Origin of the sequence: Halobellus inordinatus, from assembly GCF_024498335.1 — an archaeon.
In the GTDB taxonomy this organism is placed as follows: domain Archaea; phylum Halobacteriota; class Halobacteria; order Halobacteriales; family Haloferacaceae; genus Haloquadratum; species Haloquadratum inordinatus.
Window position 1 is genome coordinate 132,087 of record NZ_CP101826.1, and the last position, 56,325, is coordinate 188,411.

At 54.5% G+C, this 56,325-nt stretch carries 58 protein-coding genes and 3 pseudogenes (2 of these 61 running past the window's edge); 20 read left to right on the forward strand and 41 right to left on the reverse strand.

The genetic code is table 11. The features are described 5' to 3' along the window. The 6 genes from NO362_RS14000 to NO362_RS14025 all read right to left on the reverse strand — a co-directional run. Positions 1–881: the 5' portion of a beta-alanine-activating enzyme beta-propeller domain-containing protein gene (locus tag NO362_RS14000; protein ID WP_256546682.1), read on the reverse strand. Its footprint begins 316 nt before the window's first position; 881 of the gene's 1,197 nt are visible here — the first part of the coding sequence; its start codon is at positions 879–881; the stop codon falls past the left edge of the window. A 148-nt stretch (positions 882–1,029) separates the two neighbouring features. Then, positions 1,030–1,794, reverse strand: coding sequence for a hypothetical protein (locus tag NO362_RS14005; protein ID WP_256546683.1), 765 nt, complete (start codon positions 1,792–1,794; stop codon positions 1,030–1,032). Between the two features lie 25 nt (positions 1,795–1,819). Further along, positions 1,820–2,251, reverse strand: a complete 432-nt coding sequence (locus NO362_RS14010) for a type IV pilin domain-containing protein (protein ID WP_256546684.1) — start codon at positions 2,249–2,251, stop codon at positions 1,820–1,822. Between the two features lie 18 nt (positions 2,252–2,269). Then, on the reverse strand, positions 2,270–2,704 hold the full coding sequence (locus NO362_RS14015; RefSeq protein ID WP_256546685.1) for a type IV pilin domain-containing protein: 435 nt from the start codon (positions 2,702–2,704) through the stop codon (positions 2,270–2,272). A 329-nt stretch (positions 2,705–3,033) separates the two neighbouring features. Then, on the reverse strand, positions 3,034–3,246 hold the full coding sequence (locus NO362_RS14020; protein WP_256546686.1) for a hypothetical protein: 213 nt from the start codon (positions 3,244–3,246) through the stop codon (positions 3,034–3,036). Positions 3,247–3,364: 118 nt separating this feature from the next. Next, positions 3,365–3,556, reverse strand: a complete 192-nt coding sequence (locus NO362_RS14025) for an AbrB/MazE/SpoVT family DNA-binding domain-containing protein (protein WP_256546687.1) — start codon at positions 3,554–3,556, stop codon at positions 3,365–3,367. A gap of 245 nt (positions 3,557–3,801) precedes the next feature. Here NO362_RS14025 and NO362_RS14030 point away from each other — a divergent pair, with 245 nt between their 5' ends. Further along, a complete protein-coding gene (locus tag NO362_RS14030) occupies positions 3,802–4,035 on the forward strand; it encodes a hypothetical protein (RefSeq protein WP_256546688.1) in 234 nt (77 codons plus the stop codon). A gap of 25 nt (positions 4,036–4,060) precedes the next feature. On the opposite strand, the gene NO362_RS14035 is transcribed toward NO362_RS14030, so the two are convergent. Continuing rightward, complete coding sequence (locus NO362_RS14035; protein ID WP_256546689.1) at positions 4,061–4,795, reverse strand: PAS domain-containing response regulator; 735 nt, start codon at positions 4,793–4,795, stop codon at positions 4,061–4,063. Between the two features lie 533 nt (positions 4,796–5,328). Between NO362_RS14035 and NO362_RS14040 the strand changes: the two genes are divergently transcribed. The 3 genes from NO362_RS14040 to NO362_RS14050 all read left to right on the forward strand — a co-directional run bounded on the left by NO362_RS14040 (position 5,329) and on the right by NO362_RS14050 (position 7,603). Continuing rightward, positions 5,329–6,645, forward strand: coding sequence for an ATP-binding protein (locus NO362_RS14040; protein ID WP_256546690.1), 1,317 nt, complete (start codon positions 5,329–5,331; stop codon positions 6,643–6,645). 44 nt (positions 6,646–6,689) lie between these two features. Beyond that, a complete protein-coding gene (locus NO362_RS14045) occupies positions 6,690–7,121 on the forward strand; it encodes a PAS domain-containing protein (RefSeq protein ID WP_256546691.1) in 432 nt (143 codons plus the stop codon). Positions 7,122–7,183: 62 nt separating this feature from the next. Beyond that, positions 7,184–7,603: a methyl-accepting chemotaxis protein gene (locus tag NO362_RS14050; protein WP_256546882.1), complete on the forward strand. Its 420-nt coding sequence runs from the start codon at positions 7,184–7,186 to the stop codon at positions 7,601–7,603. Between the two features lie 1,196 nt (positions 7,604–8,799). On the opposite strand, the gene NO362_RS14055 is transcribed toward NO362_RS14050, so the two are convergent. The 5 genes from NO362_RS14055 to NO362_RS14075 all read right to left on the reverse strand — a co-directional run bounded on the left by NO362_RS14055 (position 8,800) and on the right by NO362_RS14075 (position 14,068). Next, the gene (locus NO362_RS14055; protein ID WP_256546692.1) at positions 8,800–9,987 is read right to left on the reverse strand and encodes a twin-arginine translocation signal domain-containing protein; all 1,188 of its coding nucleotides are present in this window, start codon (positions 9,985–9,987) and stop codon (positions 8,800–8,802) included. A 73-nt stretch (positions 9,988–10,060) separates the two neighbouring features. Further along, on the reverse strand, positions 10,061–10,498 hold the full coding sequence (locus NO362_RS14720; protein ID WP_500683727.1) for a DUF7970 domain-containing protein: 438 nt from the start codon (positions 10,496–10,498) through the stop codon (positions 10,061–10,063). Continuing rightward, positions 10,495–11,334 carry a ParA family protein gene (locus NO362_RS14065; protein WP_256546694.1) on the reverse strand — a complete coding sequence of 280 codons (840 nt, stop codon included), beginning with the start codon at positions 11,332–11,334 and terminating at the stop codon, positions 10,495–10,497. The genes NO362_RS14720 and NO362_RS14065 overlap by 4 nt, the downstream gene beginning before the upstream one ends. A 211-nt stretch (positions 11,335–11,545) precedes the next feature. Then, positions 11,546–13,462 carry a HEAT repeat domain-containing protein gene (locus NO362_RS14070; protein ID WP_256546695.1) on the reverse strand — a complete coding sequence of 639 codons (1,917 nt, stop codon included), beginning with the start codon at positions 13,460–13,462 and terminating at the stop codon, positions 11,546–11,548. Positions 13,463–13,465: 3 nt separating this feature from the next. Continuing rightward, positions 13,466–14,068, reverse strand: coding sequence for a hypothetical protein (locus NO362_RS14075; RefSeq protein WP_256546696.1), 603 nt, complete (start codon positions 14,066–14,068; stop codon positions 13,466–13,468). Positions 14,069–14,256: 188 nt separating this feature from the next. Here NO362_RS14075 and NO362_RS14080 point away from each other — a divergent pair, with 188 nt between their 5' ends. Further along, positions 14,257–15,012: an HFX_2341 family transcriptional regulator domain-containing protein gene (locus tag NO362_RS14080; protein WP_256546697.1), complete on the forward strand. Its 756-nt coding sequence runs from the start codon at positions 14,257–14,259 to the stop codon at positions 15,010–15,012. A gap of 116 nt (positions 15,013–15,128) precedes the next feature. Here NO362_RS14080 and NO362_RS14085 read toward each other — a convergent pair. The 3 genes and pseudogenes from NO362_RS14085 to NO362_RS14095 all read right to left on the reverse strand — a co-directional run. Then, positions 15,129–15,277 (reverse strand): annotated as a pseudogene (locus tag NO362_RS14085) (IS5/IS1182 family transposase); the annotation flags it as partial. Between the two features lie 56 nt (positions 15,278–15,333). Further along, positions 15,334–16,116, reverse strand: coding sequence for a hypothetical protein (locus NO362_RS14090; protein ID WP_256546698.1), 783 nt, complete (start codon positions 16,114–16,116; stop codon positions 15,334–15,336). Then, entirely contained in the window at positions 16,116–17,792 is a 1,677-nt protein-coding gene (locus NO362_RS14095; RefSeq protein WP_256546699.1) for a hypothetical protein, read from the reverse strand. Before NO362_RS14095 ends, NO362_RS14090 begins: the two co-directional genes overlap by 1 nt. A gap of 438 nt (positions 17,793–18,230) precedes the next feature. Here NO362_RS14095 and NO362_RS14100 point away from each other — a divergent pair, with 438 nt between their 5' ends. Both NO362_RS14100 and NO362_RS14105 read left to right on the forward strand, forming a co-directional pair. Further along, on the forward strand, positions 18,231–19,646 hold the full coding sequence (locus NO362_RS14100) for a hypothetical protein (protein WP_256546700.1): 1,416 nt from the start codon (positions 18,231–18,233) through the stop codon (positions 19,644–19,646). A gap of 4 nt (positions 19,647–19,650) precedes the next feature. Continuing rightward, the gene (locus NO362_RS14105) at positions 19,651–20,496 is read left to right on the forward strand and encodes a transcriptional regulator FilR1 domain-containing protein (RefSeq protein ID WP_256546701.1); all 846 of its coding nucleotides are present in this window, start codon (positions 19,651–19,653) and stop codon (positions 20,494–20,496) included. Positions 20,497–20,638: 142 nt separating this feature from the next. Here the strand turns inward: NO362_RS14105 and NO362_RS14110 are convergent, their stop codons facing one another. Next, the gene (locus NO362_RS14110; RefSeq protein ID WP_256546702.1) at positions 20,639–21,169 is read right to left on the reverse strand and encodes a hypothetical protein; all 531 of its coding nucleotides are present in this window, start codon (positions 21,167–21,169) and stop codon (positions 20,639–20,641) included. A 354-nt stretch (positions 21,170–21,523) separates the two neighbouring features. Then, entirely contained in the window at positions 21,524–21,682 is a 159-nt protein-coding gene (locus tag NO362_RS14115; protein ID WP_256546703.1) for a hypothetical protein, read from the reverse strand. Positions 21,683–22,127: 445 nt separating this feature from the next. On the opposite strand from NO362_RS14115, the gene NO362_RS14120 reads away from it, so the two are divergent. From NO362_RS14120 to NO362_RS14130, 3 genes are all read left to right on the forward strand, one after another. Continuing rightward, positions 22,128–22,523: a HEAT repeat domain-containing protein gene (locus tag NO362_RS14120; RefSeq protein ID WP_256546704.1), complete on the forward strand. Its 396-nt coding sequence runs from the start codon at positions 22,128–22,130 to the stop codon at positions 22,521–22,523. 72 nt (positions 22,524–22,595) lie between these two features. Next, on the forward strand, positions 22,596–23,045 hold the full coding sequence (locus NO362_RS14125; protein ID WP_256546705.1) for a dual specificity protein phosphatase family protein: 450 nt from the start codon (positions 22,596–22,598) through the stop codon (positions 23,043–23,045). 128 nt (positions 23,046–23,173) lie between these two features. Further along, positions 23,174–24,031 (forward strand): metallophosphoesterase, encoded by an 858-nt coding sequence (locus NO362_RS14130; protein WP_256546706.1) that lies wholly within the window; start codon positions 23,174–23,176, stop codon positions 24,029–24,031. Positions 24,032–24,226: 195 nt separating this feature from the next. Here the strand turns inward: NO362_RS14130 and NO362_RS14135 are convergent, their stop codons facing one another. Both NO362_RS14135 and NO362_RS14140 read right to left on the reverse strand, forming a co-directional pair. After that, entirely contained in the window at positions 24,227–25,249 is a 1,023-nt protein-coding gene (locus NO362_RS14135; RefSeq protein WP_256546707.1) for a DUF1616 domain-containing protein, read from the reverse strand. 86 nt (positions 25,250–25,335) lie between these two features. Then, complete coding sequence (locus tag NO362_RS14140) at positions 25,336–25,548, reverse strand: hypothetical protein (RefSeq protein ID WP_256546708.1); 213 nt, start codon at positions 25,546–25,548, stop codon at positions 25,336–25,338. A gap of 300 nt (positions 25,549–25,848) precedes the next feature. On the opposite strand from NO362_RS14140, the gene NO362_RS14145 reads away from it, so the two are divergent. Next, entirely contained in the window at positions 25,849–25,998 is a 150-nt protein-coding gene (locus NO362_RS14145) for a hypothetical protein (RefSeq protein WP_256546709.1), read from the forward strand. Between the two features lie 43 nt (positions 25,999–26,041). Here the strand turns inward: NO362_RS14145 and NO362_RS14150 are convergent, their stop codons facing one another. The 4 genes from NO362_RS14150 to NO362_RS14165 form a co-directional block, all read right to left on the reverse strand. After that, complete coding sequence (locus NO362_RS14150; protein ID WP_256546710.1) at positions 26,042–26,374, reverse strand: winged helix-turn-helix domain-containing protein; 333 nt, start codon at positions 26,372–26,374, stop codon at positions 26,042–26,044. A gap of 24 nt (positions 26,375–26,398) precedes the next feature. Then, positions 26,399–27,595 (reverse strand): PAS domain-containing protein, encoded by a 1,197-nt coding sequence (locus NO362_RS14155; protein ID WP_256546711.1) that lies wholly within the window; start codon positions 27,593–27,595, stop codon positions 26,399–26,401. Positions 27,596–27,990: 395 nt separating this feature from the next. Next, positions 27,991–28,656 (reverse strand): IS630 family transposase, encoded by a 666-nt coding sequence (locus tag NO362_RS14160; RefSeq protein WP_256546712.1) that lies wholly within the window; start codon positions 28,654–28,656, stop codon positions 27,991–27,993. Next, positions 28,653–29,120: a helix-turn-helix domain-containing protein gene (locus tag NO362_RS14165; RefSeq protein ID WP_256546713.1), complete on the reverse strand. Its 468-nt coding sequence runs from the start codon at positions 29,118–29,120 to the stop codon at positions 28,653–28,655. The genes NO362_RS14160 and NO362_RS14165 overlap by 4 nt, the downstream gene beginning before the upstream one ends. Before the next feature lie 953 nt (positions 29,121–30,073). Between NO362_RS14165 and NO362_RS14170 the strand changes: the two are divergent. Continuing rightward, positions 30,074–30,745 (forward strand): annotated as a pseudogene (locus NO362_RS14170) (potassium channel family protein); the annotation flags it as partial. A 46-nt stretch (positions 30,746–30,791) separates the two neighbouring features. On the opposite strand, the gene NO362_RS14175 reads toward NO362_RS14170, so the two are convergent. The 6 genes from NO362_RS14175 to NO362_RS14200 are packed head-to-tail and all read right to left on the reverse strand — an operon-like array spanning position 30,792 to position 36,507. Next, positions 30,792–30,992: a hypothetical protein gene (locus tag NO362_RS14175; protein ID WP_256290690.1), complete on the reverse strand. Its 201-nt coding sequence runs from the start codon at positions 30,990–30,992 to the stop codon at positions 30,792–30,794. Further along, entirely contained in the window at positions 30,989–32,539 is a 1,551-nt protein-coding gene (locus NO362_RS14180) for a TrkH family potassium uptake protein (protein ID WP_256546714.1), read from the reverse strand. Before NO362_RS14180 ends, NO362_RS14175 begins: the two co-directional genes overlap by 4 nt. A gap of 60 nt (positions 32,540–32,599) precedes the next feature. Beyond that, positions 32,600–33,286, reverse strand: coding sequence for a potassium channel family protein (locus tag NO362_RS14185; protein ID WP_256546715.1), 687 nt, complete (start codon positions 33,284–33,286; stop codon positions 32,600–32,602). A 5-nt stretch (positions 33,287–33,291) separates the two neighbouring features. Beyond that, positions 33,292–35,568, reverse strand: coding sequence for an amino acid permease (locus NO362_RS14190; RefSeq protein WP_256290694.1), 2,277 nt, complete (start codon positions 35,566–35,568; stop codon positions 33,292–33,294). A gap of 60 nt (positions 35,569–35,628) precedes the next feature. Continuing rightward, entirely contained in the window at positions 35,629–36,048 is a 420-nt protein-coding gene (locus NO362_RS14195) for a universal stress protein (RefSeq protein WP_256290696.1), read from the reverse strand. 3 nt (positions 36,049–36,051) lie between these two features. Continuing rightward, on the reverse strand, positions 36,052–36,507 hold the full coding sequence (locus tag NO362_RS14200) for a zinc ribbon domain-containing protein (RefSeq protein WP_256546716.1): 456 nt from the start codon (positions 36,505–36,507) through the stop codon (positions 36,052–36,054). A 424-nt stretch (positions 36,508–36,931) separates the two neighbouring features. Between NO362_RS14200 and NO362_RS14205 the strand changes: the two genes are divergently transcribed. Further along, positions 36,932–37,675 carry an Lrp/AsnC family transcriptional regulator gene (locus NO362_RS14205; RefSeq protein WP_256546717.1) on the forward strand — a complete coding sequence of 248 codons (744 nt, stop codon included), beginning with the start codon at positions 36,932–36,934 and terminating at the stop codon, positions 37,673–37,675. 680 nt (positions 37,676–38,355) lie between these two features. Next, entirely contained in the window at positions 38,356–38,664 is a 309-nt protein-coding gene (locus NO362_RS14210; RefSeq protein ID WP_256546718.1) for a hypothetical protein, read from the forward strand. A gap of 348 nt (positions 38,665–39,012) precedes the next feature. Here NO362_RS14210 and NO362_RS14215 read toward each other — a convergent pair whose 3' ends face one another. Both NO362_RS14215 and NO362_RS14220 read right to left on the reverse strand, forming a co-directional pair. After that, positions 39,013–40,554, reverse strand: coding sequence for a TrkH family potassium uptake protein (locus NO362_RS14215; protein ID WP_256546719.1), 1,542 nt, complete (start codon positions 40,552–40,554; stop codon positions 39,013–39,015). A 282-nt stretch (positions 40,555–40,836) separates the two neighbouring features. Continuing rightward, on the reverse strand, positions 40,837–41,295 hold the full coding sequence (locus NO362_RS14220; RefSeq protein ID WP_256546720.1) for a pyridoxamine 5'-phosphate oxidase family protein: 459 nt from the start codon (positions 41,293–41,295) through the stop codon (positions 40,837–40,839). A gap of 310 nt (positions 41,296–41,605) precedes the next feature. Here NO362_RS14220 and NO362_RS14225 point away from each other — a divergent pair, with 310 nt between their 5' ends. Further along, complete coding sequence (locus NO362_RS14225) at positions 41,606–42,958, forward strand: IS4 family transposase (RefSeq protein WP_256546721.1); 1,353 nt, start codon at positions 41,606–41,608, stop codon at positions 42,956–42,958. 1 nt (position 42,959) lies between these two features. Here NO362_RS14225 and NO362_RS14725 read toward each other — a convergent pair whose 3' ends face one another. After that, entirely contained in the window at positions 42,960–43,061 is a 102-nt protein-coding gene (locus NO362_RS14725; RefSeq protein WP_500683728.1) for a DUF8170 family protein, read from the reverse strand. Between the two features lie 81 nt (positions 43,062–43,142). Here NO362_RS14725 and NO362_RS14230 point away from each other — a divergent pair, with 81 nt between their 5' ends. Next, entirely contained in the window at positions 43,143–43,784 is a 642-nt protein-coding gene (locus tag NO362_RS14230; RefSeq protein WP_256546722.1) for a helix-turn-helix domain-containing protein, read from the forward strand. Between the two features lie 59 nt (positions 43,785–43,843). Here NO362_RS14230 and NO362_RS14235 read toward each other — a convergent pair whose 3' ends face one another. The 4 genes from NO362_RS14235 to NO362_RS14250 all read right to left on the reverse strand — a co-directional run bounded on the left by NO362_RS14235 (position 43,844) and on the right by NO362_RS14250 (position 48,224). Beyond that, on the reverse strand, positions 43,844–45,955 hold the full coding sequence (locus tag NO362_RS14235; RefSeq protein WP_256546723.1) for an HlyD family secretion protein: 2,112 nt from the start codon (positions 45,953–45,955) through the stop codon (positions 43,844–43,846). Between the two features lie 67 nt (positions 45,956–46,022). After that, the gene (locus NO362_RS14240) at positions 46,023–46,994 is read right to left on the reverse strand and encodes an AAA family ATPase (protein ID WP_256546724.1); all 972 of its coding nucleotides are present in this window, start codon (positions 46,992–46,994) and stop codon (positions 46,023–46,025) included. A gap of 27 nt (positions 46,995–47,021) precedes the next feature. Next, positions 47,022–47,945, reverse strand: a complete 924-nt coding sequence (locus NO362_RS14245; protein ID WP_256546725.1) for a DUF4350 domain-containing protein — start codon at positions 47,943–47,945, stop codon at positions 47,022–47,024. 3 nt (positions 47,946–47,948) lie between these two features. After that, positions 47,949–48,224, reverse strand: coding sequence for a DUF8044 family membrane protein (locus NO362_RS14250; protein WP_256546726.1), 276 nt, complete (start codon positions 48,222–48,224; stop codon positions 47,949–47,951). Between the two features lie 154 nt (positions 48,225–48,378). Between NO362_RS14250 and NO362_RS14630 the strand changes: the two genes are divergently transcribed. The 3 genes and pseudogenes from NO362_RS14630 to NO362_RS14730 form a co-directional block, all read left to right on the forward strand. Then, the gene (locus NO362_RS14630) at positions 48,379–48,954 is read left to right on the forward strand and encodes a metal-dependent hydrolase (protein WP_369335109.1); all 576 of its coding nucleotides are present in this window, start codon (positions 48,379–48,381) and stop codon (positions 48,952–48,954) included. Between the two features lie 323 nt (positions 48,955–49,277). After that, positions 49,278–49,793 (forward strand): winged helix-turn-helix domain-containing protein, encoded by a 516-nt coding sequence (locus tag NO362_RS14255; RefSeq protein ID WP_256546727.1) that lies wholly within the window; start codon positions 49,278–49,280, stop codon positions 49,791–49,793. Positions 49,794–49,916: 123 nt separating this feature from the next. Continuing rightward, positions 49,917–50,090: pseudogene (locus NO362_RS14730) on the forward strand (hypothetical protein); the annotation flags it as partial. On the opposite strand, the gene NO362_RS14260 reads toward NO362_RS14730, so the two are convergent. Next, complete coding sequence (locus tag NO362_RS14260; RefSeq protein ID WP_256546728.1) at positions 50,071–51,300, reverse strand: RNA-guided endonuclease InsQ/TnpB family protein; 1,230 nt, start codon at positions 51,298–51,300, stop codon at positions 50,071–50,073. The pseudogene NO362_RS14730 and the gene NO362_RS14260 overlap by 20 nt on opposite strands. A 77-nt stretch (positions 51,301–51,377) precedes the next feature. Between NO362_RS14260 and NO362_RS14265 the strand changes: the two genes are divergently transcribed. Further along, positions 51,378–51,761, forward strand: coding sequence for a PIN domain-containing protein (locus NO362_RS14265; RefSeq protein WP_256546729.1), 384 nt, complete (start codon positions 51,378–51,380; stop codon positions 51,759–51,761). 64 nt (positions 51,762–51,825) lie between these two features. Here NO362_RS14265 and NO362_RS14270 read toward each other — a convergent pair whose 3' ends face one another. From NO362_RS14270 to NO362_RS14285, 4 genes are all read right to left on the reverse strand, one after another. Then, complete coding sequence (locus NO362_RS14270) at positions 51,826–53,055, reverse strand: ABC transporter permease (RefSeq protein WP_256546730.1); 1,230 nt, start codon at positions 53,053–53,055, stop codon at positions 51,826–51,828. Next, positions 53,055–54,194: an FtsX-like permease family protein gene (locus tag NO362_RS14275; RefSeq protein ID WP_256546731.1), complete on the reverse strand. Its 1,140-nt coding sequence runs from the start codon at positions 54,192–54,194 to the stop codon at positions 53,055–53,057. Before NO362_RS14275 ends, NO362_RS14270 begins: the two co-directional genes overlap by 1 nt. 85 nt (positions 54,195–54,279) lie before the next feature. Next, positions 54,280–55,020: an ABC transporter ATP-binding protein gene (locus tag NO362_RS14280; protein ID WP_256546732.1), complete on the reverse strand. Its 741-nt coding sequence runs from the start codon at positions 55,018–55,020 to the stop codon at positions 54,280–54,282. 89 nt (positions 55,021–55,109) lie between these two features. Next, a protein-coding gene (locus tag NO362_RS14285) for a PGF-pre-PGF domain-containing protein (RefSeq protein WP_256546733.1) crosses the window boundary here: on the reverse strand, positions 55,110–56,325 show its 3' portion. 716 nt of this gene lie beyond the right edge of the window; the window shows 1,216 of its 1,932 coding nt (coding positions 717–1,932); the start codon falls outside the window, past its right edge; it ends in the stop codon at positions 55,110–55,112.

The following is a 56,325-nucleotide window of genomic DNA, read 5'->3' on the forward strand; positions in this document are numbered from 1 at the left end:
AGCCCGATTGCGTGAACCTGTCCGACATCTCCGACGTACACGCAGTCGTCGACGATGGCCGGCGCACTCTGAATTCCCATTAGTCCCTCATATTTCCAGAGCACTCCCTGGAGATCAGATTGAATGCGCGCAGCGTATATTCGTCCGAAATAGTTGCCGAACACGACCGTTTCTCCGACAGTTGTGAGCGGCGAGAGGGCTGTCATCGCTCCCAACCCATCGACCGGCGCATCACCTTCCAGCCGTGCGACTTCCTCGCCGGTGTCGCGTACGAGACCGTAGATGGTTCCGGAACGGTCGCCGACGTATATTTCAGTTTGTGATGTAGCCGGTGGCGTTCGGAGTTCTTCATCCGTGACGAACCGCCACTCAATGTCGCCACTGGGCGCCGCAAGTGCCGTCAGCGTCCCGTCGGTACTCCCCACGAACACCGTGTTGTCAACGACTAATGGGGACGCCAGGATGCTCCCATCGAGATCAACGGACCACACCGGGTCCCTTCGTTGGAGGTCGATTGCAGACACCTGCCCACTGTTACTAGCTGCGAACAGCGTCAAATTGTATATAACGGGGCTACCGGTGATGCTCCCATCGGTTTCATACTGCCATCGGCAGGTTCCGGTCTCGGTGTCAACAGCATAGATGGAGCCATCGTCGCTTCCAACGTAGACAGTCCTCCCGAAGACAGTTGGAGACCCCCGAATGGGACCGTCAGTCTGGAGTGTCCAGTGCTGTTCGCCCGTTCGTCGGTCAACCGCATATAATCTGCCGTCGTTGCTGCCCACGTATACTGTGTCGTCGTACACGGTCGGCGAGGAGCGGATTTTACCGTCGGTTTCGAACCGCCATTGCTCGGTCGGAGGCTCCGACTCTGTCGGCATACCGGTGACAAGCACAGGCATCGAAAAGAAACGTAGCGGTCGGTTACACCAGATGGCAACGGGAGAGGGGCTACTTACACGCAGGTTCAACTTCTGTCAGCTTGAAATGGTTGCGACGCGGCGATGCAGGTTGCAGAGCAGTACAGGGTTAGAGCCCGAGCGCCCTCACTGCGTCGGCCGAGACCGTTACGCCCGAGTTACTATAGGTGACTGTCTCACCAGTCACCGACTGGATGAGTTCAGCTACCTCGCGATAGTAACTCGCCGATCGCGATGTCTGAATCCGGCGCGTGGCTTTGTTCGGATACTCAATCGCTCGCTCTGCAACGAGAAGTTCAACAAAACCTGTACGAACGGAAAGAAGGGCCGAGTCAAGCCAGTCGGGAAGCGCTGTCACTGAATCAGCTGTTTTCTCTCCAAGCGGCGCACCAGCTGCGACCATGGCCCGGCCAAGCATACTTGGGTGTGTACCTGGCCAAAACTCTTCTGCCCGTTCATCGTCTTCGACGCGGATCCCGACGCCGGCGCTTTTGAGTGCCGCTTCTAATCGGGAGCGTCCGATTGCAGTCGCAGGCGTCCAACTCGGAGACATTGCTGCCTCTTGGACCGATCCACAGACGAAGATGCCGGCTACCAGTTGCGACAGACCTTCCGTCGTTTCGGTCCACCCCTCGTCAAGCCATCCCAGTTTCGAGGCGAGTTCGATAGCGTAGACAGCGTCCGGTTTCGACCCGTTGAGCCAAGGTCGAACACGGCCGCGTGGAAGACTCAGTTCACGAGCAACGCGCGTACTACTGGCGTCCGGTCCGTAGCGCATTACCTCCCGATATTGCTTGACAATCTCGTATGGATCGGCGACAGACGGATGAGAGTACGTCCGTGCAATTGCCTTCTCGTCAATGATGACTCCCATCCTCGAAAAATGACCGCGGTAGTATCTAGTTCGGTGCGGTGCTCTCAGAGAGGGTCGCAGAATTCTCGCCGTTTTCGGAGGTCCAGACGACACTGACGGTCTGTCCGCTCCACGTTTCACCGTCTAATCCGTATTGAGCAGTCGTCCCTGCGGACACCGTACCCTTCTCATCGAAGTACGTGGAATTACTCGCATTCCAGGATCCCGTGCCCGTAGTTGCGTTCAGGTTCTCGCCTGGGATCGAATCGCCGTTACTGTGCGTGATCGTTACGTTGTAATCATCAGTGTAGTCGAAGCTGAAACTTGCTTGCGGCGAGGTCTGTTGGACCTCACTGCCGAGGTTCAGCACGAAGGTGCCGATAACAGCGGCGAGAATCACAGTTATGGCGACCATCAGGATAACCCCAATAACTGGCGAGACAGCCGAATCGTCCTTGAAGAGGTTCCTTATTTGCATTTTGAATATTGGTAGTGATTAGTTCGGCGCAGTGCTCTCCGACAGTGTCGCAGAGGTTTCACCGTTCTCGGAAGTCCAAACAACGCGGACTGTTTCTCCGCTCCAAGACGCGCTATCGTGGACGTACGTCGCAGTATCACCTGCGCTTATCGTAGTCGCTGTCTCGGTGAAGTTCTGCGTTTGACCGTCGTCCCAGCTAACTTCACTTGCAGTTGCCTCTAATTGAGCCGACTCAATTGAGTCGCCGTTCTGGTGGGTGATGTTGACCGAGGTATCATTCCCATACTCGAAGTCGAAACTCGCCTGCGGCGAGGTCTGTTGAACACTCGATCCGAGGTTCAACACGAATGATCCGATGACGGCAGCGAGGATCACGGTTATGGCAACCATCAGGATAACCCCGATGACGGGCGACACTGCTGAATCGTCTGCGAATAGTTTTTTCAGTTTCATAGTGTGCGACAACCACGCCACCCTCATCTCCCCCGCGAGAGTGTCGTGTGTCCTCTAATTTTCCAAAGGCTCCCCTCTTAAAACTAATCACCTGTGTATCAGATCTGATAACCAATCACACGATTGTGCATACTATAATGAGATGGAAAGTAGCCCGGTCGGGATGGGGAGTGGACCGGGCTGGGCGGCATCGTGGTGTCGCACTGAACCTCACCAAGAGGTTCGGTGGTAATTGAGCGACTGATGATTTAGGTCTATCGACACGTTATCCAAATCGATACTACCGAACCCCGCTATCTTCGTGATTTATGTCATCGCTCTCGGGTAAGTTACTTGCCGTGCCTCCGCCCGTGGAGCTGCTTTTCGACTTCGTCACTACTGGTCGCATCCACGGCTACCGCAACGAGGTCGTCGTGATGCTGTTCGATGACATCCGTTAGCTGGCGTGCGGTTCTGAGTTTGTATCGAACTTCTGGATCATCGACTTCCGCTGTCGCGTCCGCAAGGAGGGCGTCGATTGCATCGACGGGTGTGTCCGCCATATCGGGTCCTAGTCTGCGCCATAAAATAACATTTGGAAAACACGCTCATTCGTGAGTGAGGACACACAGTGCTGCGGTTTGACGCAATAACTGTCCCGAGACGGCCTAAGCTCAGCTCTTAGGTGTCGCGAACACTCGGTGGCAGAAACCGCGGCTCGTCACTCTCACCGTCATCGTACCACAGGACGTCGTCGCCGGCCTCGGTCCCATAGCGGGCGGCGATCTCGCTGGGGATCGTGATCGTGTAACTGCCGTTGGCCTCTTGGACGGCACGCGTGTCCGCGAACAACTCCGTGAGGGGCTCCGACATATCCTGTTCCTCGTGTGGAACCCACTTGATCCCTGTTAAGACAGTAATCCCCCAGGGCATCCAATGGGTCTGTAATAGACTCTCCAGTGATTCTCCGATTTCATAGTCTTTGCCTCCTGTTGTGGGTGTATGCTGCTTTCCACCAGCATTCCCACGGACCGACTACGAGTAGGTGATTCGCGATGATGGGTTGTGCCCGATTGCAGGACGGAGGGTGAAGCTTCCGCCTCACGGTTCCAGCACGGATGATCGAGGCGTGCGGGCTCGTGGCCAAAGAGACCGAAGATGCGTCCGTCGCAGAATCGGAACTCATCGTCGACGATCCGATGGTGCTGCTCGAACTCGACGAGTCAGAGGGAATGCTCACAGCGCAACTCCCCGAGCCGCCGGGGGATCCTCCCGAACCTGAAGCTGCAGAACCGACGCTGACCGACGTCGAACGGAAAGTCCTCGAGCAGGCCGACAGCCAGGCGGACTGATGCGCACGGAGATTCCGGTCCCGATTCAGAGTCTCCCGGAGTATGGCTTGCGACTATCATCTTTGCGTTCGTTCACGATTTCGCCCATCCAGACCTCGTCGTCGAGGATGATCTCCCAGAGGTCCTCGTAGAATTCCTCGTCCTGCTTTTCGGAACCGAGGGCGGCGGGCGTTTGCCCGCGGAGCTCCGCTAGACTGTAGCCTGAAATGCTCTCCATCGTGGGATTGGCGTACGTGATCGTCCCATCCGCGTCAGTGACGAGAATCGCGTGACCGGCGTGCTCCATCGCCGTGTAGAGGTCCTGCAACTTCTGCTGCTGGCGGGCGATCGTCACACAGCTATTGATCCGGGTGGCCAGCAGTTCGTATCTGGTCTCGCCGGTGTCTTTTTCTAGGTAGTCGTCGGCCCCGAGTTGGATCGCGCGGCTGGCAACCTCCTCGGACCCTTGCCCGGCGAACATCACGAAGAGAAGGTCGGGATACCGACCCTTCACCGCCTCCAGGAACTCCAATCCGTCCATCTCCGGCATCGCGTAGTCGCTGACGACACAGCTTATCTTGGATTCGCTGTCGAGCCGGCCGAGAGCATCTTTCGCGCTCGTTTCGGTGTACACCTCGAACCCGAACTCCCGCTCGAGATAGGTCGCGACGATGTCGGCGAACGCGTCGTCGTCCTCAACGAACAGCACCGTAATTGTCGTCTCGGTCGACCCAATATCGACAGACTGTACATCGGCTTCGAGCTGGGTCCGTTGTGACATCATTGTTCTAAGAGCACAAACAAATCTGACCGACCGGAAGACGCCCCCCACAGCGCCGCGGACGTTTCTTGGTTACGATAGACATACCTGGATCCATTCATATAATTCCGTTTGAAAATTATTGATTTTGACACTGGTGCTGTCGTTGCCGCCCGTCATCGAAGCGTTCGATCTACCGACACTGATCACATAACTGAGGCCTGTCGCGGGGGATTCTCTGCGTTTGCGTCGTCTGATCGTTGGTCGCTCAGCGGTCGTTCTTCCCTCAAATGCCACCTAATAACAAAATTATATATGTTCTTCATCAAATCTGTTTACTAATATCAATGGCGCAGGTTGCTATGATGGGACACACTACCTTCCTCGCGGCCGCTCCGGTTCCGCTCGTGGTTTAGACGAACCGCGCTCAACTTCAGAACTCCCACACGTATATGAGAACGATACCGAATGCAAGTCTGCGGTTGAAGGCGGGGCTCCACCTCCTCGTCGTGGTGTTGATTTTCGTGGGCTATCTCGGCGGTTCGTTATGGCTTATGAGACAGCCTACGTACGGGAACGACACGCTGCGACTGTTCTCGATTGGCAGTGCCGTCGCGGGTATCTTTGGACTGGCACTGCTCTATGTATTGATCGACAAACACATCATCCAACCGCTCGTCCAGTTGATTCAGGACATCCAACAGGTCGCGCGTGGCGACTTCGACACGTCGATCACCGTGTATGAATCTGCCGACGAGGTCGGGGCGCTTTCCCGGTCGGCCCGTGAGATGAAGAGCCAACTCGTCGCCAGGATTCACGAGGCAGAACGATTCGAGCAGGGGATCAACTACGCTGGACACGCGATATACATCACCGACGCCGACGGTGTCATTGAATATGTGAACCCTTCGTTCGAGGATATTACGAAGTACAGTGCTGCGGAGGCTATCGGACAGACGCCCAGCATCCTGAAATCGGGGCAGCAATCTGAATCGTACTACGACGAACTGTGGGGCACCATCCTCGACGGCGACGTGTGGGAAGACAAAGAGATCATCAACCGACGGAAAAACGGCGAACTGTTCTACGCTGATGAGACGATCGCCCCGATTACTGATCGCAACGACGAGTTGGTCGGATTTGTCGCGACGATGATCGATCGAACCGAACAGCAGATCCATCAACAACAGACCCAGGCGCTGAGCCGAGTGCTTCGACACAATCTCCGTACTCGTCTTAACCTCATCGATGGGTACGCCAGCGAGATACTCGCTGCAGACGACCCGTCAACGTGTATCGACTACGCCCAAGACATCCGTACACAAGCACGCCGGATGGTCGAATTGGGAAACAAAGCGAACCAGACGGTTAAGAAAGTCGCGGATACGGTCCAAGAAGACGCGGTGAGTGTCTCTGAAACCATTGAGTCGGTCGCTGCGGCGCAACGGCGCCGATTCCCCGAGGCGACAATCAAAACAGACGTGCCACCATCGCAGCTCGCCGTCGTCGTCGACATCGAAACGGTTCTGGAAGAACTCGTCGAAAACGCACTTGAGCACAACGATCAGGCCAGACCCAAGGTGACGATTCGGGTTTCGAATCAGCGGGCCGACTCAACGGCACCGACTGTCCGGATCACCATCGAAGACAACGGCCCGGGGATCCCGCGGAACGAACGGCGAGTTCTTCGAGAAGGGGAGGAAACGCCGCTCTTGCACGGAAGCGGGCTCGGCCTCTGGATGGTTTACTGGATCGTCACTCGTGGCGGTGGGGACATTTCGATCGAGGAGCGCGATTCGCGTGGGACACGCGTAATCCTTCGTCTCCCGCAACAATCAGCGGCAACCCCTCACGACACCTGCGAGCATTGACGAGCACCCGAACGTCCTGTCACTACCCGGCTGCTACACAAGGTATGGTAGTCGAACGGCAGTCAGCTTTCCAGCGAGATCAGTTCTGCAATCCAGAGGTCTGTGGAACAGGCAACTGTACGCTGAAACAAGTTGTCGACGAGGGCCAAGACGAGATCCGCGTCGAAGTCGAAAAGGAAAGCTACGATGGGCGAGTCATCCCGACCGAACTCGTCGTGCGCCCGATCCACGATGCGGTTGGCGACGTCGTCGCAATCAGCGAGACGTTCCGTGATATCCCCGACCGGAAGGCGGCAACCCGGAGCATGAAATCAGCTGTCGACGAGGTCAAAGTCTCCTCAGAAGAGATCGCTGAGAGCTCCCAGGATATCAGCGATCAGGCGATACAACAACTAGAGTCGATCACGAACGTCTCTCAGGAGGTTTCCTCACTGAGCGCCACCGTTGAGGAAACGCGGCGACAGCCGACGAAGTAGAATCGATCAGCGAAGAGGCTCGCAGCAAGGCCGAAGCGGGTGAGGAAAAGGCCGAAGACACGATCGAGATGATGGATGAGATCGAAGCCGCCGCTGATGGCGTGACGAGCGACATTCAGGCGCTCAACGAGAGTATCCAAGAAATCGACGAGCTCGTCGACATCATCAACGATATCGCTGATCAGACGAACCTGCTCGCGCTGAATGCCTCGATCGAAGCCGCGCGCGTCGGGGGAGCTGGCGATGGCTTTGCTGTCGTTGCTGATGAGGTCAAAAGTCTCGCGAACGAGCCACAGGAGCGCGCGGTCGAAATCGAAGCGATCGTTGCTGATGTGCGAGCACAGACAACGAGGCTGTTGACAACCTCGAAGCGACAAACGACGTCGTACAGGACGGCGCCGCGGAAGTCCAACGCTCAAGTGAAACGTTCAAAGACATTGCCAACGTCGTCGAGGAAGCCTCGGACGGGGTCGCTGAAGTAGCGGACGCCACGGATGATCAAGCGATCAGCACCGATCAGATTGCCAGTCTGGTAGATGAGACTGCCGAAGACTTCGAGAGGGTAACCGACGAGGCCGAATCGATCACTGCAGCGAACGAAGAACTGACGTCACGAATTCAAGAGGTGAGCCGGGAAGTAGACGAGCTGAACGCTCTGGATGTCCAGAGCCAGCTGTGACAATTTACTCGTCCGTCCGACGCGCTCAGAAGTGAGGGCAAACACTGGAGTTGCCTCTGCGGATCAGTTGTTGGCAATGTGATCGGCGGTAGTGGTTCTGTTGAAAGACTTCGAACGGTACTCTCCTGACAGAGTCATAGCCAGTACAGCGGACTGTTTCTCAATTGGTTCCAATCGGATACAAAATTAAGACGAACCAATAAGAACCGAAGTGAGGGGGGGTGGTTGATAGTTCTGCGTGTCACACGCTCCAGTCCCCCTCCACTTCCATTGGAAATCAGTCACTCTGCTTGAATGACTCCCCATTCTCCCCATTCATTCTCACAGTTTTCACAGAGATGCCCAGTAAATCCATCAACATTGTGATGAGAGACAGAAGTATCCTTTCCGCATTGTTCACACTTCATAGAGGGCGGTTTGAGAGAATCATACAACGCTCTTCCGTAGGAGATTGTTGATACCGTTACTATGCTGGTTCCGTTGAGCGATATCAACCAGTGAAGTACCTCGGGGGACAAGCCCCGAGGCTTCACCGTTTTGTCCAGACCATCCAGAAACGGACGGATGGACGCAGGCGAATTTAATTTCCCTCGACCTGCCCGAGATGGGTCGGCTGGAATTCACACCCGAACGTGCGATGCGTCCGTGAGGGTCGGCGGCTCCACCCCGCCCGACAACTCCCGTCGCACCGCGCCAAAGACGCGGGTTTTGAGAGGAGTCGCATTTCCAAATTGTCTCAGTCAGCGTTGGGTTAAGGTCTTTAACCCGTCTTTGTGGGTTTCTGACTGTATCAACTGTACGAACCGTGATTTGGTTAATCTTTCGACGGCCTTCACCCTCGCGGTCAAGCCCCGAGGCACTCGGCCTGCTCCGCCTGTAGAACAACTCCAACCCAATAATTCACCTTGGCACATCAAGCGAGAAACCACAAGACAGCGGCCCATCAACAATATATCTATAAGTTTATATATTAAAAATAGTATTATCAGATATCTGTCACTACAGGATACCTTTGATCCAGCCGATCAATGTTGACCAGAGCCTGCTGTATTTGATGCTGTTCATAAGCCCGTTACCAGACACCTGAATGTCGCCAGACTCGTATGCATCTACAGCAGCGGTCATCGAATCGTCTGCATCGACGATCTCGTTAACTGTTGACTTGGGCAAAGCTATTTCTGCGTCTGCCGAATTTTGATCCTCCAGTTTGTAACGCTTGATATTGCCTGTAGGGCTAGTTTTTAGCCACCGCTTGGTAACTTGTTTCCCATCTGAGTCTTCGATTCGTATATTGAAAGAATCTCCAGCGAAACGGTCAAAGAGAGCATTTGGAACACTAGAACGGATATCGCCGATCGACTGATTGAACAATACGATAGCTGCTGGGAATGGATGGTAGCCGCTACCTTGTACGTACCCCAGTAGAGTTTTGAGTGATGTTCTAAACGCGGAGGCTGTATCAAGTACAAACTTGGCGTTCTCCTTCACGCGCTTGGCAGCCCGTTTACCGTCGGGATGATTCCCATACGGAGATGGGTTAATATTCGCCCATTGGGCGATCCGTGAGACGTCGCTGAGATCGTCAAGATCGCCGAGGTCTGCAGATGGACTGACAAGGTCATCTAGATCCTTGATTAGTGTCTCTATTAAGCCGGCTAGCCGTGAGAGATTCCCTTGTGATGGATTTTCAACACATCTCTGTGCCCGCTGGTTGACCTTGTCGAAGCCATCGGCGATGTTCTGGACTTCGGTGGCGGCCTCATCCATTGCCGAACCAAAGTCTCCACTAGGATCGCTCCCAGTATATGGTTCTGGTCCAAGCCTCGAGACAGTCCGGAAACCGGTGTCTTTGCCGACTTCGTCGTACCAAGAAAGCGTCTGTTTCAACTCAACTGCCTGTCCGACGAGTCCCGGCAAGAGCATCGTAACTGATGGCATAACACTGTCGACAAGGTGGCCTCCCAACTCCTTGTTTGAGGGCGGGTCAAACAGCGGAACAAATTCCTCAAACGCCCACTTCCCTGTGGTGGCAAACTTTGAGATATAGCGAGCTTGTTCGGTTTCAAATTCGGATTTTTTGCTTGTCGATATCGCGTGAACGTTCTTAGTTCCCTCCAACGCAAGTGCGCCAGCAGTTGTAGTTGCCCCACAGGCTTGGAGAAACGATCGTCTTGTATACTGTCTCATCAAGCAGGACATTCATATAGGATAACATCAACGTTGTGCACTCTGGTGAGGAGTGCAATAGTTGATCAGCCCGTCAACGCCAGCCGTATCCCCACTCTTCCAGTTTTGCTAATACAAGCTCGGGGTTTTCCTGTGCAACAGCCATCGCCGCCTCGGTGACGTCTGTCTTGTAGACATCCTCTCCGAGCTCGTTTTCTATTTCCGTTCGAAGATCATCAATGCCGTCCTCAATATGTTCTCGGAGGAACACCGGACGCTGTGTCCGTCCGTCTTTCACTCCGTCTCGTGAGTGTATGTACGGAAGGGAACGCTGCTGCGTGGGTGGGCGTTCATCGCCTTGTGCGAGGTTAGGGGCTTCTGAATCGTCGGTCGTGTGGTGGGTCTGCGGAGTCGGATCCGACTCTTCTTGTGGGCCTTTTCCAGACTGGGTGTCTGCAGGCGAGTCGGTTTCAGTTTGTTCATCACCAGTTGACTCGTCTGCAAACGGGTCGTCAGCAGAACCTTGCTTCATGCTTCCACCGCCTTGGCCTTCCGAATATGCATAGCGAGGTCATCGAACTTTGCCAGTGTGTCCAGTTCGTGCTCACGTTCGCGATCGCGATGTTCTTCCACGTAGGTGAATGCAGTACACTGCTCTGCCCAACAGCCTTCCAAAAGCGACGACCGCTCACGGAATTTGATCGGGATCTCCCAGCCGTCGCGTTCTAACTTATCTAAGAACCGATCCTGATCGTTCATTCCCTTGTATCGGTTCGGGACAACCGCAAGGACACCGACTTCGATGCCGAGTTGCTCTTCGAGTCCCCCGACGAGTTGATCCAGCCCTTGGACTGATTCGTAGCCTTTCCCACTCGGCTCGAATGGAATGACGAGATGTCTCGTGGCGTGGATTGCATTATGCAGTTTAATGTCAGCGCTCGCTGGTGGGTCCACGATTAGTGTATCATAGTCGTTGTGGACGCCAGCTTCTCGTAGCACTCGGAGTAATTGTTTGTTCGGATTCCACGATTCCCCAAAGTCCGCGGCTTCTTCCTCACGTCGTCGGAGGTGCTTTGAGGCGTACTCGAGAATATTGTGTGCCGGAACGATGTCGATACCCTCACTTGTTTTGATGAGGTCTCGGAAATCACCTCGCGGACGATCAATCATATGCCGGAGGAGACTGTCCGCTTGGTCGTTGTTCCGATCCTCGGAAACATCGAGCAGGTGCGAGAGTGACGCCTCTTGTGTATCGAGATCTACGACGAGTACGTCTCTATCTGCACGCACTTCTGCCTTCGCGAGGTTTGCAGCTAGTGTTGTCTTTCCCACACCACCGGCCTCTGAATAGACGGTATACGCGAGCATATCCGTGTAGTCAATCTACTCAGCTATAAAACTAAGTCAGACAAGTCAGCTAAGCTGGCTAGGTGAGTTAGCTGGCTGAGTCAGCTGGCTTAGCTGGCGAGCCGACCTAACTCACTTACTCAGATGAGGACGATAGCTGGACGGTACTGCAAAAACAGCTAGCTAATCGCCTTTGGCGCTTTGAGGGTGGGTGGGGTAGCTGATTCGAAGATTAGTTGACTCTGATAGACTGATCGCACTTTGGACAAGTCCACCACGCAGTCAGTGCCGGATCACTCACAACAGCGACCGAAACACTGTGTGGCTCTGGGGTCGCCTTACAGTGTGGGCATTCCGTTGTCGTCAGCAAAGCCTCAGCTCCGATAGCAGCGGCCTGTACTGACTCTTCCTCAGCCGAGTTCTGTAGTACCCGGAGCGTAGGGAGTGCTTCCTGTCTACCAAGCCGACCAAGAGCCCAGCAGACATTTCGCTGAGTGGGTGCGTGGTCTGTTGTGAGCAGTTCCTGCAGCCGCTCTGCTGCAGGGTCGACTACACCAGGGGCGACTCGGACAATTCGAGCGAGGACCGAGGTTGCATTATAGCGCGCATATGTGTCATCGTCATCAAGTAGTTCGTGAGCACGATCTGCATACGGTAGCACCTTCTCAGGATACGTCTCCGCCAAATCAGCCAGTACACCGAGCCCATTACTTCGGATCTGAGGATCTTCTTGCGTTGTCCAGTCAGCAAATGTCGGGATGGCAGCCACCGCTACATCTGGGCGTGCTTTAGCCAGGTATCCGATCGCCGCCGATGATGGTATGGGATGAGACCGCTGTTCGACGAACTCCAGTAAGATGTCAGACAGCGGCGTCACGTATTCAGGATCTGTCTGTGCCAAGGTTAATACTACATCTAGAGTAGCACGCTGCTCAGACGTCGATCCATCTCTGAGCATCGTCTCAAGAACCGGGAGTGCATCAAGAATGAGCTGTGGGTGTTCACTACCAAGCAAATCGAGCCCATTGAGGGCGGCTGTTCGGTCTCGATTCGCATCCTCGGTTAGCGTTTTCAGGAGTAAGGAGAAGACGTGCTCAGCCACATCTTCACCTTCGAAAGGGGCGACAAGGAGCAGCGATGCAAGTTTCTCAAGGATTTCTGGATGCGTCGATTGAACTTCACTTACAGCAGTCCAAATATTGTCTGGGATTGGCTCATCAATGGCTGAAAGCACTTCGAGCGCAGCATCTGTAGTTAGTTCTTGCTCACTCCTTAGTCCGGTTCGAATGCCCGCCCACAGAGCATCAGTGGGTAGTGCTCCCGTCAGCTCTGGGTTCTCTACAAGGAGCGCGAGTGCTGGCGCCACGGCATCACTATACAGTCGATCAGTAATCGCTGTCTGATCGCCAGTCTCAAAGAGGTCCGTACCGGCACATCTGAGGATTGCTTGTTCGAGTAACTCAAAAGACCGCGGTGGAGTGTCTGTGTAAGCGTATACCCACTGCTGGTCTGTACCAACGCAGAGCCCTATTGAGGTTGCCTCAAGCGAGTCCCGTGTATCAAGATATGTGTGCTTGAGGTCACCAAATCCAGACGAGTACACGCGGTTGAAGAGATCAGAGACAACATCTGAATCGATAGCGAAGAGATATTGACCGTCATACACGCAATTCTCGCGCGTATGGATCGCAATATGACCGGTCTCATAGACAATGGTAAACGAGAGCGGCTGCTCATCACTCGGTCCGCTGTAGCGTCGGAGTGATGTCAGTTCAGATTCGAGATGCTTTTTCGAAGGAAGCGTAACCGTTTCTGCGTCTGCAGCGATCGTCTTTAATGTCTCATATTCGTCGGCAGGTGGAAGGATAGTAGCCATCTGATATGGGGTTTTCATCTTCATCATCAGCGAATACTCGTCCCGTGGGTGCAGTGCTGGCCGATCAATCACTTGGCGACCAACTTGGGAGTGCTCTGTAAGCCGGTGAAACTCACGACCAATCATCAGAGGGTCTGGTTTGGGGACAGGCGATGACTGAGGGCCGTCCTCAGAGTCCTCAGAGTCCTTTGAAATAGGAGCTCCGTTGTGGAGCTTTCTGTCAATGACGAAGGTTTCTTTGTCACTATCGAAGTGGCCGATTGAGGTCACCATCAGTTACTCATCTCCCCCACCACCAGCGATGAAGAGCGCACGATCTACATCTCGAAGTGAGAAACCGGTCCGCTGACTAAGTTCGTGACAACGCAAGCAATAATCTTCATAGTAGTTGCGGGTGGCGGCCTGTTTACGATTCCAGTAACCGAATTTTGCAAGGGCTCCCGTTGCTCGTGGGTCCATCACGGTGTAGCGCTGTGGGTTAGTGAACATCAGAATCGTGCCAGCGATAGAATCACCGACCCCAGATAATTCGCTCAGAGTCGCGATTGCGTCTTCCGCAGTGTCTGCTCGAAATGCTTTCTCAGTCACTGCAGAAATTTGGTCTTCCGGGTTTTCGCGGATCTTGCCAACAGCAATGGGGAATTTCCACAGTGCAATCGCTTCCAAGAGTCTCTTGTTTTTGATGTACCCGTGCTGGGAGATGTGATGAGGGACACGGTCTAACAACTGAACTTCTGCATCCCAAAACGTGGAGACGTCGAGTAATTCGGTGAGTTCTGGAGGGGCACGCTCGGCTGTGAGCTGCTCATATTTGTCTCTGTTTTCTTGGAACTGTTTTCGGAGGTCTGTATCAGGATACCTGGGTGATGGTTGAAACATCGTATATCGAATTATGCGGGGATGCGACATAAGTATTGTTACTAAATTAGTATCGTTAGTATATTTGCGCGCAGGTCAAAAAGTGAGATTGGGGCAGCTCAAATTGCTTTCAAGAACTATTTCAGAATACTACACGCTCTAATATACCTTCAATAGTTATTTTCCTCCTGCTGTTCTATCAGTAGCAAATGGATATCGCAGATCGGGTCCAAATTGTTCCGCTCGGATACGAATACGCGCGCGCGTGGGAACCAATCCAGCAGTATAAAGCAGATACTGTCGTGTTACTTCGCCACCGCTCAGACCAAGATTACGAGGCCGATTTTCAACGTGAGTTGGTCACAGAACTTCGTAGCAATGATCGGATAGCGCTTGAAACCCAGGAGTGCGATCTGTTTGACCTCAACAGTGCAGTGAGTGCATTCGTTGAAGCCATTGAGCGCCACTCAACCGATGAAGTCTTGGTGAATGTCGCAACAGGGAGCAAAATCACTGCAATCGCGGGTATGATGGCGTGTCAATCAACGTCAGCCACCCCATTTTATGTTACTCCTGAATTCCGAGCCGACGGTGAAACGCGCGAGCCACCATCGGAACCACTTGTCGACTCGGTAGGAGATATCTTTGATCTGCCAGTCTTCCAGCTACAAGCACCGACTTCTGATCAGATGCAAATTCTTGAATATCTCGCAGAGTGCGACGGTGCGACAAAGAAATCACTCATCCAGTACGGACGTGACCAGGGGCTCTCTTTTATCGTAAACTCCGAATCAAAGTCTGAGGAGGGCTTGTATCGACTCCTCAAAACACATATCATCGATCCGCTCAGCACTGATAACTATGTGACCGTCAAAAAGGATGGTCGGAAAAAGCGTGTCTACCTCACTGAGCGGGGACACGATGCTCTACGATTGTTCCCGCAGCCAGACAAGACCAAAGACTAGGTCGCTCTGTACCACAGCTTAAGCGAGAAAATAGCCGGTAAGCGATTGAGCGTCAGCGGGACGCAGCGGGGACGGGACTCGTCAAGTTGCTCTGTTGGATAGATGCTGTGTCACGGTCACAGCGGCTCACAGAGCGGTTCTATGCTGGAGATGGCGAACATAAGGACGACACGGAACTGCCGATACCAGCGAGCGCTTGCTTGGCAACGCCGTGCGAGCGCCTGGCTGTCGAATACGAGGTATCGGCCATCCACAAAGCAGAATATGCAATATTCCAGTGGGCACTCGAATCTTGAGTACTCGCCTTGCTTATCTGTAGATCTAGTAGGGATCTCGGTTAAGATGATAACGGATAGTACGCGTCCTCATTGGGACACCTCTTGCGTTATCCTCATCATCAGTAGTGGTGCCGGTCTCTACGGTACTTTCGGTTGATTGGCTACTATTAATTTGCGTCCGGTTAAGATCAAAGCTCGTTGGAGTTGCACTCCTTGAACGATCGTCACTTGCAGGTTCGATACCGTCTCCTGAACTATCGTTGAATTGGGACTTGTCGACTGCTGTCGCCGTATTTGAGCGACTTCGCTGTCCGGAGGTGTCCGCGGCTCGTGTCTCACGAACCGCGGGTTGCGGATTTCCCGAAGCGTCACCGCCTTCGTTGGCATCTTGCCCGTAGCCTTCGACCGCGAAGTCACCAGCTATGGTGCTTTTGTCACTATTTGTTTGGTCACCGCTGGTTTGCTTATCATCACCAGACAGCTCTTGGCCAGGATCGTCAAAGCCCAGACGGCTTTCCGGCGGAGTACTCTCTTCGGGACCAGTATCGCCCCCGAGACCATCCCGTGGAGAGTCGGTGAACTCGTCTGCCTCACCCGCTGTTTTGGTGTCTTCGTCGGGGGAATCAAGAATAATTTTCGTGCCAAGGACCCCAATGATGACGAGTGCACCGGCAAGTAACGGGGCCAATATGAGGCTGAAGCCCTCCAGTGCGAGCCCCCACGCAGTAGTCGAATCGATGGTCCACCCGGCCAATCCTAACGCGCAAAGATTGATAAACACAAACACCATCTTCCACATATTTTCACGAGTCGCTAGTGACGTCATTAGGCCCCACCTCCGGAGGTCACAGCACGTTTGTACTCACTAGTAGCCATCTGGTTGTGGGCGTCGAGTGCTAGCTCGTGACCAGCATAGACGGTAACTGACAGTGGATAGTTACTGGGGTAATTCTCAGTCCCCAATCCATCCATTAGAACCGCTCTAACGGGGTTATCGCGCTCACCTGTCTGATCGTATCCAAGGTCAAGGGCATTCATAATGGCATCTTCGACGATCTGAAGATCGCTGCCGTTAACGTCAATATCGGCAGCGTGAACGACAGCGTTGACACGCTGGATCTCGCCGTGGCTCACGTTGGAACTCAGGAGTCCACTTGCGGTATGACCGAGGGCGTGAAGTGCCTCACGGTGGCCGGTGACTGTATCTAGACCGGGGATGTCCCGGCCTTCTAGTTCGCTGAAGTCGTGCACCGCGTCGAATCCGGGTGTCCAGACGTATCCCTCGTAATCAGTCTTGAAATCCGCCAGGTCATAGTCTTCTTCTCCTTTCCAGAACTGTGTACGAGCTGGACGACGCTTGAGTTGGCGGAAAGCAAAAGAGCCGAGACACAGGATACGGTCTCGCTCTGTGTGGCCGAGATTGCTAAAGCGTGGTTCCGTGGCGACAGCACGTTCGACGGATATCGGATTTGCATCCTTTCGGATCGGCCAGTAGAAGTCTCTGATCTGACCGTAGTCAGGGTTGTTTTGAAGCGCCCAGTAATTGTATGTTAGGGGGATATTCTCTGTCCAGAGCGCCCACGCCGCATCGTCATCACGGATCCGCTGGCCAACCCGATCGGCGATCGCGTATGCGTCGTGGAACGTGTAACGCGCCGAACCGTCGTCGAACTGACCGAGGTGGACGTCATTGGCGACGCGTCCCATTTGCATTCCAAGGGTGAACCCAACCGATGCTTCTCCCTGGCCGATGTGGCCGAGTCGTGCGAGTTCATCACAGAGAATCGTGAGAGCGCCTCCCGTTCCGCCACCGAGCACGGCAGCAACTTCGACAACGGAACGGTCCCCTTCCGTTAGGGCCTCAAGAGCCCAAGCAAGGAAGTCGGGTTTCTCGAGGATGTTTTTGAGGCCTTTGTCGATGGCGTTGTTACCCGAGCCACCATCAGCGGTGTTGTCGTAGTGCTCGAGCATTGCTTGTACGAAATCGTGAGCATCGTTGGGTGCCTGTCGCTGAAGATCACTCCCGACATCCTCAGTGTCAGCAAACCGAAGGACAGGCTCGCGTTCGGCAATAGCAGAGAGATGCCAGCCATCAAGACGATTGAGCCCACCATCGACAAGGCCTTGATGATGGTCTATTGCGAAGTCAGTCGCGGTAATGATTCCTCCACCGCGACCACCAGTAAGAATACCGTGAGCTCCCGAATCCCTGCCACCCACACCGAAGTTGATGTCAGGACTGGGGAAGTCGACACCGTATTCTTCGGTCAGATGCTTGATGAAGGCTTCACGTGGCTTGAGGTTGTCATCGTAGTTTGTGAATGCGTCTTGAAACGCTTCAAAGAACTCGTCGAGCCGCTTTTCGATGAGCTCCTGCGAGCGAGCTGGTGACTCGCTTGTAGGTAGCGCGCTTGCTGTGCTATGGTGGCCTGAAGGTGGCCCGCTCGTGGGCATTTCATTCTCGTTTGCCGCCGAACTTTCGTCTTGGTTCATTTGTGACATTGCTGGGATGTTGCTCGTCGAGGGTTGTGGTGTCTGTACGGGTGACCGACTTCGTGATCAGTCGCGTTGCGGCGGGTTGCGGTGTGTTGCTACCACCTACATACCTGTGCAACCAGTAGAAGTATCAATTCTTTTACCAAGGGTGGAGAAAATACCGCAGTCTGTTTGGTTCGGTGGCGTCACAAATCAACTGATGCGTTCACTTAGTGTAGGGTATCACAACTCGTCGCAGTATGTTGGGCTCCCGGGGAGGACACTATACCTCAATAGCATACCTTTCACACCCCGCTTATCCCACGGTTCCAAATGGCCTTGCTAGGGGTGCTGGCTTTACTAGGGTGCTGAATTTCAGACCCCAGTGAAAGAGGCAGAGAACCATCAGAACACCACCCCTGTAAAAATGAATTATACACACACAGTATCAAGTGTCTGATTGAGATGGCTTCACCGCGTGCCAATGGGACGTTACGTGACGACATTTGGTCCTATGTCGTTGCTCGCAAGCCGCTACATCGTCCAGCCGGGACACTGGCTTCACGGGTAACGAGTGTTGATATAAAACTCGCGTATAGTCGGTCTACGGATCAGTTTGTCACATTCGTGTTACCAGATTGTAATGCGAATCCCGAGGGAATTCCGACGGTCCATAATACCTATTGTGAGTCTAATCTTACACAACAGGCCGCAAAATGTTATCTTGGTAACCAAAGCCAAGACAATATCGTCGTCTGGCTACCGCCCGATGTTTGGGACGATACATCCGGTGACTGGGTAGCCTCAGATTCGTGGCTAACCGAGGATCGGAGAAAACTCACTGCAGCACTTTCGGATATGAACTCAGTCTCAAATCTCTATCGGGCATCTACTGCGGATTCAATATGTGTTGCTGATGAAACGCTCACGTACTGTGGGCCAGATACCGACAGACCTGTTCCTGTCGATAGCTATGTGAATCTTAACGACACTGGACGTGAATTATATCAGGCCCTGGAGGGAGATGTGTCTCAGTTCGCCCGTGGTGCTAACGCACCGACGGCCGTCTGGACACCATCCTTAGTCCCGACCGGTAAAGTGGGACTTGCTCGATCGCTCACAGACCTTGTGGATGGCCTTGATAGTGTTCTTGTTCCTCGGTTTCGGAAGGTCCCAACAGTAACGAGTGTTATAGAGTTCCAGCGTCAACTCGAATCGCCGGTTGTACTAAAGGATCCCTTTGGGACGTGGGGGACTGGTGTCGTCGGAATCACCCCCAATGAAGATGTAGTCGCACAGATTCGGGAGCGTGAACGCGCAGTCGCAGCGCACCGCGATTGGACTGATTTTTCACTTTTGAGTAGTGATGACGAAACCTTCGCGTTTTCATCTCGTAATCAGCCAGTTTCTTACGGCATTGCTGAAGAAGCGCTGACGGGACAGGTATCCCGAGGGCCCCACCAGTACGAGATTGTTTCAGTGCCCCCAGAGATACATCCGCTTGACCGGCGGGCGCCCATCGATTTTGTCACGCTTGCGTTCGCTGAGCCGGATGGCACTGTGAGTACCCCTTCAACGATGGTTCGAATGACTGGAACGAGAAGCCTCAACGGGAACCCGCGCTCTCACAATATGACTGATGCAGGCATTACACAAGCTCTGAATACGGAACTAGAGGTGCCATACACCGAGCAAGACACATTCTCGTTTAACCTAGAAAGGTATCTTGAGGAACTTGCTGGGCGACACGTATCGGAGGCAGAAATAGAAGCCACGTTAGCAGATGCAGCGACTGTTGCGCTCGCTGCGCGAAATCTCAGCGCATTCCGTGCAGAGCATCAAATATCAACCAAAAATACAATCGTTACGAACCATTCCTAGACCTATGAGCGACACTGAGAACCTCGTTCCAGAGATGCCTGCTGAAGAGTCAGTTTCAGAAAAGGTACCACCCATCGGACGATTCCTCTTTGGATCCCGACAACGAATCTCTATCTTCCGTGATGTCCAAAAAGGCGTGAGTTACGCCGAACTCACCGACAGATATGGTGACTCCCTCACATCAGACACAATTAATTCGTTTCGGGAGAAAAGTCTCGTTGTAAAGACCAGCGACAACCGGGTCCGCTTGACGCCGTTGGGAGAATACATCTCTGCAAACTACGCTAATCTCATCCAGGATCTGCGACAAGTGAAACAGGTCGATGAGTTCTTTGCTGCAATCCCAGCTTATGCTTCTGATCTGCTGAACCCGGACGTAATCAAAGGTGGAGAGACATTATCCGGAAACTTGGTTGATAAGAATGCGGTAGTATATGACTATGTAAACAACATCCGTCAGGCAGACGAAATCAAAGAAATCGTCCCTAGACTCATCCGGGCCGGGCTATACGATACTGAAGGAAATTCGATTTATCGTCAGCGGATTATGGAAGACGGACTACAGTGCACGTTCATTCATACAGAAGACGTTGCGGAGGCGATCGCGAGTGCTGAACAACAGCGAGCAGAAGCTCAGGAACACCAGCAAACTCAGCGCGTATCGTACTGGAGGTATTCAGGCGAGTTCCCTTTCACATTGACAATATATGATGACGAGTTAATCACATTACTTGCAGACAATTCTGATGGTGTAAAAGTCCTCTTCCAAAATGACACTGAGGCCAGCCTTGAGTGGGCGAACGATATTTTCGAGACATATAAAGCGAAATCTAAGCAGTTTTCATACTAATACCGCGGTAAACCGTTTTGGGGGGTCAAGCCGCGAGGTATTCGCCTCAAACCATCTGTAAGCCCCAATACTCGGGACTCCAAGGCTATTAGACAGTGAAAAATGTGAAGTATTAACAAAGAGAGGATGTAGTTCGTCTTCGTCACTGCCGGGCGTGCTCCCAAGTATAGCTGCTTATATCCACCTCTTCCAGGTCAAACCTGTGCTCAGGTGGTGCGTTGTCATTGTGGAACTCCGCAGCGTACTGCTTAGGCGGCTGGAAGGTTTTTCTCTGTATCAACGGTTGGTCGCAGTCTGGGCAGTACTCCTTAATCACACGCTGGGCGTAGCGTCCGTCGATCAACAGGTCTATTTTCGGTGTAACATCCACCAAGTACTCTTTTTGACATCTGACACAGTTGTCCTCCAGTATAGCCAGTGCGTTCGGGTCCACAACAATTTCAACACGCTCCTTAACGACGTCGCGGACAAAGTCCGGAGGCTTCACGTACTCAAAGTCTGCTGCGTGGTCTGTAATCCACTCTATCTCACGGGCCTGAATCTTCACCACTCGTCCATCCTTGGTGTGGACTGAAAAATGGAACGTGTAGTTGGACTCCGGTAGGGCGTACACCCATATATCCTCCGCACCAGATGCCAGATACCCCACTTTATCACCGTTCGCCTTCTTCAAAAACTCACCCAGTTCTTTTAGAATCAAAGTGATTCACCGTTCACATACTAATTAGTTAGATGACTTCGATTTTGCGTATACTTTGGTCATAGTAGCGTTTGCAACTGATTGCTCAACCGCCCGACTGTCCAGCGTCAGAAGATATCGGCGTTCGGGTGTCAATATCGCTGCTATGTTGGCAACGAAAAGACATTTGCGGTTGTTCTTGGACTGCGACACAGAGGATCACAAGTGTAGCTTGAGGATACCGGGCTACGGTGTGATATCTGCTTGAGCACGCTCGCAAGGTCCTTTTAGCCGTATTCGCGAACAGATAATGAGCCCCAGTATCGGCGGCCCAGGAGGAAGCAGGTCTCACAGAGATCTGAGTATAGCTCTGAGGGCCTCGAAAATCTGGCCATCTTCGCGGAGCTCATCGACTTTCTGCTGCACCTCTTCGGGGACTTTCCCTCGCTCAATCAGTTGGTCAATCACCTCCGCAGCTTCTGCCTCACCGAACTGTGAATCTGGCATCACTCAGAGAGTTTACAGTCGTTTATTTGAAATTTGGGGGGTATTATCAGACCTGAGTGTGAGGCCAAGACGGAGAAAAAGCAGATCTCTCACGCTGACGCACCTCTCGAATCAGGGCGGTGGTGACCACGAACGCGACGCTCATCGGGTGTCATCACTCTTTGATCGACACCTTGGTGTCCGCTGTAACTCTGTCGTCCGGTTGGCCGAGTGGACTGAGTGCCGTGATGTGCTTGTGAGTGATATCGTGCCACGTGATCTTGGCGGTAAATTAGACCGCTCCGGTCCGCCAGTAGTCCCATACCGCCGTCGAGACAATGACCAGGCCCGGAGACGACGTGCCGGTAGGCTCCCGAACCGATTGGTCTTGACACTTCAAACACAATAAAGAAGCAAGTATTTCCAGTAAATGGAATAATATGTTAATTCAGAATAATTTGTGAATATGGGGCTATTCAGTAGCGGGCCAAGCTTTTCCGACCACACGGATCGGCTCTTAGACATTGTCGCGGACAGTTCCAACGATGCGAAGCGACGGGATGCGCTGGACAAATTAGCACGTCAGGAGGACGGCGATACGGCGCTGGCGTATTGTGTTGTGGACAAATCTCTCCACGGAGGAGATCATTTCATCCGTGAAGAAGCGATTGAGAAGATGGAATATATGCGAGCCGAAGAGGAGCTAGATAAGTTGCTTGATGACAATATCGACGATCGGTATAAACTTGCAGCAATTGAGGCACTCGGCTCAATCGGGGCTGATGGGAAGTTGGGCGAGATTGCTCATCACTTCGACGGCAAAAACGAGAAGTTGAGTCGCAAAGCCTTCCAGTACCTCTAGCGACCCCCCTGCCATCCATCCAGCGGTCATTTTTTCCAACGATAAATCTAGTCTGGTAATTAAGTTGAAAATATGGATGAGGTTTTTCCCAATCTCTATGTTGGAACATTGAGTGATGCGGGTGACCGCTCTCTGCTTCAAGAGCATAGTGTTGACAGAGTTGTTTCGTTGACGTACGGGGACCCTGAGTCTGGGTTCCCTGACTTTGTTTCAGTTTTTCAGTGTGCGATGATGGATGGGCCTCGAAACGACGTCGACGTGTTCCGAGAAGCGGTTGACCACGTTGTGTCTGGCCTAGAGTCTGGCGAGACTGTGTTGGTGCATTGTAGTCGTGGTGCTTCTCGTAGTGTTTGTGTTGCTGGTACAGCCGCTGCTATTCATACGGAGATTCAGGTGGAGACTGCTCTGTTGCGGGTTGTTGAGTGTAGGGATGGTAGCGAGCCCCATAACGAGCTCATCCAGAATGCTGTGCAGACCCATCAGGAGTTAGCTGAAAGTAGACGGTCTACCCTCGAAGATTGAACGTCGTCACTGTGAACGAGTAGAGTAGGGAGGTAGAGTAGGGCAGTTCACGGTTTTCGATGTTGTTGAGTGAGCACATATCGTCGAAACAACGATACCGACAGCGCGACAGTAAATAGATAGCTCTTATGAGTTCCCATCCCCCAGCAGTTGACGCCGTATCCGGAACACCACGAATCGTCCACATTAGCGACCTTCACGGATATCTTACGGACGCTCGCAGTGCCCTCACAACAATCGGTGAAACCGATCAGTACCCTCCGCTTGTAACGAGTGACAACGATGGGCAACTCCACTGGGCAGGGAACGAGTATGTCCTCATCGTTAACGGCGACGTCGTAGACCGAGGGCCAGCAAGCAAGGAGTGTTTGCAACTCGTGTGGCGACTCCAACGCGAGGCACCACCGGGACGTGTTCGCTATCACCTCGGAAACCATGAGTTAGCGATCTTACTCCCGACGTTCGTCCATTGGCCACGGGCTTATTCAACCACTCTCAGCGACGAGGAACAGCGGGCGTTCCTCACTCGTGTGGCTGAGGGGGATGTGACAGTAGCGTATGAAGGCTATGAGTACACATACAGCCACGCCGGTCGCAACAAAGCGTTCCAAGCCGCTGACGTCAACGCCCAGGCCCAAGCTGCTGCGAGCGAACTCTTAGCCGAGGGGTTCGGCCAAGCAACACAAAAGCGGATTGCGTCGCATTACGGCACAGTCTGTCAACTCGGTCGCAACGGCGGTCGAGGAGCCGACGCCGGTCTCTGCTGGATGGACTTCGCGCATCTTGAGCCATCAGCTCCGCCACAGGTCGTCGGCCACTCAAAACGCTTGAAGCCAGTTCGGAAAGGGAACGTCGTCTGCGGGAACGTAATCCGTGCGAATAATGGCACTCCTGGCGGCGAAGGAGTCTTAATCGAAGAGCCAACAGGGCTTACAGCGATTCGACGTTCGCCTGACGGCGGAGTACGCGTGACACAGAATGTTTGAGTAGTGAGTCGGTAATGGGCTCTTCTATAGATCAGCAAGGTGAGTGCCTCATAGCTTGACCTCAAGACGGTTTACTCGTCACGGATAAGATATATCCGAAACGCCGCTATCTACAGGCGGAGCAGGCCGAGTGCCTCGGGGCTTGACCCCGAGGGTGAAGGCCGTACGCTCCGCCAGAAACTGACTGTCGATCAATCAGCGCGACACGTTCACCCAGAGGTGAACTTCACGGTATGCTGAGTCGACCGAGGGCTTCTGGGGTGGTGCACCCCGATAGAGCAGGTATGTGAGCCGAAGTCGCTCGCCGGTCATTGTCGGCGACACAGTATGGGGCTGGTGCCACGTTTCGTTTGCCCCAACGGTTGGCTCGAACCGGTTTAGGGATTCACGTTCGAGGACAGTCGTTGAGTTATTCGCAATATTCACCCGTTGGAGTTCAACCACCACTGTATACTGTACCTGCTCGTGTTCGTGGTTGCCGACACCGACAACGAGCGATCGTGGTTCGCCTACGGTGAAGTTCGTCGGATACCCATCGGCAACCAACTCTCCCTCATCGTTCTCAGTGAGGAGGTACAGTTCGCTGAAACTCTCTCCGTCTTGGGGAACAGCAACCGCATAGCCAACGCTACTGACGGCCAAGAGTAGACTCACTACTAACAACACATTGAGGGCAGCATCCCCACGAGTATCCGGCGCAAGCAGTTCGCTTCGGGCGTCGGCGATCCACTCGTGATATGGGACCTGAAACTGTTCTTCGGAAGGGAGCTCCCAGCGGCGCTGTGCTGCGGTCGCTGTCATAAGCACGGTAAATCCACTGACAGCGACCATTATCGGAGTGAGCCGAATCCCGAAGGGAGTGAAATTCAAGACGAGGCCAAGCAGCGGGACGACAGCGATACTTAGCCCAAACGAGAGGGCGACACGTTCGATGCCATCAATCCCACTTCGATCCGCTGAGGCATCTGCCGTGTCGTTATCAGTGTCGTGCTCTGGAGACGTCCCCGCTTCGGGGAAGAGTGCAGCGATCAACGCGTATCCAGGGATGAACAGAACCAACGGCAGTCCGACCACAACGCGAATCGGGGTTTGGCGGATTACAGGCGCAAAGACTGCGATATTCGATATAAGGACCCAACTCAGCACAGCAGTCAGATCGGCAGGTAATGCGCGGAGTTGTCGAGGAAAGAGAAGTCGCCAATCCTGCCCGGATGCCATACTGGAACGCAGCCATCCGGGATAAAAAATCAGTCGGTCTCTGTTGTTTCAGCATCTTCGAGGCGTGGCATTCTACAAGGGACGACTTACTTGCCGAGCCTCCACCCGTGGAGCTGCTTTTCGACTTCGTCACTACTGGTCGCATCCACGGCTACTGCAACGAGGTCGTCGTGATGCTGTTCGATGACATCCGTTAGCTGACGAGCAGTTCTGAGTTTGTATCGGACCTCTGGATCATCGACTTCCGCTGTCGCGTCCGCAAGGAGGGCGTCGATTGTATCGACGGGTGTGTCCGCCATATCGAGACCTAGAGTTCTCCGTAAAATAGGATTGGGAAAACGCGCTCATTCGTGAGTGAGCACACACAGTGCTGCGGTCTGCAGGAAGCCCTGTCTTGGCGTATGCCAGTTAGGCGTCGCGAACACTCGGTGGCAAGAACTGCGGCTCGTCACTCCCACCGTCATCGTACCATCGGTGTTCGGTTAAGCCCGAGCCAACGGTTTTGGAGGGTTTGAGCATCGGTCGATTCCGCCGTCGACGCCCGGGTCAGGCAATCTCGGACCCCATAGAATATTACTGGGAGTGTTAACCGAACACGGATGGTCATCGTACCACAGGACGTCGTCGCCTACTTCATAGTTCGCCGGCAGATCGCTTGTGGTGAGCGCCGCACAGAGGTATTCCTCACCGGGATACGGCAGATTCTGGGCTACGAGGACCAACCAGAACCGAGGATTCGACTCACCTAGGAATTGATCGGGAGCCCAAAAGACATTGCCCTTCCGATATGGCTCACTCACGGCCTTCACGAGGGTCGACTGCGTGTGCCTGCCACTCGTCGTACGCTATCGGCTCATCTTCGTAGCTCGCGGCGACGTCGTCTGCGTGAGCTGCAGTTGCATCCAGACTTCGGACGTGGTCGCTCACTCGCCAGTAGATCCCTTTGTGATCAACACGGCCAGCGTCTCGCAGGCGATTGAGCGTCGGCCCGACTGATCCTTTGTTGACCCTGGTTGCTTCTGCGATCTCACTCTGGGTGAATGCCTCCTCAGCGTGTGCCTCGAGGATTGACAGGATCTCGTGAGCGTTCGTCTCCGGCGTCGGACCGTCATCCATCTTCGTCATCGATTCGAACTGGTCAGCGCTAATTCACGCACTCGAGTGCTCGGCTGTGGCCGTCATCGTCGGCACCCTCACTACAAGGGTAGTTCCATCAGCTCCCGATTCGGGAATCGAAAATGAACCACCCGCATAGGTCACGACCCACTGAATCATCCACAGACCCATATGACTGCCGTGTGTCAACTGTGTTTCGCCCTCCTCAAGAGCGGTGATTTCTTCGCTGGGGATGCCAGGTCCATCGTCTTCGATTTTGATCGTGAGTTGTCCATCCTCAGCGTGTTCAAGCTGGATCGACACAGTTGGAGCGGGACCGTCGTGATGTTGCAGTGCATTCTGGATTGCTTCTCTGAGCGCTCGATCGATGCCCGCCTGCACGCGGTGCGTATCCGAATTGTGGTATGTGAGCGAGATTGTCGCGTTGGGGTATTGCTCGCGTGCAGCCGTCGCGATCTCCCGCAGTCGCGGCTCGAGTTCCACGCCCTGAGTATCTGCCGCTGCCGCGCGCAACGCTCCTTCGGCTCGCTGGGCACTGCTAACTACTGTTAGTGTTTCATCAACTGCCCGCTGGATCGGTGTAAAGAGCTCACTCTCGCCGGTGACATGCTCTTGAAGCAGTTCGAGATAACCTGTGATGATGTTTATCTGTGTGCGGAAGTTGTGCCGCAACACACGATTCAACACGGTGAGCTGTTGCTCTCTGATTTTGCGCTCTGTAATATCGGTCTGGAACCCGACGAAGTGGCTGGCGTTTCCTGACTCTCCAACAGGCGCAATATCGACTTTATTCCAGAACAGCTGACCATCTCGTCGGTAGTTCCGGATATCAACGGATGCCTGCTGTTGCTCATCGATAGCTGTGCGCAGCCGTTGGCGAGGTTCTGGGGCCGTTTGTTCGCCCTGTAACAATCGACAGTCGCAGCCACGGACTTCTGAGCTGTCGTAGCCAGTTAGTGTTTGGAACCGCTCGTTGGCGAAAATCAGCCGATTATCGTCGCCATCCGAGTCTGCAAGTACGATTCCAATCGGTGCCTCATTGATAGCTCGCTCTTTCAACCGCAGATCCCGCCACGTGAGCCACAGCAGCAGATAGATAAACACGGCCATCACGAGGATCCCGAGCAAGGCGGTGACGCTCTGGATAAAAGTGAGGTGCGGGCCAGTTACTTGAGCCGGAAGCACTACGTGTTCGATAAAGAGGACAACAAACCCGACGAGTAGATACATCACTCCGATCTGGAGTGGTGTGAATGACCGAACCGATAGTGTTCGCATATTCATCTATTCCCTCTGAGAGTTGTTGAGAGAATTTCAGGAGGTCAGCCAAAGGTTTTTCCACACTCTCCCGGTGGACGGGTTTGAGTGACGCATCGGTGGGGAGTTCGTGTTTGAGGGCGGCCCAGAGGTTGTGAAGTACCTCGGGGTCAAGCCCCGAGGCACTCGCCTTGCTCATTTGTAGAACAACTGTGCAGCACCGAAGTAGATCGCTCGAGCCAACCGGTTCGAGGAGTGGCACTGCCCCTGAAAGGTATGTTTGAGCCGGCGTATGGCCGTCTCAATCTTCCACCGGTGTCAGTACTGGTGGCCAAGCCCCACTTTCACGCTTAGACACTAGTGCCGCTTCAAGCGTGATTTGCTGGATATAGCTGACGGAGTTTGATTCTGGCGTCGGCAGTAGTAAACTGCCAGTTGATGGTCGATTCGTCCTCGTTGCGAGTACGTTCCCACGCGGCGACCTCCGCACGGAGGGTCGCCGCGTCAGGGATACGTCGATCAAGACACTCGGTGGCAAGTGCGCTGAACTCTATTTCTGCTATGTTGAGCCAACTTCCGTGCTTGGGTGTGAAGTGGAACTCCAACTTTTTGAGGAGGCGATGTGCTTCCTCTGGTGGGAGAAACTCGTAGAATGCGTAGGCTTTGTGGGCGCTGAGATTATCGAGCACCACCCGGATGCAGTCGGCATCCGGGTAGTGCTCATCGACGAGCGTCTGCATTTGCTGGACGAACTCACGTTTCCGACGGCGTTTCGTTACCTCGACGTGTCGCCACCCAGTGAGTGGTTCGCTCATTATGAAGAGATTCCGCGTTCCGTTGCGTTTGTACGTGTAATCGTACCGAGCGACCGCTCCCGGGCGGGCCGGGAGCGGGTCGCGGACGTGCTTGTGTAACTCCTTGTTGCTCTCGTCGAAGCAGATGACAGGACGCGCTGGGTCGTACGGTTCGTGGTAGAGATCCAGAACGTCCTCCATTCGGTGGACGAAAGCGGCGTTGTGTTCGGGTTTGATCACCCACGCTTCTGATCGATGAGGGTGCAACCGTGTTTTTTTAGCACCTGTCGCACGGTTTCGTGAGAGATCGACTCAACGTCGATCTCGTTGAGAGCAACGAGCTGGTCGGCGAGGAGATGGAGCGACCAGCGAGAATGTCCTTCCGGCGGTTCGCTGCACGCTAATGCGATGAGGTGGGCTTCAGCTCGTCCATCGAGTTTGCGCTCGTAGACGCGGTCGGCCTCGCGGCGATTAATCGCCGCAAGGCCGTCCTCAGCGTACCGTTTGCGGATGCGACCGACCGTTCCGGGATGACAGCCGACGGCTTGACCGACCTGCTCGTCGGTCAAGCCGTCATCCGCATGCAAGAGACAGCGTACACGCGTGAGAACACGCGTTTTGTACATTCCTGCGGAGAGCATCGCTTCGAGTTCGGCGCGTTCGTCAGCGGACAGATCGACAACGTACTTCTGGGTTCGCGGCATAATGGACTTCAGAACACGTCTGAATACAGTATAGAGGTGCTCTGAGTAGATAAATCTAGCAGTTCAAGCTTGAAGCGGCACTAGGAAGTATATTGATGGAGTTCCTTGATTACCGATGGAAGATCAACTGCCCACCACGAACTGACCTAGGATGAATTTGAAATAGCCAATTAAAACTCACATATGCCCGAAACATCGATTCAGCGGCCGAATACAGCCCCACGGTGGCCAGCCTATATTATGTTTTGTGGATTGATTTGTATCTTACTAGGAATTGCTGGTCCCTTTATGGCCCCTCAACATCCGTTAATAGTCGACGCTTCGAGCGTAATTGGGTATATTGGGTTGTTTCTGGTACTGACTGGGTTTCTTATCCACATCTCCATCGACTAGTCTGGGAAAGAGGAAAATAGCGGACGCAGAGAACCAACAGCACTCAACAGAGCCTATGTATTAGGTGACCCCCCACGACCTGGAGGCCGTGACATCCGCCCACCGGATGATTGGCCTGCCAAGGCAGGTCGTCCCGGTTCCAACCCGCACTCAGAGAGAACCGGCGAGACACCGGGGTAGTCTCTCTTTCGCTCTCGCTATAGGACAGTGGCCTGGTCACGCAGGCCCCGTCGGAATCGGTGTCACTGCCGTGTGATGAACAGACTGAGTTCGCCACTACTTCTTGTCTGTTGGGGACTGACTTTTCACAGATTCCGTAGCAGTTTCCAGTACGTTGAGCTACAACAAAAACGTTCGATTGGTCATCCAGACTGGCCTCAATACGGTGGTTTTCTTCGCCAGAGTGTCCGCTCAACCTCCGCCTGTTCGCTCCTCGGTTCCGACTGGAGTCGGAACACTCGTCACTCACGGGAAAGCAGGGGTATGCGCTCGTATCTCTATCACTATCTCAATTTCGTGCAGTCGTAGTCGAAGGTGACTTTGCTTGAACCGCATACACACTTGACGTACGATCTATGCGAGTCATCATAGTTGGCGCGGGACGCGTCGGTCGTAGCCTCGCCGAACAACTGGTGGACCGGGGCGAAAGTGTCGTTATTATCGATACCGACCAGCGAGCCGTTGAAACAGCACGGGGTGCTGGGTTCACTACCCATCACGGTGATGGAACTGATACGAGTGTCCTTCAGAGTGCTGGAATTGAGAATGCTAAAACTGTCGCCGCAACGACGGCCAACGACGATGTGAACTTGCTCATCGCGCAGCTCACAAACTCTAAATTCGATGTCGAGACTATCATTGCTCGCGTGAATACGCCAGATAATGTCGAAGCGTTCGAGGAGCTTGGCGTCCGCGCAATCTCGGCGAGCGATGCGATCGCTCAGGAGATGGATAACGCGATTGAGCGACCTGCACTATCGGAATGGATGACTGATCTCGGCCGGGATAAAGACGTTCAGGAGATCGAAGTTACGGCGGAGTGGTTGATTGGGAAATCAATCCGTGAACTTGATGAGTGCCTTCCGGATGGTGTCCTGGTCGCGCTCGTCAGCTGTGATGGTGATGCACAGATTCCCAAACCAGATCTGACGCTGCAGCACGGTACCCGCCTAACATTCGTTGGTCAACGGGATACTGTTCGCAGCGCGATTGCACAGTGCCACCCTCAGTGAGCGTTCGCTGAGGATGGAAACACAACGAGGAGTCTCCTTTTTCGCTTTACTGGACCCCTCGATAGAGGATGTACACGACGAACACCCCGAGATATGCAATCGCAAGCGTCTCGGTGACGAGAGACCGATTCAGAACGATAATCAAACCAATAATGAGGGGACCAAGCAACAGCAGCGAATCGAAGATGCGGTCATCGGCACCAGCTTCGAACACAGAGGAAAGAACCGGAAGACTGTCCAGTTTCATTGGTAGAGTCCTCCGCGCTTGAAGATTGTTCGGAGCATCACGAGTACGGGAATGATCTCGAGCCGCCCGATCCACATATGGAAGAGAAACACGATCTTTCCAATCGTCGGGAGTGACTCAGGCCCCGTAATTCCCGACGAGAGACCCACGTTCCCCTGTGCGCTAGCTACCTCGAACACGACGTTGGCGAGTGAATACTCTCCTGACGGGAGCGTGAGAAGTAGTATGAAGGTACCGACGACCAGGAAGGTAATCCAAAGGACGACGATGATTGCTGCCTCCATAAATTCGCGGCTCGCTTCATCCTCATTCAGTCGCCGGCCGTTAATTTGCAGTCGGCGCACGGCAGTCTCGGGGTAGAAGACATCCGCAATCTGATACCGAATTCCCTTCGCGAGCGTCAGTCCACGAATGAGTTTGATGCCGCCGGCAGTTGATCCAGCAGCACCACCAACAAACATCCCGAATGTGACCGTCAATTGAGCGTACGAGGGCCACCGGCCAAGTGCAACATTGGTCGAATCGACAGCCGTCTGGAATCCGGTACAGGTGGCAGCCGAGACGAACTGGAACAGGCCATAGCGCAAAGCAGCGAAGGGTGTCCCATAGGGACCAGCGTAGTAGAGGAAGCCCCACAACAACGCCGACCCAATACTCATATAACCAAATACCCACCGCGTCTGAAGATCCGAATAGAAGTTTCGGAGATCTCCTCGGAGGATGAGATAATGTACCGGAAACGCGATGCTGCCCAGCAGCATAACCGGAATCAACACGAAGTCGATCAGGGCGCTATCGTAGGTCGCAATCGAGTTGTCTGTAATTGAGAACCCACCGGTTGCGAGGCCGGTCATCCCGTGATTGATCGCTCCCCAGATCGGCATCCCCGCGAGCCACAGCGCGAGGATAGAAACGAACGTGAACAGAATGAAAATCCACCAGATCGTCCTAACCGTCGAGACAATGCTTGGGTGAATCTTCTCCGAGCGAGCCTCGCTTTCATAAAGCGTCAGTGACCCGCTCCCAGGGCGTGAGAGAATCGCTGTCGTCAAAACGATTACTCCGACCCCACCGACCCATTCGGTGAACGTCCGCCACCACTGGAGTGTGCGTGGGAGCACTTCCTCATTGTCGGTCATCGTGAGTCCTGTACCCGTGAAGCCACTCATACTCTCGAAGACGGCGTTGAGCGGCTCGGTAAACGCTGCCAGAGTCGCTGTCTGAGCGGGTGTTGTAAATCCTGATACGCCGAGTTGGACGCTCCAGGCAATCAACAGGAATGGCAACGAGCCGAAGAGGCCAACGGAAAACCATCCTAACGCGGCGACAATCATCCCGTGGAACCGGCTCGGTGCTTCAGCGTCCTTGAATCGTCGAAAGAGCAGCCAGCCAATTCCTAACGGAATGATAGCGGAGACCAGCAATGCCGGGAGCGCATAGTACTCTCCCCAGAGGAGAGGTACAGCGAGCGAGACTAGCATCAGCCCGCCAAGCGCTTCCAAGATACGACCGATATCTCGGCCGACAGTTGCAATGGCTCCGTTCATTCGTTCTCCGTATTTGCGATCAGAGTTGCCGAGATGTTCTCGGAATTCGACATTGTCAGCCTACTGGGAGTGATCTTCATAGTGTCCAAAGATGTCCGTAATCTCTGGATCAGCACCGACACCAGAGTACACTGTCAGCAGGTCGCCTTTCTTGATGGTTGTATTCCCGCGAGGAGTGATCGGGTGATCATCGCCTTCACGTTCGATCGCAACAACGAGCATCTCGGCAGTAATCAGTCCCTCCTGTGTAGCTTCTTGGAGCGTCTTCCCTGCGATAGGTGCCTCTTCGGTGACCTCGATTTCGAACACCTCTGCATTTTCACCAATACGCATATAATCGACAATTGCCGGCCGCGCTACAGCCCGGTAGAGATACTCAGCAATGAGCTGTTGAGGATTTTCCATTGTGTTGACACCAATCTGTTTGAACAACCCCATATGCTCCGGGTTGTGGACGACCGAGAGGATCGCAGGAATTTCGAACTCTTTTGCGAGCAGGCAGGTCATCACGTTAGTTGCATCTTGATCAGTCGTCGAGATGAGTGCGTCAGCCCGCTCAGCACCAGCATCCTCTAGCGTTTCTTTTGTTGTGGCGTCAGCATTCAATACCAAGCAATCAAACTGATCTGCAGCCTGATTCGCGCGCTTTTCATCGCGCTCGATAGCGACGACTTCGTTTCCAAACTGCGTCGCAATATCAATAAGCGGTGTGCCAATATCTCCGGCGCCGATGACGATGATGTACATAGTGGTTAGACCTCCAATCTCCGCATCAGTGCTTCACGAATTGACATCGGAGATTCCTCCTCTCCGCGTGCCATCACGACCGTTTGCGATAGTTCTGCGCCGATTTTCTCCGGGAGCGATCCAAATACAGCCTGCGAAACCGTCCCCGAACGTGTCGCACCGACGCAGACCGTGTCGTATTCCTGAGCGACCTCGATAATAGCCTGTTCGGTATCTTCGGCAACTTCCACTTTGGTATCGTACGACATATATTCAATTCCGGCGCGTTCAGCTAACTCGGCAATCACTGCTTCACCACGCTCAGTTGGCGAGAGGTCTTCATCACTGTCGTTCTCGGGAGATTGCACATTAAGCAGCGTCAACGAGGCATCATCAGCTGCAGAGACGAATTCGGCAGCACGCCGGGCTGCGACCGGCGCGTGTGGGCCCTCGCCAGCGAGCGCAATAATATCCCCTTCTCCGCGCCCACCTTCGGATCCGAGCTTTACCAGCGTCGCATCACACGGGGCACGTCCAATGACAGGATCGATTGTCGATCCGAGGACGTGTTCACGCCGACTTCGCGTCCCTTGCCAGCCAAGAAGGACGTGATCGGCGTTTTCTTCTTCAATCACATCCAGAATGACGGACCCAGCACTTCGCCCCGCAATTGCCCGGGTTCGGAGCCCGATATCGAGTTCAGATGCGATATCGCGGGCAGAATCAAGCAATGCCTGCTGTCGCTCAACCCGTTCCTCCTCGAATGTTAGATCCTGAGAGAGCGACGTCTGGGGTGGAACCTCAATGACGTTCACGGCGATTACCTCGGCGCGTTCGTCTTCGTGAGCGTGTGCGCTCGCTGCTGCCATTTTGAGGAGATCGCGTTCGGTCTCCGGATTCGCGACCGGGACGACGACGCGATAGCGACCTTCGCCGCCTTCCATTGCTTCTGGTTCAGGAGCAATTGCTTCACCGACCAAGCTCGCACTGAGTGCCCGATTGCGTGCATATCCGAAATACCAGAGCACACCGAAGACGACGATAACAGTACCGATAGCCTGGACAATAAAGTTCATTTGTACCAGAATCACAAGACAGGACACGAATCCCAGAATTGGCACAATAGGATACAGACCTATCGGGATCTTGAACGACGGATCGTACGCATCTGGGTTTGCCCGGCGCAACACGACGACAGCAACGTGGACGAGGGCGTACGTCACGAGGTACATAAAACTCGCCACCTCGGCGAGTGTTCCGACCCCAACGCCGACCGCGATCAGGACGAGCGTGATAATTCCCGTAACCGTAATCGCCCGGTACGGTGTCCGGAACCGTTCGTGAACCTCGTTGAGCCAGTTGACGAGGATCCGATCACGACCCATCGCGAAGTTGACTCGAGCAGCTGAAAGAATGCTGGCATTCGCACTCGAAACCGTCGCAAGCACAGCTCCGACGATCATTACCAGCGCTCCGATTGCCCCCATAAATTCGGTCGCAACGTCGGCAACCGGAATCTGGGATGTCGCAAGAGCTTCAATCGAAAGCGTCCCCGTCGAAACGAACATCACGCCCACGTACATCAGCGTCGGCGTTACCACGGCTGCGATCATCGCGAGCGGAAGGTTTCGGCTCGGGTTTTTGATCTCCTCGGCACTCGTCGCAATGACCTCGAAGCCGATGAACGAAACATAGACTGTTCCGATCGTCGCTGCAACTGCGGGCCACCCATTAGGGTTGAATTCACCGAGCGTCGGCCCACTGATGATACCCAGAGCGAGGAAGGCGAGAATAAGTCCAACAAGCGATAGGACGATGACGTTCTGGAGCGCACCGGTTTCTTTGACGCCATAGTAGTTGACGCCAGTCAGCAACGCTGCCATTACGAGTGCCGCGACAGTAATGCCGATCTGCCCCCAGCCAGCAAGGAACCCAATGTACTGGCCGAGTCCCGGCAGAAGGTATTGGCCGAAGCCAATCATATAGAATGCTGAAGCGAACGTCAGCCCAGCCCACATCCCCCAGCCGACGATACTTCCGAAGAATGGGCCGAGCGCTCGATTGACGTAGTAGTAACTGCCGCCTGCTTTCGGCATTCCGGTCGCCAATTCCGAGAGGGAGAGAGCCGCTAACAACGACACCAACCCTCCACCGAAGAAGGAGACCATACTAGCGGGACCGGCCTGCTCGGCAGCGATGCTCGGGAGAACGAAAATCCCTGCACCAATCATTGTCCCGAGACCGATCGTGTAGGCCTCGAGGAAGCCGAGATCACGGGCGAGTTCTTGCTCGGTCTCACTCATACGATACCACCAGTGTTACGCGCGTCGCTACGTGTATGCATATTCAAATTAGCTCTCCGATCATTTGTTTTCGGTCTCTTCTGGGAGTGCAATAACGGGCAGATCTGCCTCCGTGATCAGTTTGAGCGCCGTGTCACCGGACAAGAACTGGACGAGACGGTTTCCACCACGAGGACGAAACGCGATAGCGCTGGCATCCACATCCGCTGCGACGTCGAGGATCGCAGCAACGACATCTCGACGGTATGCAGTTTCGGTGTCAATCTCCGGGATGGTTCCACGAAACGCACCATATGCCTCCGAAGCCCGTTGTTCAGCCTGTTCGAGAGGGAGCTTGTCGGGAACTCCTTCTCCTTTCTCGATTACGTGGACGACGGTTACGTGGCCATAGTCATAGTCATCGAGTATCTGGGCCGTTTCACGTGCATCCTCTTCGTCTACAACCGGGACGAGAAGACGCTTTGTCAGTGACTTTGTCATCGCTTACTCCTCCGTCTCAGACTGGGAGATGTGCTTATTGCCACAATGAGGGCAAACAGATGCATTTTTATCCAGGTGGGCCCCGCAGGAATCACAGCGAATTTGTTCCGAATTATGGACATCTCCGAGGTACGCCCAGTGCAGTGATTCTGTTCCATCTGGCTGCGGTTCTCGGTGGACGTGGTATAGTGAGACAATATCCGTGTTAACTCCAGGACCATCCGGATTCGGCGGATGCTTACGCACGAGTGCGTACACTCCATAGTTCTCAATTTGGAGGACCTCTCCAGCCGCGGTCGCCTCAATTTCCTCTTCGATGGGGACACGAAGCGCGTCAATACGGCGTTCAACGTACGAGAGAACGGCTTTCAGCTCAGGGAGTTCTAACGAGTCGATCCGTTGGATTAGCGCCTCAGGTAAGGTATCCGGTACCTCTGGTTCATCGTGCGGATCACTCATACTTACATCACCATTGTTCAAAAGCAGCCTGGTGCTTGTCTAGTGCACGACGCAAACCATATGAGTACTGCCATAAGTACGGTTTAGACGTACTTTCGGTTAAGGAAGCAAGTTGGCGGATGGTTCTGTGCCTCGGACTAGCCCGTGTACCGATCTCAATTGACGTTGCAGCAAGCGTGAACTGTGAGACCATATTGGTTGCCATACTACGATAAGATAAATATTCTCCGCTTTTACAAACGATTCAGTAGGTGAAGCGGAGAAATATTTCTATTCGTTCTTCTAGTGTGTTACGGATTCTATCGCGGGTATAGCGGACTTCTGGCTATCAAAATCTTGCTAGAATCGGAAACTGTGCCAGAAATTAATCAGACACCAAACGGTAATTTAAAAGACGATACGGACCTAATCCTGGAGTATAAATATGTCTCTTCAGATCGATACCGTCGACGAACGAATTCTGTATTATCTGTCGCAGGAGGCCCGCCACACATCTGCACCTGATATCGCGGAGAAAGTCGATGTTTCAGCGCCGACTGTGCGGAATCGAATTCGTCGTCTCGAAGAAGCGGGCGTAATCCAAGGATATCATACCGATATTAATTATCAGAAGGTTGGAGGACGGCTCACAAACCATTACGTCTGCAGTACGGGATCTCGTGACCGGGAGGAGATGGCACAACGAGTCCTCGATGTACCAGGCGTGATAAATATCCGAGAGATTATGTCTGGCAAAGGGGATCTCCGGATTACAGTTGTTGGGACAGATACCGACGATCTCACGCGAATTGCACAAGAAATTACATCACTTGGTATCGAGATTGACGACGAGGATCTAATCCACCGAGAGTATTTTCGCCCCTATTCTCCCTTCGGCCCTCGTGATGAAGAGTTGGCATCACCAGTCACTGGTGTTGCAGGGCTTGCTGGCGATGCAGATGTCATTGAAGTTATTGTCAGAAAAGAAGCGCCAATTGCGGAAAAGACGCTCCAAGAAGCGAACGAAGAGGGACTCATTCCTTCAGATGTGTTGGTCGTCAGAATCAATCGTGATGAAGGAACTATTACGCCAACAGGACAGACCGTGATTAAAGAGAACGATTTTGTTACAATCCACTCCCGGTCCGGGGTTACTGAAGAGACGTTGACTACGTTCACTGGCCAGTGATCCGTTACAGTGGTAGCGAGGCGAAAGCCCATCCCTTCACAGTAGATGCCGAAGTTCGGAAGGGAATCACTCGGTGACCTCCTCCACGTCCTTCAGGCCGTGGCATCCGGCCACTGGATGACCGGCCTGCCGAAGCAGGACGTGACGGTTCCAACCCGCACTCAGAGGGAACCAGCAGCAGACCGGCGAAACTCTCGTTTTCTCTCTCGCTGTAGGGCTGTGGCCCGGTCACGCAGGTCCCATCGGAATCGATGTCATTGCCGTGTGACGAACAGACCGCGTTCGTCACCGCCCCTTGTCTGTTGGGGACCAGCGTCTCACCGATTCCGTAGCAGTTTCCGGTATGGTGGGCCACGGCAAAACTTTCGGTCGGTCACCCAGTCCGACCACAGTCCGGTGGTTTTTCCCACAGAGTGTCCGCTTGGTCCCCGCCTGTTCACTCCTTGGTTCCGACTCGGCGTCGGAACACTCTCGCCTCGCGGAAAGGGCGGGGTTTTCGCCTCGAATAGCAGATAAGTGAGGTAACGCTTGGAGAAACAAATGATTCAACTCTTGCGATAGTTTACCTGTCTTAAGGGAAAGGTAATATGGAACCTTCGTCATCTCGTACTGCCCGAATTGCGGGTGCTCTAGAGAGAGGCCTCAAAAGATCCGTCTTCATCGGTATCCGAGGGATGCTTATGGCCGGGACAGTGGCGGTTGGCTACCTATTCATCGGCAGTGTGCTCACTGTCATAAATAGCCCGCTGGCACCAGATGCCTTTTTATCTATCGAGAGTGATCCATATTTTTATCTCTCAGCAGCTATCGTCTCGATATTCATCGTCCAAGCGACCGGCTCGCTGATCTTGTATAAATTCCTCACCGGTATCGAGGACCAGCGGTCTCAGTTCGTTATTTTAATGAGTTATATCGGATTGGGTTCTGGAGGGGCAGCCCTCCGGTTTACTCTCCCACAGTCGATCGAGTTTATCCTCCACCTTCTGTGACCAGCAAGAGTGTTTCTAGTCAACTACCACGGGCGCAGTGGACCGTGTTATAGGCTGAACAGGCGCAATACCACGGCGTTCACGCCGTGGATACGCGCCGTCACTTGGGAGAGCATCAACGTTCGACAGCACTCTGAGTTTCAGAATACTGGCGTGTAAGTGACAGGCAACCCTACTAACGGGTAGGAATCGGTCGGAACGGAGCGGATTCCGAACCGTCCTATGGAGGCGGCCTGTCCGCCCGCGTAACGAGGTCAATAGTGGGCTCGCCGCGGTCGTATCGGGTGATTCTCGGTGTTCACGGGTCAGCAGAGCGTCTGAAGGAACTGAGTGTTGGAACCTGTTCCATCAGGTCTGCCAATAGGAACGAGTGAGGAGTACAAAGACAGGGAATATCTCTAGTCGGCCCACCCACATCAGGAATACCATCAAGAGTTTCGAACTCCGGGGGAACGGCAGAAAGCTGTTCATCGGTCCGACCAATCCTATGCCCGGCCCGACGTTGCCCAACGTCGCGGCGACTGCACTTGTCGCTTCGAACGCTGTCAGACTTTCACCTGAAATGCCGATGGTGATTATTATGAGAGTCCCGAGGGCGAAGATAACGAGATAGAGGACAGTAAACGTGAAAATCCCTCGAATCGCTGTCTCATCGATAACTTGACTTCCAAGCCGAACAGGCTTGACGACTTCCGGATGGGCCGCAGTAACCAGCTCCCGGCGAAGCGCTTTCAGCATTACGATCCACCTGATTACTTTGATACTACCGCCGGTACTCCCCGCTGAGCCGCCAATGAACATCGCGAACAAGAGAACGAACTTGGTCTGTTGTCCCCAGAGATTGAAGTCCATACTTGCGTAGCCAGTCGTCGTGACGATAGATGCAATCTGAAAGGCGGCATGCCGGACGGCCGGCTCAACGCCTCCCGTGAGCATCTCGCTCCCCAAATTCGTGAATAGTAGCCCTGCAACGAGTGCGGTGAGGATACCGATAACGCCAATATAGCCCTTCACTTCAACATCGTTCCTCACGGTCTGGAGGTCGCGGTTCCAGAGATGCCAGAACAATGCAAAGTTCGTCCCCGCTGCGATCATAAACGGAATAATGAACCACTGGACAATTGCGGTGAACGCCTCAATCGATCGGGCTTCCGGTGAGAACCCGCCTGTCGGCATCGTGGTGAAGCCGTGTGCGATCGCATTGTACAGCGTCATCTCGGGGGCTAGTCCCACACGGTGAAACGCGTATAGTCCGACGATTTCGAGGATTGTAAGACCGACATATAGTCCCCAGAGTGCGCGTGCTGTTTCAGCGATTCGGGGGGTAAGTTTCTCAAGTCCAGGGCCGGGAGCTTCCGCATCCATCAGCTGGGCTCCGCCAACGGAGAGTTCTGGGAGAATCGCGATCGCAAGAATGACGATTCCCATCCCTCCAAGCCACTGAGTCTCCTGTCTCCACATCATCAGTGCGCGGGAATGGTTCTCGAAGGAGATACTCCCCATAACTGTGGACCCCGTGGTTGTGAATCCACTCATCGTCTCGAACAGCGCGTTAACGGGGAGACGGAGTGTCGAACTCGCCCCATAGGACGTGAAAGCCCCTTCGATCACGTAGGGGACCGCACCAACTACGCTAACTAGGAGCCACGTCAGCGCCACCATAAGGAACGCTTCGCGCGGTCCGAGAGCATCTGCAGGATCGTTATGCGTCTGTTCCAGCCCCCAGCCCACGCTAAACGCAATAACGATCGTCGCGAGAAATGTCGAGAGCCCACGGCCATAATAAAGCGAGAGTATGACAGGAAACAGTAACGGAATGGTGAGCCACTTTATAACACTCCCTGTTAGACTAGTAGCTGCCCGCCAATCAGCTCGTATTCTTGATATCATTACTCAATTGATTTGTTGTCTGCATCCAGTAATGAACTCGACTTTCCTGTCCACATATCTATAGCTAAATTGAAGGTTTGAAAATGTATAAATTTTAATATAATTTCACTAATCAACGTGTATTTTTGTGTAGAGCCTGAGCGACACTGGATTTGGGCCTGTAAGCACCCAATCTCTGATTGTCTGAGCCACATCCCGAATTACTCTTGATTCCATTGGCTCACTCAGAGGAATTAGTCCTTCGCTCTTGTGTAGCAGGGTTACTGTCGGGTTGGATGTATTTCAGCCGTCCCAGCCGCCATATTCTGTGGCAAACTCACGTCCGGTGCACTCGTCAGGAGTCAACCCAAACAAGCGGAACTCAACGTCCTCGAAGGGGATCCCCCAGACACCGAGGTCTGGTGGGAACTCTGCATTTGCGGTTAGGCTGGCGTATGCTTGCTCTGTGTCGGCGTCCTCGATCTCGTAGATCTCGCCCGTCACAACGACACTCCGCCAGATCGCGGGGTCGTCTGCGTCTTGCTCGTACACTGTGAGACAGACGTTCGGGTTGGATTCGATCGCTTCACTCTTCCGGCTGCTGTAGCCGCCACCCCACTGCATCGGAAAGACCATCTCTTCTGCATCGTAGCCGAAGGAAATCGGGATTGCATACGGTTGTGTGCCGTCGACCAGTGCCAGCACGCCGATGCCATTTCGAATGAGCACTTCATCGATTTCCGTGTCGTCGAGGCGTCTCACTATATCAGAGATCCCATTCCACTCGCCTAAAGGTTTCTCGCCGACTGGCTGGTTGCGGGTCTATCCACGCGGAGGAGGAGGTCAAGCCGGCCGGTTTCAACTGAAGCGGGAGCGCGAGTCGAGTGAGGTAGTTGACAATGCAGAGAATCCGCTGACACACGACGAGGTCACTCGTCGAAGAATTCGTTGATTCCGAACTCAGTCTCCCACTGTGGCCTTTCCGAGCTAGGCCATCCGTTCTAGTTTAACGCGACAACCGACCGCCGTCTGTTGATCTGATATCGTCGCAACTACCCGGTTGAGAAACCCGGTGGGAAGTATGACCTACAGCCCACCGGATTCAGTCGTAGTTGACCGGATTCAAAGAGCGTTTCCCTCCGATGAGTTGCGCGAGCGCGCTCGCGCAACGAATCTCGTCGAACGTCAGCGCAAGTTCGACATCGTTGCACTGTTCTACACACTCTCGTTTGGCTTCGCTGCCGGCTCAGACCGTTCTCTACAAGCATTTCTCGAACGCTACGTCGAGATGGCTGACTGCGACAAACTCTCTTACGCAGCATTCCACGACTGGTTCGAACCGGGCTTCGTTGCACTCCTTCGAGAGATTCTCGATGACGCTATCGAGAATCTCGATACTGGACGAACCGACTTGAACGGACGTCTCGAACGCTTTCGAGACGTCCTGATTGCCGACGCGACTATCGTTTCACTGTACCAGGACGCCGCTGATGTCTACGCAGCAACTGGCGAGGACCAAGCTGAACTGAAGCTCCACCTCATCGAGTCACTCTCGACAGGTCTCCCAACACGGCTCCGCACAACCGACGGAACAACTCATGAACGGAGTCAGCTACCCACCGGAGAGTGGGTAGCTGACGCCCTCATACTCCTTGATTTAGGCTTCTACGACTTCTGGCTGTTCGACCGAATCGACCAGAACGGCGGATGGTTCGTCTCCCGCGTCAAGGACAACGCGAACTTCGAGATCGTCGAAGAACTACGGACGTGGCGGGGCAACAGTATCCCGCTGGAAGGGGAGTCGCTGCAGGCCGTCCTTGACGACCTGCAGCGACAGGAGATTGATATCCGCATCACGCTCTCGTTTGATCGCAAACGAGGGTCGGGCGCAAGCGCGACCCGGACGTTTCGGCTGATCGGCCTGCGCAACGAGGAGACCGACGAGTACCATCTGTATCTGACGAATCTCGGCAAAGAGGACTATAGCGCGCCCGATATCGCGCAGCTCTATCGGGCGCGCTGGGAAGTCGAGTTGCTGTTCAAGGAGTTAAAATCGCGGTTCGGTTTGGACGAGATCAACACGACCGACGCCTACATTATCGAGGCGCTGGTTATCATGGCAGCAATTTCGCTGATGATGAGCCGTGTAATTGTGGACGAGTTGCGGTCACTTGAGGCCAGACAGCGTGAGGCCGAAGCCGCCGCAGACGCCGACGAGTCGGCGTCGCGGCTCCCTCGGCGTCGCTGCTCGCTAGCCGTGGAGCGGCACGCTCATCTGATTCAGCTATATCTTATGGTTGAGTTGGGCTACGAACTACCGGATTTGGACGAGCTGTTGCTGTGGGCGTCACGAAATCCAAATCCACACAGGCAACGGCTACGCAGCCAGGTTGAATCGGGTGAGTTCAGCTTTGCTCGCCACTAAACTAGAACGGATGCGAGCTAGGCATTTCACCAGCGAGTTTGCGCAGTTCATCGAGTGTCGTCCACGGGTAGCACTGTTCCATCGCTTCCCATCGCTTAAACATTCACATACAAGTTGGGATATTAGATTTTTTCCAACCTGCCTATCTCGAACAGTTACATAACCGCGGCTAGAAACGATGAGTATGAGCGATAGTACAGAGGTCCCACGACGCCCGCCTGGAGGGAGAACCGATCCTTTCGGCGGTGAAGACGTCCTCCCGTTCGAGAAACAGCGGCGTGCACATCGCTTCATCACGCAGGAAACCCGCTACAACATAATCCAGGCGATCTTGGGGCACCCTGAACACCTCGTCACTCTGGACGAGTTCGTGTACCTCGTCCCGAAAAACCGATCGACCATTCGTGAGCATCTAGACCGGCTCGCTGAGAAGCAACTGGTGAGGAAAGCCGTCTACGAAGGTGACGACGCCGACCAGAACGACCCGCGAGAGTTCTGGCGATTGACCTACTATGGCATTACCCTGCTCGACGAGTACAGTTACCTGCGATACGTTCCCGTGCTGCGCGCCCTCCAGGACAACCTCTACCTGACTGAGAAAATCGAGCGCCACCGAGACGCAGCTCGCCCGCCGCTGCCTGACGATGTCGCCAGCGCATTCGACGCGCCACTGCTCGATTCCGATATGAAATCGGAGTTCGATGAGATACTAACCGCCCGGAAACAGGGTGGTGGCCAGCTGTTCGACGCCCCATCGGTCGAACCCGACCCGGCTGCTACTACCGAAGACGGCACCGACCGCCCGCTCGACGAACTGTTCCAGTAAACTACCTTCCCCCACTTCGCTCACTGCTGACGCGGGTCGTTCCTTGTGAGTAGGGGATATTACGTGTCGGGGTCGGACACATCGTCTTGCTCAAGTGAGTGTTGCAGTCCCTCGGCTGTGGTGAGTACTTCCTCGGCGGTGTCTAGCCCAACAGGATCTGCCGCATAGCGGGCACGTTCGTATGCAGTCGTAAGCGACTCCAGTGCAGAGCCTTCAGCGATGCCTGCCGCAACAGCCGCGTTGTAAAACTGCCAGTGGGTCAATTGGGTGTCAATCGGATACTGCGTAGCGACTTGTGGACGAACTGCTGTGTAGGCAAGCACAACCGCATCATCCGGATGTCCATCAGCAAGAGCACGTTCAGCCGACTCAAGTGTCGGTGGCGCCTGTTCACTAGTTGTATCTGTGTCGCCAGGTGTCGCATCCGGTGTCTCCTCATCAGCAGATGCGACATCACTCGAAGATGGCGCTGGGGCGGACTGCCGTTGGCGATAGAGGTACATCCCGCCACCGGAGAAACTGAGTAGCGCACCGACGAGGGCGACCGTAATGAGTGGCTGTTGCTGTATTGCGGTGAGAATCCCACCATTAGCCGGTGCAAATCGAGACGGAAGCGACGCAACCGTGGTCACAGCTTCAAGATTGGATTGCGCGTCGGCATAGCGAACCTGCAGTGCAGAGGCATTCTCGGGTAGGGAGTCACTCTGGAGTGCGAGTTCATACGTCCCATTCGGGCCCGTCGACGTCTCCGTGAGACGGTGGTCGTCAGCGGAGACTGTGACCGTTGTATTTGCAAGCGGCGTTCCGTCGGGGCCAGTGAGTTGTCCCGAAACCACGACTGAGGTATTACCCTGTGGACGCGTTGTCGCTGTGAGCGTCGGTGTCCGTCCTACGATTTGGACGGAGGCTGTTGTCTCGGAGACTGCAACCGATCGATTCGTGTACGGTGTAGTGATTGTAAGCGACCGTTCACCAGTCGGAATCGTTGCATTGAGCCGCTCACTGAGAGCGAATGAGCCGTTGCGTTCGGTCGCAATCTGTGCTATTGGCTGCCCGCCGAGAGAGACCACAAGAGGCAGTTCTCCAACGGCTGTTTCATTGGCTGTCACGCGGCCGCGAAGCGACACCGGATCGTTGAAGCCGACATTTTGTGAGGCATTGTGAATGCGCACCGTCGCACTCGACTGCGTGAGAGACACGTTAATTGAGGAGTCGGCACCGAGATACAGCGATGCAGTTGTCGGTTCGTATCGAACCGGCACAGAATGCGTTCCAAGCGGCTGTGTGACCGGCCGATAGTGGAGCGTAAATGAGCCCGTGTCGGAAGTCGTTACGGGATACGTCTGTGCTCCGACGGTGATATTGACGCGTTGGGATTCGATGGGCTCACCACTGGCTGTCTGGAGGGTTCCCGACATACGGATTGGGTCACTAAAGGAGCCATTCTGCGTTACGGCCTCAGCACGCAGATGAGTGTCTGTAAATTCTGCGTCCCGAATTTGGGCCTGTGTCTCGGAGATGTTCTCAGAGACAGTCCGAACTTCTTGCTGTCCAACCGAGGTATCGACCCCCAAGGTCGTCTGGATGTCCGTATAGGACTGATTGAGGTCCGATGCGTTCTGCTGGATCGTATTCTGGGTTCGGAGTAGCTCCCGCGCTAATTTTCGAGCGCGAGTGTCATTCCCCGCTGCTTTGGCCTCTCGATATGCCTCCTGCGTCCGTTGATACTCGGAGACTTGCGTCGAGAGAGATTGTTGCTTCTCTTGGGCTTGTTCAAAGTCTGCAGCTGTCGTTTCGACGCCACTGTCCTCCGCAACCTCGGAGTACTTCTGAAGCAGTTCCGAATAATCATCTCCGAGTACTGCTTGGGCCTGTTCATACTCTCCCTGGCTGATATTGACACTACTTTGGCTCAGTCGCTGGCTCAGGCGAGCCGCAAGTTCCCGCTGAAGAGCAGTAGTCGCATCCTCTGACGCTGCCTCGTCGGGATCTTTGTGCCGAATTGGTGTTGTGGTCTCGTTCTGCTGGAATAGCGGGCCAGTTGTAGCACTGACCGCAGTAACCTGCGTATCAGATTGGGAGGGTTGGCCTGCCACTCCAGCCACACTTCCACTACAGATCAGACAGACCGCAAAGAAGAGCTGTAGTCCAACAACCAGGTTTCCACGCACACTCTGACGTTGCCGTGATAATATAAATGTCCTTCCGTCGACTGGAGAGGGCGGTGGCTCTCCTGGGTCAATCGCTAACGGTGAGTTCTGCTGGTTCAGCTTCCGGGACAGGCACTTGCTCAATCAGGTCTTCGAGGATGTCGGCCACGGGACGTTCACTCATTTCTGCTTCTGTGGTTAACACCAACCGATGCTGGAGGACCATCACGGCCAGGGCTCGGACGTCTTCCGGCGTCACATAGTCGCGGCCCTGAATCGCTGCTCGTGCCTTACTCGCGTTCAACATTGCCAGCGACCCACGCGTCGAGGCCCCATACTCGATCTCGGACGCATCACGCGTGGCAGTCACAATAGCCAGCAGGTAGTTCTTGACAACGTCGCTAACGTGGACCTCTTCAACGGTCTCGCGACCAGCGATGATCTCATCAGTGGTCACAACTTGCTCGACATCTTCGGGCCCAAGGTCTGGTGTCGAATCAAACCGGTCAAGCACATCTTTTTCCAGCTCAGTCGGCAGCAACTCCAGTTCATATTTGAGCATAAACCGGTCTTTTTGCGCCTCAGGGAGTTCATAGGTCCCTTCCATCTCGATCGGGTTTTGGGTCGCAACGACGACGAACGGAGTCGGTAACGACAATGTCTGGCCAGCAATGGTCACCTGTCGCTCCTGCATTGCTTCTAAGAGCGCACTCTGTGTCTTCGGCGTCGCCCGATTGATCTCATCAGCCACAACAAGATTTGAAAAGATAGGCCCACGCTGGAGCTCGAATTCACCGTTCTCTTGGCGGTAGACTTCCGTCCCAGTCACGTCTGCTGGGAGAATATCAGGCGTCATCTGGACCCGGGTATAGTCTAATCCCGTCGCCCGGGCGAAGACGTTCGCAATCGTTGTCTTTGCAACTCCTGGAACGCCCTCAAGTAGCACGTGGCCACGCGTTAACAGCGCAATTGTGAGCCCTTCGATGACCTCCTCATTACCGATGAGGACTGTCTCGACCTCATCTTGGATCGAGTCATAAATCTCGGCCGGCGTACTCATTGCTCGACGAGACACACGTTGGGTATGTCAATCTCCCGACTGCGGGACGAGCGCGTTGCGCTGTCGCCACAGCCGCGGCGAGAGATACCCAAGAACACCCAATAACAGCGTGATCGCAACTTGGGCCCACGCGTTAGTTCGGAGTGTCACGAGCGCAACTTGGAGTGGTGGACTTGAGGACGTGTGTGTGCTATCCAGTAAGACGAGTTCGGACCCCGTGAGTAAATCAGTCGTAAACGCCTGGTTGTCAGCCCGCTCAAGCATCGCGTTGATGAACAGGCTCCCATCACTCACGACAATAACCGTCCCACTGCCGAGTTCCTCGCGAGCGATGACTGGAGACGATTGGAGCGATTCATTCTCGTCGATTTCACCGTCAGTGTCGCGATCGAGATAGGAGAACTCCGAGCTTCGGGCGAGGACAGTTGCATTCTCGACGGTCAAAACCGTCCCATAATTTAGCATCACCGTCTCGGCGCTAGTGGTTTCTGACGCATTGGGCACGACAGTCGCCGTTGGCATTGCCGTAGAGGGGCCGTTATTTTGTGGATCACGGAGGAGGCGTCGATCAAAGCGGGTCTCGGCACCGATACCAGTCAGAATCTGATTGCCGCTCCCAAAGTCATCAGCAACAACGAGTGTCCCACCCGCAGCAACGAACTGCCGTACCTGTGTGAGTTCACTCTCTGTGTAGGTCTCATCAGGCCCAATGATCAGAGCCGTGGTGCCAGCAGGCGACACATCGCCATAGGCAGCCGTCGAGAGCGCAACGCGGGTTTCAATAGCTTCCTCAGTGGCCGTTGATTGGATTCCAGAGGCGCCATCCCACGAGGGGTTAAAGACGCTAAAAGCAGCAGCCGAGGTACTCGCGGTGACGAGCATCACCGCAATCAACACCCCAACAAGCGCCAACAGGAGGGCCTGTGGAGTTACAAGATCTCGAAGGTCCATCTGTTAGAACACTCCTGGGGGGAGGATTTCGAGAATCCGCCGAATCACGATATAGCCGAAGCCAACGAGTCCAAGTCCGATAATATACAGTAGTCGGCGCCGCCACGCTGGCGAGATTGAAAATGGAGCGGTGAGTTCTGTAATCACGAGAAAACCAATGAGTGACGTCACAAAGACGAGTTCATAGGAGATCGATTCAAGCAGCGCCAGGATGAGGATCACGCCGAGCGTCCACGCGACAGTCGCGTGAACGAACTGCAATCGCTGCTTGACAGCCATATCTATGCCAGCCTAGCCGTCCCTTACTAAGGTGTCGTTTTGCCGTCTTCTGTTCCGGGGGTTAGGTAGGGATTGCTTGCAGCAAAATAGCAGGTATATAGATGCGATACGACAAGCGAAGTTCATATACGACCTGGGTCTAACAAGTCACTAAATGCTACCTTGGGGACACGCAGCAGTCGGTTATCTTCTGTATTCGTTGTATTCGCGGTGGCGTCTTGGTCGTCCCCCAATTGGGCTCACCGTCTTCGCGTTGGGATTCGGCACCCAGTTTCCAGATCTGATCGATAAACCACTCACGTGGACAATCCCGCTTCTCCCCTATGGTCGCAGCCTCGCACATTCGCTTTTTAGCTTCGTCCTCATTCTGTTCGTTCTTAGGATCCTCTTTCGGTATCCCGACCAGCGTGCGCTCACGACTGCCTTCGGAATTGGCTACGGTACCCACCTCATTGGGGATGGACTGGGCCCGGTGCTCCACGGGGATTATTTTGCGCTCGGGTATCTTCTGTGGCCCCTGACAGACGTCCCTGAAGGTCACTCGCGGAGTTTTATCGAGTTCTTCCTCTCACTTGAGCCGACCCCAATGATGCTGTTTGGAGTGGCACTAAGCGTATTCACACTCCTCCTGTGGGTCTATGACGGGATGCCTGGGATCAAAGATCTGTTTTTCAGCTCGCACTCCAGTTTCGATTCAACGTCCGCCGAAGACACGCAAGCACAGAAGTGACGCAGGAGGCGCTATGGATATCTCGCGTATAGCGGCTCCGCAGGCTACACGTACGAGCGATTGCACAACATCACGGGCACCAATCACATCGTGTCAGCCGAAGCTACGTCGTTCGACATAACCGGAACCAACGAGGACGCACAGCTTGGCGGCGACGCGGACTCTAACCCTGGAGTTAGCTAGCTGGGGTTTCGGTGCAGGCGGACACCCGGAGAGAACTCACGTCAACGTGTTTTAACCACTGCGCACACGATCCCGCCCGTATCGGTGCAACTCCGTCCTAACAAACTTTATTGCGTTTTGCGTGCAACTCGCTATTAGGAATGGCAACGAGAGAAGCGAACGGGGATACCCCACTCGACACTGGTGGCGAGGTGTTTGAACTCCTTGAGAATCCTCGCAAAGCGTGGATCTATACCTACATCCACCATCACCCAGCAACGACGATCCAAGATATCGTTGAGACGCTCGATCTCCCGCAGCGAACGGTCTACGAATACGTCGACGACCTCGAAGTCGCTGGCTTCATTGAGCAATCAAATGATGGACGACCAGCAGAATATACGACGCACAAAATTGACCTCCAATTGGTCGCAGGCGATGCTAAGCGACAAATCACGCCGGAGTTAGTTGAGGCGATTGCTCGTCGGCTACGGGACGACGATCTCGATACGTACATCGATCGCCACGGGCTGGATGGGCTCGCTGTTGCACTCGAATACGCTCACGAGTACGTCGACGGCTCTGTCACACATCAAATAATGGCCCGTGAACAAGAGATTGCACCCTTAGAAGCAGGCATCATTCTGGATGCGCTTCGTCCCGTCATCGAGGATTGACCGGGAATGGAGCACGAAAGCGGGGCCATTTTCATCGATTCCTCGGTTCTCATCAGTTGCGGTCGGCGTGAAAGCACGCGTTTTCGAGCACTCGCCCGTGAAGCTCGTTAGCGTGATACCGTTTTCCGTATCTCGCCACGAGTGTACGCCGAGGTAACTGGAGATTCAGCACCCGACGCGTATACCTCTAGTGGGTCTCCTGTTGAGGTGGCAGTACAAGAGGGCTGGGTCAACTGCCTCGGGATCAAGCCCCGAGGCTTGTCAGTGGACTCCCGTTCTAACCGAGTAACTCGGTAGGTCGGAATCGACCGTTCGCGTTCAATGTTCCTGACTTCAGAGCCAGTTGACTCGTGGCTCGTCCAGCACCAGACTTGAGCCAGTGCTGGATAAGACGCCACCCGATATTCCGAGCGGCGTTGTAATCGCTGTGCAACTGCTTCCCGCACTTCAGGCACTCGAAATCGTCACCGTCGCGGTTATCTTCGTGCGTGAACCCGCACTCGCCGTGGCTGCACCGTTGACTCGTGTACGCGGGATTCACGTCATCCACGGCGATACCGTATTCTTCAGCCTTGTATTCAACGTGACGTTGGAGTTCTTTGAATGCCCACTGCTGAAACTTACTGGCATTCGAGATGCGCTTCCTGATATGCTTCAAGTTCTCGAACGCAATCGCCGTACAGTCGTTCTTCACAGCCTCTTGAACGATTGCTTTGGAGATACGGTGGAGGTAGTCGGCGCTCCACCGGGCGAAGCGTGACCCGATGCTTTTGATGGTGAGGTGCGCTGACCGAGTGCCTGTCTGTTGTAGGTTGCCACGCCGACGCTCGTACTCGTTGCGTCGGTGATTGAGGGAGTCTGCGTTACCGAAGAACGCTCCCGTGCTGGTAACGGCGACGTACCCATCCACGTTCAAATCCACACCGAGAACCACTCCGTTCTCGGATTGTTCGTCGCAAGAATCAGAATCAGATTCAACGTCTTTCTTCACAGCGACGTGAAGGTAGTACGTGCCATCACGCTTGTGGAGCGTTGCTTCGGCTTTCTCCCATTCGTCAGTCCAGTAGTCCTCGAACGGCGTTCCTTCCTCGTTGACCGGTGTGACGTATTCAGCGGTCACGCGCTTGTCGGTCGTAGCGAGGGAAACGTGGTCGTCGTTGTACGTAATAGTTCGGCCGTTGTACACGACGACGCTCCCTCGGAACTCGGGCTTACCGGCTTTCTCGCCATCGAACTTGCGGTCTTTGCAGTTCCCGAGTGCGGTGGCCGCAAGATTACGGGCTGATTGAACGAGGCTGGATTGGAGGGAGAGTTCGTCACGAACGTCAGAGTACGTCTCTTTGTGGAGCGTGTTCTTGGTGTCTGTGATGTTGTAGGGGTTGTCGTCCCACCCGTGGTCAGCGACGTGTTGTGCCGCCTGTCGGAACTGCTCGAACGTCTCATCGAGAACTTTAGAGTCCTCTTGGGGAACGTCGAGTTTTACTTGGATGTTCCGAACAACCTCCATACTTCATTAGAAATGGTATAAATACTTAAAGCTACATATTGAAATTGGGGAGTCAGTCTTGCCATCGAGCGTAGTTTGTGAAGGGTAGTGTCAGCTTCCTCCCCGAGGTCAAGCCTCGGGGTATCCGCGTTGTATTTTGGATGAAAGTCACCGAAAGTCCGTCCTATTCCGACGCAGATATATCAAATGTGATGGATCAGACACGGAAGTTCATCGCAAATTCCACCAATCGATCAGAGGACATCGTCGAAAAAGCGGATACCGAAATTGTGGGTCTGGCGCTTGAAATGCTGCTTGATACTACTGATCAAGTCACCATTGTTACGAACGATATACCGCTTGGCGAAGCAGCCGAATCGCTACTCCCAAAATACGGGTTTGACGACGAACAAATTAGGTGGCTCACCGGTGGTGAACTCGCCGATGAACTTGCCGAGGGTTTCGTTCCCGAATTCGATTGACCTATCAGGCAGAGCAGGTCTCGACGGTTGGACACAGTGTGTGAGAGAACACCACACTATTGCCTTACCCCAATTGTTCGAGCGGTGAGAGACGTGAGACACGCCACCCGGCGGTGAGCGCGCCAACAATTCCGATCACGAGCGCAATGACGATCCCACCAAGCAAGATCCGCGGCTGAATGCTCACGACATTCTCAAAGCCGACGATTGCATCGGCAGCGATATTTAACACCTGAATTGCAGGAACGGTCAGCGCTGCGCCGAGAATCCCACCACCGACACCAAGAAGCAACGCCTGGGTACCCACAACCCCAACAAGTGTCGAGGCTGCAGCCCCCTGTGCGCGTAAGGCAGCCAGCGTCTCACGCTGCTGATAGACCAACGACAGCAGTAAGTTCGTGGTGAGTGCGATGCCGGCGATCGCCGCAAGGATCACCAGACTCCCACCCGCTGCAATGAGCACGGCTTGGCGTTCAAGTGTTGCCTGGAGCTGCTCGCGGTTCGTTCGCACTTGATACTCTGGGTAGGCCGCTTGGATGTCGGACTCGACGGCAGCCACAGCGGCATCGTCGGCGACGTCGACGGTGATCATCGTCGCCTTATCATTCGCGGTCGTTCCCGTGATTTCCTGCAGTTCACTCAGATGTAGGATGACAGTCGGGGTCCCCAGGAATTGCGAGAATGTGGGCGAAATCCCGACGACGCGGAATTCGTTCCGCTGGGCACTCCCGATCGTCCCGCCAATATAGAGGGAATCATTGACGGAGACGTGGTAGAGCTCCGCCGTCTGGGGAGAGATGACGACTTCGTGCGTCATCGACCCATTGTATGTGCCATCCGCATAGTGGATGTCTCGTGAGGAGAACTCCTGCCCGGCAGTGATTTGCACAGACCCGCCTCGAGCAGGGGCACCAGTGCCAATGAGTGTATCAAACTCCGAGCCATTCGGAGAGACATAGACGGTCTGGAAGGCCATCGGCACGGCTGTCTTGACGGTATCGCGTTGCTCGATCTCCGCCGAAACCGAGTGGGCGTCATAGACCGTATTCTCGAAGCCGCCGACAGTCCCGGGTGCGAGTTGGACGGCACCACCTGTAACCCAGAGATCGCGCCCAGAGGCGTCAAATTTCTCTTGGCCAGTCTCGATGACACCCAATCCAACACTCCCAAGCAGCGTCATCGAAAGCACAGCTAAGCAGATCCCAATGACAGCGAGGATCGTACGGGCTCTGTCGTGGCGAAGTTGCTGGATCGCAATCCCGATGACAGCCCGCAGTTTCGAGATGAGCCACATTAGCCAAGCACCTCCAAGACGTCTGCGCGCCGCGTCAGCCAGACCGGATAGACCGATGCTGCGGCAGCAATGACAGTCGCCACAACGCCAGCTGCAAGCACTAATCGCGGATCAAATGACGCGACCGATTGGACGCCGAGATATTGCGCTGCCAGTCGGTTCGTCAATTCGATCCCACCGATTCCGAGGAGAATGCCAATAGCGGTCCCAAGCAGCGTCAGGATGAATGTTTCAGCCACGACGAGGAACGCGCGCGAACTCGTTTGATAGCCGACCGCAGTTAAAACCGCGAGTCGCTTTCGGTCGGCGTGCAGTTCTAAGCCCATCATTGTTGCAACAAAGAGCGTCCCAACGACAACGGCAGTCAGGACTGCGGTCACCGCAATTGCAACGGGCAGACTCGATGTCGAAAGACTCTGTCCGGCAAAGCCACTTTTTGTAATCACGGTTGTTTGGGGGTAGAGTGCCTCGATCTGGGATTTGACGCCAGTACTAGAGGTACTCACGAGGATTTGATCTGCTGGGTCACCATCCGTTGCGCCAGTAATCGCTTGAAGTTCACTTTGATGTACGACAACGATAGGGAGCGGACCAGCACCGGTCGAGTAACTACCTGTGGAGACATTTACTACCTGGAGCGACCGATTGAGATCCTTGCGTGGAAGGGTGAGTTCCTCTCCAGTGTCTAGTGACAGGAGCTCTGCGGCGGCCTCACTCGCCACGACTTCGCCCGTCCAGTCGCCTTCATACGAGCCATTTGCGTAATATGGATCACCTGGCGTCAGGGCAGCTGTCGAGACACCCAAGATTTCTCGATCTGTGCCATCCGGAATGACGCCCGCTGCGATCACGTATTCTGACGTGTTCGATGCTGGGGCGCGGACTTGTACAACCCGGAGTAAGACTGGACTGGCATAGTCAATCTGTGGGTCTTGGTTGAGCCGGGTCGCCACATCGTGTGTTCCACCGAGTTGAGTGCCCTCAACTGAAACGGCGATCGAGGATGCTGTCCGATCCTCTGGGACAATCCAATAATCCACGTCTTCACCTTGGATCGCGGATTGTGACGCAAGGCCGATCGCGACGCCGCCAACCGTGACCATCACCATAATCGCGACTGCGACACCGAGGATGCTCATCGCGAGTTGTTTGCCTTCGCCGCGTGCAAACCGGCCGGTGATGCGACCGACGGCTAAGCGCAAGAGGCCCGCATATCGGTGCCACCTACCCATTGTTTACGATCTGACCATCGCGGAGTCGGATCACCCGATCTGTTTGTTCGAGGACGCGCTCATCGTGGGAGGCAACGATGACGGCCCGATCGTCGGCGCTCTCGCTGAGGACCTCGATAATCTGTTCACCCGTCGCTGTATCGAGTTCCCCGGTTGGCTCGTCAGCAATAACGACGTCAGGGTCGGTCACGAGAGCCCGTGCAATCGCCACGCGTTGTTGCTCGCCACCGCTCAATTCGCCGGGCTTGTGTCCCATCCGATCGGCGAGATCAACCCGTTCAAGCAGTCCCGTCGCCTTTTCCCACCGCGTTCGCTTGCCAACGCCGTGTTCGACGAGGGGGAGGGCCACATTCGAGCGAGCTGAGATGGAGGGGAGCAAATAGAAGTGCTGGAAGACGATCCCGACGTTTTCTAAGCGAAGTCGTGCCCGGCGCTGTTCTGAGAGGCCCGTTGTCTCTGTTCCAGAGAGTGTGACGTGGCCGTTCGTGGGCGTATCGAGCCCGGCGAGTAAGTGGAGGAGCGTTGATTTGCCACTCCCACTTGGGCCCGCAATCCCGACGAATTCGCCTGGATGAATATCGACCGAGATTGCATCGAGAGCCGTGACCGTTGGCTGGGACTGGCCAGAAAACAGCGAGTCAGCACCACGTGAGTATTGTCGTGTCACCTCACGGCACGACACGACCGGCGTTGACGTACGTTTGGAGGACGGTATCGAGGCGGCATCAGCCATATAGCTGATGTGTTAGATGGAGCTTACTTAACGGTCCCGAGTCGTGTTGCCTGGACTTCGAAAAAAGCGATCGGCGAAAGTTTGCAGTTCTAGAGTCCCGAGCCGCCGTTGCCGCCGTCATACTGCGTGTAGAGGACGGCCGCAGCGACAATGATGACCACCAGCACAACGATCAGCCACGTCGTGGGGAAGCCATCACCGGAACCTGGCCCGGGCGTTTCCGTGCCAGGTTCGGTTGTCGGAGTGTCTGTTGTGTCGTCCGGCTGCGTTGTCGTAGTCGGCGTGGTCGTCGTCACCTGCTCTTGGGTGGTGACCGCGAACGGCGAGAAGCCGGTCGTCTCTGCGCTCAGGATAACTTCGCCATCCTGGGTTTCAGCGCTTGTGTCGAGCGTCTCCCACGCACCATCGCGGTAGTGCTGGATGACTAACTCCTCAGCGGAGACATCGAGTTCGTCAAGCCGCGACTGGGACACGCCAACGGTCACTGTTGCCGTTTCACCTTCGGATGGGTCAGGCGCGGAAATGTCTACGCCGCTCACGAACTGCCCAGTTGGGGCCGGGGCATCTGCCGGCGGACCGGACAGTTCCTGAACCGTCACCTGGCCGGTTGCGCCGGGGACGTTCACCGTGACACTCGTTGCGCCGAAGCCACCGGAGAGTTCCACTTGGCCGGATCCGTCCGGACCAATTTCAATAGTCTTTGAGACGGGTTCCGGCGTAGGTTCAACCGGCGGGGCGATGCCGCCACCGCCGCCACCGCCACCGCCGCCACCGCCACCGTTATTGTTGTTGCCATCGTCACCATCGTCGGCTTTGACGATTTCGACAGTGCCGGTGGCAGTACTGAAGTCGTTGATACCGTCACCCTGAGACGCGTAGATATATCGGTAGGTTCCTGTCGACCAATTGCTGAACGTCTTGATGGTCAGGGTAGTGCTGTCATCCTTGTTTTTGACAGCGACAGCGGACGCGTCAAGTGTTTTAGATCCAGCAGTCGTCTCAGGTTCAGACTTATCTGCTCTATCAGCAACGTCCTCAATAACACTTGCAACAGTGTAATTTCCAGATCGCTCTTCATCGCCGATGCTCATTCCAGCGACGGAGACCGTCCCAGTAACATTTGCAACCCCATTGACGTATTCAATCTCGCGGTCAACAGAGAGGTTCTCCGTCGGCTGGTCGCGGTTCAGTTCACCATCAAGAGTAATCGTAGTAGTACTATCCTCGAACGTAGAGTTGTCATACAGGACGAGCGAATGGTTTGTCGCGCCCGCGCCAGCAGCTAAGTTTCCAGTGACATCGAAC

What these genes read in the sequence shown, in the direction of transcription:
- NO362_RS14165 (WP_256546713.1), bottom strand. Translation starts at nt 29,120, where the DNA reads ATGCCGCGAACCCAGAAGTACGTTGTCGATCTGTCCGCTGACGAACGC.
- NO362_RS14115 (WP_256546703.1), bottom strand. Translation starts at nt 21,682, where the DNA reads ATGCCAGATTCACAGTTCGGTGAGGCAGAAGCTGCGGAGGTGATTGAC.
- NO362_RS14260 (WP_256546728.1), bottom strand. Translation starts at nt 51,300, where the DNA reads ATGGAGGTTGTTCGGAACATCCAAGTAAAACTCGACGTTCCCCAAGAG.
- NO362_RS14180 (WP_256546714.1), bottom strand. Translation starts at nt 32,539, where the DNA reads ATGAACGGAGCCATTGCAACTGTCGGCCGAGATATCGGTCGTATCTTG.
- NO362_RS14245 (WP_256546725.1), bottom strand. Translation starts at nt 47,945, where the DNA reads ATGGACCTTCGAGATCTTGTAACTCCACAGGCCCTCCTGTTGGCGCTT.
- NO362_RS14200 (WP_256546716.1), bottom strand. Translation starts at nt 36,507, where the DNA reads ATGAGTGATCCGCACGATGAACCAGAGGTACCGGATACCTTACCTGAG.
- NO362_RS14255 (WP_256546727.1), top strand. Translation starts at nt 49,278, where the DNA reads ATGGCAACGAGAGAAGCGAACGGGGATACCCCACTCGACACTGGTGGC.
- NO362_RS14720 (WP_500683727.1), bottom strand. Translation starts at nt 10,498, where the DNA reads ATGAAGCAAGGTTCTGCTGACGACCCGTTTGCAGACGAGTCAACTGGT.
- NO362_RS14065 (WP_256546694.1), bottom strand. Translation starts at nt 11,334, where the DNA reads ATGCTCGCGTATACCGTCTATTCAGAGGCCGGTGGTGTGGGAAAGACA.
- NO362_RS14210 (WP_256546718.1), top strand. Translation starts at nt 38,356, where the DNA reads ATGGCCGGGACAGTGGCGGTTGGCTACCTATTCATCGGCAGTGTGCTC.
- NO362_RS14035 (WP_256546689.1), bottom strand. Translation starts at nt 4,795, where the DNA reads ATGTCACAACGGACCCAGCTCGAAGCCGATGTACAGTCTGTCGATATT.
- NO362_RS14630 (WP_369335109.1), top strand. Translation starts at nt 48,379, where the DNA reads ATGCTACCTTGGGGACACGCAGCAGTCGGTTATCTTCTGTATTCGTTG.
- NO362_RS14280 (WP_256546732.1), bottom strand. Translation starts at nt 55,020, where the DNA reads ATGGCTGATGCCGCCTCGATACCGTCCTCCAAACGTACGTCAACGCCG.
- NO362_RS14100 (WP_256546700.1), top strand. Translation starts at nt 18,231, where the DNA reads ATGGCTTCACCGCGTGCCAATGGGACGTTACGTGACGACATTTGGTCC.
- NO362_RS14270 (WP_256546730.1), bottom strand. Translation starts at nt 53,055, where the DNA reads ATGTGGCTCATCTCGAAACTGCGGGCTGTCATCGGGATTGCGATCCAG.
- NO362_RS14215 (WP_256546719.1), bottom strand. Translation starts at nt 40,554, where the DNA reads ATGATATCAAGAATACGAGCTGATTGGCGGGCAGCTACTAGTCTAACA.
- NO362_RS14055 (WP_256546692.1), bottom strand. Translation starts at nt 9,987, where the DNA reads ATGAGACAGTATACAAGACGATCGTTTCTCCAAGCCTGTGGGGCAACT.
- NO362_RS14230 (WP_256546722.1), top strand. Translation starts at nt 43,143, where the DNA reads ATGAGCGATAGTACAGAGGTCCCACGACGCCCGCCTGGAGGGAGAACC.
- NO362_RS14025 (WP_256546687.1), bottom strand. Translation starts at nt 3,556, where the DNA reads ATGTCGGAGCCCCTCACGGAGTTGTTCGCGGACACGCGTGCCGTCCAA.
- NO362_RS14010 (WP_256546684.1), bottom strand. Translation starts at nt 2,251, where the DNA reads ATGCAAATAAGGAACCTCTTCAAGGACGATTCGGCTGTCTCGCCAGTT.
- NO362_RS14175 (WP_256290690.1), bottom strand. Translation starts at nt 30,992, where the DNA reads ATGAAACTGGACAGTCTTCCGGTTCTTTCCTCTGTGTTCGAAGCTGGT.
- NO362_RS14080 (WP_256546697.1), top strand. Translation starts at nt 14,257, where the DNA reads ATGGATATCGCAGATCGGGTCCAAATTGTTCCGCTCGGATACGAATAC.
- NO362_RS14020 (WP_256546686.1), bottom strand. Translation starts at nt 3,246, where the DNA reads ATGGCGGACACACCCGTCGATGCAATCGACGCCCTCCTTGCGGACGCG.
- NO362_RS14090 (WP_256546698.1), bottom strand. Translation starts at nt 16,116, where the DNA reads ATGACGTCACTAGCGACTCGTGAAAATATGTGGAAGATGGTGTTTGTG.
- NO362_RS14095 (WP_256546699.1), bottom strand. Translation starts at nt 17,792, where the DNA reads ATGTCACAAATGAACCAAGACGAAAGTTCGGCGGCAAACGAGAATGAA.
- NO362_RS14075 (WP_256546696.1), bottom strand. Translation starts at nt 14,068, where the DNA reads ATGTTTCAACCATCACCCAGGTATCCTGATACAGACCTCCGAAAACAG.
- NO362_RS14275 (WP_256546731.1), bottom strand. Translation starts at nt 54,194, where the DNA reads ATGAGCATCCTCGGTGTCGCAGTCGCGATTATGGTGATGGTCACGGTT.
- NO362_RS14190 (WP_256290694.1), bottom strand. Translation starts at nt 35,568, where the DNA reads ATGAGTGAGACCGAGCAAGAACTCGCCCGTGATCTCGGCTTCCTCGAG.
- NO362_RS14030 (WP_256546688.1), top strand. Translation starts at nt 3,802, where the DNA reads ATGATCGAGGCGTGCGGGCTCGTGGCCAAAGAGACCGAAGATGCGTCC.
- NO362_RS14725 (WP_500683728.1), bottom strand. Translation starts at nt 43,061, where the DNA reads ATGTTTAAGCGATGGGAAGCGATGGAACAGTGCTACCCGTGGACGACA.
- NO362_RS14130 (WP_256546706.1), top strand. Translation starts at nt 23,174, where the DNA reads ATGAGTTCCCATCCCCCAGCAGTTGACGCCGTATCCGGAACACCACGA.
- NO362_RS14240 (WP_256546724.1), bottom strand. Translation starts at nt 46,994, where the DNA reads ATGAGTACGCCGGCCGAGATTTATGACTCGATCCAAGATGAGGTCGAG.
- NO362_RS14135 (WP_256546707.1), bottom strand. Translation starts at nt 25,249, where the DNA reads ATGGCATCCGGGCAGGATTGGCGACTTCTCTTTCCTCGACAACTCCGC.
- NO362_RS14070 (WP_256546695.1), bottom strand. Translation starts at nt 13,462, where the DNA reads ATGGTGACCTCAATCGGCCACTTCGATAGTGACAAAGAAACCTTCGTC.
- NO362_RS14205 (WP_256546717.1), top strand. Translation starts at nt 36,932, where the DNA reads ATGTCTCTTCAGATCGATACCGTCGACGAACGAATTCTGTATTATCTG.
- NO362_RS14155 (WP_256546711.1), bottom strand. Translation starts at nt 27,595, where the DNA reads ATGTATCTACTCGTCGGGTTTGTTGTCCTCTTTATCGAACACGTAGTG.
- NO362_RS14250 (WP_256546726.1), bottom strand. Translation starts at nt 48,224, where the DNA reads ATGGCTGTCAAGCAGCGATTGCAGTTCGTTCACGCGACTGTCGCGTGG.
- NO362_RS14195 (WP_256290696.1), bottom strand. Translation starts at nt 36,048, where the DNA reads ATGACAAAGTCACTGACAAAGCGTCTTCTCGTCCCGGTTGTAGACGAA.
- NO362_RS14040 (WP_256546690.1), top strand. Translation starts at nt 5,329, where the DNA reads ATGAGACAGCCTACGTACGGGAACGACACGCTGCGACTGTTCTCGATT.
- NO362_RS14105 (WP_256546701.1), top strand. Translation starts at nt 19,651, where the DNA reads ATGAGCGACACTGAGAACCTCGTTCCAGAGATGCCTGCTGAAGAGTCA.
- NO362_RS14145 (WP_256546709.1), top strand. Translation starts at nt 25,849, where the DNA reads ATGGTCATCGTACCACAGGACGTCGTCGCCTACTTCATAGTTCGCCGG.
- NO362_RS14125 (WP_256546705.1), top strand. Translation starts at nt 22,596, where the DNA reads ATGGATGAGGTTTTTCCCAATCTCTATGTTGGAACATTGAGTGATGCG.
- NO362_RS14140 (WP_256546708.1), bottom strand. Translation starts at nt 25,548, where the DNA reads ATGGCGGACACACCCGTCGATACAATCGACGCCCTCCTTGCGGACGCG.
- NO362_RS14185 (WP_256546715.1), bottom strand. Translation starts at nt 33,286, where the DNA reads ATGTACATCATCGTCATCGGCGCCGGAGATATTGGCACACCGCTTATT.
- NO362_RS14120 (WP_256546704.1), top strand. Translation starts at nt 22,128, where the DNA reads ATGGGGCTATTCAGTAGCGGGCCAAGCTTTTCCGACCACACGGATCGG.
- NO362_RS14150 (WP_256546710.1), bottom strand. Translation starts at nt 26,374, where the DNA reads ATGACGAAGATGGATGACGGTCCGACGCCGGAGACGAACGCTCACGAG.
- NO362_RS14005 (WP_256546683.1), bottom strand. Translation starts at nt 1,794, where the DNA reads ATGGGAGTCATCATTGACGAGAAGGCAATTGCACGGACGTACTCTCAT.
- NO362_RS14015 (WP_256546685.1), bottom strand. Translation starts at nt 2,704, where the DNA reads ATGAAACTGAAAAAACTATTCGCAGACGATTCAGCAGTGTCGCCCGTC.
- NO362_RS14045 (WP_256546691.1), top strand. Translation starts at nt 6,690, where the DNA reads ATGGTAGTCGAACGGCAGTCAGCTTTCCAGCGAGATCAGTTCTGCAAT.